Below are 50,469 nucleotides of genomic sequence, written 5' to 3'. Positions count from 1 at the left end.
CTTGATCATCTTCACGACTTGCAGCTTGAAGCTGTCGTCGAATGTTCTGCGTTTGTCGGTCATGAAAAACTCCTCGATAGATGCATTTTCCACCTATCGGGGTGTCCGGGGAAATTAGACCACTACAATCCTGTAAGGCCGCCGCCCGAGCGGCCTCACTCCCCCCTTCGATCTTCCACCCCGCCTGCAAGACTTTGCCTGTTCCGGAGACTCTCAAACAAAGCTGTTTTCAGGCCCGCTCCGAAATGGGCGATAGCTGTGTTTTCGATTGCACCACCGCAGGCGCTCGCACGAAGAGAAATGCAATCGACAAAATCCAAAAAACGGGCTGAAAGCCTTGCTCCATATGGCTTGCACGCTTTCCATTCGCTCCCACCGCATGATGAATGCAACCCCAAAAAACAATCTGTTCACTTTCAGAAAACAAGGGGGCACCCTTATTGCAATTGGGTTTGGTGACCTGAAACGCCGTCAGGACTGGAGCGTTGCCAGTGCATTGGTTTTGCATTTCCTTGCAAAACCTTGCACAGAATGAAAAGAGCGATTGCCTGGGAAGCCCCGCAGCCAGCCTGGGCTAGAACCCTGATTGCACTACCTTGAGACTTGCACAAAAAAATCACACAGAACGCGTCGGCGGGAGGGGGATAAGTGCATTTTCATGCTGTTTTTTTTTCATGACTGGATTTTTTACTGAAGGTTTGAGGTTGCTTCACCATCCGTTCGCACTTGACCCGATCCGCAATTTGCATTGGATTTGACAAGCACGTTTCGAGGTTATGACCGGCAGAAACCGGCCAGGAGCGGTCAGTTGTCAGCACCGTGAACTGCCTCAGATAGCTGGTCATCGAAGTATTCCGTGTCATCACGGGGCTCTGAATCCAATCGCCGTTTGGCCTCGGCCAACATTTGAGGAAATGCGATTCGCTGGTTCAGAAAAGTAGCGACCATGAGATCTGACAGTTCTTTAAGAGGCGTGTCCCAGGCATCTCGACAATGCTGTAGTAACGTTGTCGGAGCCTCTCCTTTCCAAGGGCCAATGATGTTGGCTACTGTTGTCGGTTGGACCATTGGCATCAATTCGTACTGGTTGGAAAACGGGATTCTATCGACAGATCGCACGCAGTGCGAAGGGCCGCTTTGGGTCGATAGCTGCCGCTTGCGTGCGCACAGTCCGCACATCAAGATCCCTAGCAACTCAGAAGCTTCGTACCCAATCAGGGAGGACTGACCGCCAATGGAGATTCAACGGGTTACGCACATGCCGTCACAAATTGCTGCCCTTGAGAAAGAGGCTGTGGCAGAAGGTTTCAGATTTATCACCCGGCTGACTTCGGAATGGTATTCAGGCACTAATTGCTTCGATGCGCCAGGCGAATGCCTAATGGCAGCGTATCTAGACCGGCAACTGGTGGGCGTTGGAGGTCTGTCTGTTGATCCGTTCACGCATACCCGCACAGGAAGGCTGCGGCGTGTTTATGTGACTCCTGTGTCACGGGGGCAACAGATTGGCAGGCGACTGGTTAGCTCCTTGCTTGCCCACGCCGCTTTGCACTTTGAAAGTGTGCGTCTTTACACCGACACTTCTGAGGGAAGCACTTTTTACCTGCGCTGCGGCTTCACACGAACTCAAGACGCTCATGCGACTCACATCGTGCAGCTAAGAAGCCTCTGACTCTGGCAGCTATCGGCCAAAAGCAGACCATGGACACGCTGCTATTACGCCAGTAATGTGTGCCCAAGTCATGTCGTTTTTCCTCCTCGTCCCATGTCGCGTTTCTGGCGCAACACTCAAGTTAAACAGGGAGTTACGCATGCACAAGGAACGTTATCAGACACAATCGGCGGAAAACATTACGCCACTTGTGTCGTCTAATAATCATACGCAAGAGGATGTAGTTTGATAAATTTATTGATCGGGGGGATTCTCGGCCTAATTATTGCTGCGGTTGGTTTTGATATAATTCAAAGCCAAGATAGAAACTTAACGATTCAAACAGTAACTAACATCGTAATTGCCCTCGCTACTATGGTCGCTGTCGCAATTAACTATCTTTCCGTAAAAAATCAAAAAGAAAGTCGGCGCTGGGAGGTTAATAAAGACGCACTAATTAACGTTAGCACCACGTTATCCGACTTGATGTCACAAACCGGAAAGCTATCTGACAATGCATTTAACGGTGCGCAAGGCATTCCTGAAGAACACAAATTCACACCTGACAATTCTATATATTCAAAATTTGACAATTATCTAGCCCATACCGTTAGTGTTTATGGGGTACTGCTGAATAAAGATATAATTTCAGCCATAGAAAAATACAAAAAAACTGATTCGAATATTACAAATGCATACAACAATGATGAATATGATATTTTTCAGGCATATGACGCTTCCTATGCTGCCCAAGAAGAACTCATGAAAATATTAAATAAAAACATCAAAAAATACGCATCCATATAAACGTATGGCAACTGGTTCAAATCATTCGCTTCGCTCGCTGGGACTTGCTAAAGCAAGCCCCATAGCTTAATCGTTATACATTAATGAAGTAATTCGCATGTTCAAATTCAAGCGCAATGCCGTAGCAGGTGATACTTATGCCGTCTTGGGGTGGATTATTGCCTCAATAAGTTTGATTAGTTTCGCTCAACGACTTTTCAACATCGGTTTTGGCGTTATGGCAAGCAGCTTCTTTAGTTATTATCACAAGCTTGCACATGCTGTATTAGGGGCTCCTGCAGAGCTTTTTGGCATCAACTTGCCAAGCTCTCTAATTGACTTTTGGGCTCTATCGTTTGTCTGCGCTGGCGCCTACGTAAGAGCTAAAAATATCGAAGACGCTCGTGCCTTCCGGCATTTTCAACTGAAAAGACCATCAATAAAACTGAGAGTAACTGTCTTTTTAATATCCGGCTTTACTGGTCTTAGTCTTTTTATTCCACTGTCGGCAGCGTCCGTGTACACATATACGGATGGCGATATCACCCGAGACGCATTAAAAAATTTGCTTATAATTCTAACTATTGTCTTAGGGTTTTTTATTTTAAATGCATTCTCTCCATCGGCGTAAAGTGTATAACAATGCGCTCAAATCGTTCGCTTCGCTCCCTGGGACTGTCTAAAACCCGCCCCTTAGCTTAATCGCAGCGTCCGCAATTGGCCGATTTCTGCCTGTCGCCACCGTCAGTTTTGGGTTTTGGGCTTTGGGTCCAGACTGTGTGAAAACCTCCAGCACCTATTGAAACCTCGAAAACGGGTCAAGAAATCGCGCGCCTACATGAAATCCCGGCCTATGAGACTGTCGATAGATTTCAGATTTTGCGTAGAAGCGCAAACGTCAGTTTTGTCTTGAAGGGTTCACACAGCCTAGGGCGTTCTCTGCCCGTCGCCACCGTTTATTGTGCGGCCTGTGAACAGGGGGAACAGAACAGATACGGGATAGAAACGGGAAAAAACAACCTCAACCCTGGAGGCTCGAACATCAAGTAATGCCTACACCCCTCAATTTAAAAGGGCTTAACCGTCACTCCACAAAACCAGAATAAGTGATTGGAAATCACCAGCATGGAAAAGCGTCCGTATTCAGAGTGCGCAGGATACCGCGAAACAGATGCCGGGCCTGAGCGAGATACATGGACGAAGGCCTGCGCACAGGAGATAGCGCCAGCCAGCTGACACCAACATGCTTTTCAGAAACGCCCTACAGAACACCTCAAGTCCTTGTAATACAATTTCAGGTCGACTAAAGGAGTGTCAAAAAATGGCCAACCACGGATATATGTCCATCACCGGTAAAACTCAAGGTTTGCTTTCAGCGGGCTGCTCAAGTCCAGACTCTATTGGCAATAAATATCAGGCAGGACATACAGACGAAGTTATGGTGTTGTCTTATAGCCACAACATGGCCAATATCGGAAACATTAATAAGCCGACACACAGCCCTCTCATCATAACTAAAAACGTCGACAAATCCTCACCACTTCTCGCTCAAGCACTATCAACCAGAAAAAAAATAGACTGCACGATCAACTTTTATCGCGTGTCCTCCTTTGGCATACAGGAAAAGTTTTATTCCATCTCGATTACTGGCGGTGTTATTGCCGATCTGACGCTTGAGATGCCTCACTCTATTTTGCAAAACGATGCAGAGCCGCAGGAACACCTGGCTATTCGCTATAGGGAGATCACCTGGGTACACCACTCAGCTGGAACCAGCGGCCACAGCACCTGGGGAAACGAGGCGTGAAACCAATAAGTGAATGCAAACCCGGTAGTTGCGATTATTGGCTTGTCAGTGAAGCCGCAAGAAGACTTGGAAGCCAAGCCTGCACATTAGGTGCCAGGCACATTAAGGACGGCACGCTACGCTTGCAATTTGGTCGAGAGGTTTCTTACTACGCCAAAAGCATTGTTGATGCAGTTGCGCAGGGTGAAAAAAGTCCCGAGCAGGCTCTAAAGGATCTCAGGAATGAACAGAGCAGCCTTCTAAGCCAGTCATTGGAGGTTGCTCAAAAAGGCGTGGGAGCAATTGCTGGAGCGCTCCAATTTGCAGCAGGCGCGGGGATCTGTTACGGCTCCGCGGGCACACTTTGTCTACTCGCAGGTACCCCTTTGATGCTTCATGGGGCGAATAACGTATATGAGAATGGGCGAAATTTGTGGGAAGATCGCTCAGATACGCAGGGGCCAGTCAGAAAAGGTTACCAAGAGGCTGCAAAACTGGTAGGCACCGGAGAGCCTGAAGGAAATATGGCATATGGAGTCGTTGATTTAGGGCTTTCCGTATATGGAGTTGCCGGTCAAGTGTTAAAGCCTGATGCATGGCGATTGTTTGGATATGTACGAGCTGATTACGTACGCGGGTATGAAAAAGCAAGTAAATCAGCACTGTCTTTTGAGGCCATCTCAAACTCAATAACAATAAACTCAATATACAAGGAGAAAAAAAATAGTGATGAGTAGCCAACCACTTACAACAACACTATACTCACTTGTTTCTTTAGTAGCATTTTGGATTTTTTACTTAACAGCAAAAAAAATTTCAGGACCCAATCTTAAACCCGGAATGTTTTGGTTCTTTTTTGCATTACTCATGCTTTGGGGGGCAATACAACTTAACGTTGCTCGCTATGGCTACATCTTATTCATCCCTTCATCCAAAGACACTATTGAAAACAACTACATGATTCGATGGATTGCCTTTGCAAGCGCCATACTTCAAACGCTTTGCACGCCAAGCAAAGAAAATAAAAAACACTGATTCTCAAGTAGTTACATTAGAGACTAATCAATCTCGTCGATCATAATTCGACAACGCTCAGGCACCACCAGTGACAATCCATACCAAGAGACCAAGACCTGCCAGAAACACAGCCCCCCTCATTGGACCAGCCGCAGCGCTCCCACAGGATCTGGTTTCACTTCAGAGCCACACTTCCAAACGACAAACCCGGCACTTGGCCGGGTTTGTCGCCTCTGCGTCTTGCTTACTTTGCGACAGAACCCGCCGCGTGCAGCGCCTGCTGCGCACCGCGTTTGTTCTTGATCACATAGCAGACCCACATGAACACGACCCACACCGGAATCGCGTACACCGAGATCTGGATACCCGGGATCAGCAGCATCACGCCGAGGATGAACGCGACGAACGCCAGGCAGATGTAGTTGCCGTACGGATACCACAGTGCCTTGAACAGCGGCGTTTGCTTCGTCTTGTTCATGTGCTGACGGAACTTGAAGTGCGAGAAGCTGATCATTGCCCAGTTGATCACCAGCGTTGCCACAACGAGCGACATCAGCAGTTCCAGCGCATGCTGCGGGATCAGGTAGTTGAGCAACACCGCCACCAGCGTCACCGCCGCCGAGGCCAGGATCGAACGCACTGGCACGCCGCGCTTGTCGATCTTCGCCAGGGCTTTGGGCGCATCACCCTGCTCGGCCATGCCCAGGAGCATGCGGCTGTTGCAGTAGGTACCACTGTTGTAAACCGACAGCGCAGCGGTCAGCACGACAAAATTGAGGATGTGGGCGGCGGTGTTGCTGCCGAGCATCGAGAACACTTGTACGAACGGGCTTCCACTGTAGGAATCGCCGTTTGCGTTGAGGGTTTCCAGCAGGCTGTCCCACGGGGTCAGCGACAGCAGGATCACCAGAGCGCCGATGTAGAAAATCAGGATCCGGTAGATCACTTGGTTGATTGCTTTCGGGATCACGGTTTTCGGTTTATCGGCCTCGGCTGCGGTGAAACCGAGCATTTCCAGGCCGCCAAACGAGAACATGATGATCGCCATGGCCATCACCAGACCACTGACACCGTTGGCAAAGAAACCACCGTGGGACCACAGGTTGCTGACCGAGGCTTGCGGGCCGCCATTACCGCTGACCAGCAGGTAGCTGCCCAACGCAATCATGCCGACGATCGCCACGACCTTGATGATCGCGAACCAGAATTCGGCCTCCCCGAATACTTTGACGTTGGCCAGGTTGATGGCGTTGATCAGCACAAAGAATGCAGCAGCAGAAACCCACGTCGGGATGTCGGGCGCCCAGTAGTGGATGTACTTGCCGACCGCCGTCAGCTCCGACATGCCCACCAGAATGTACAGAATCCAGCAGTTCCAGCCCGACAGGAAACCGGCGAAACCGCCCCAGTATTTATGCGCGAAATGGCTGAAGGAACCGGCCACCGGCTCTTCGACAATCATCTCGCCAAGCTGGCGCATGATCATGAAGGCGATGAAGCCGCAGATGGCGTAGCCGAGGATCATCGACGGCCCGGCGGATTTCAGCACCCCGGCCGAGCCGAGGAACAATCCGGTACCGATCGCGCCACCGAGGGCGATCAGTTGAATGTGGCGATTTTTCAGGCCGCGTTTCAGCTCGCCTGATTGTGAGGGTTGTCCACTCATGAAAAAGGTCTCACGCAAGGTTTGATGATGTTCAGTAGACGTTGCTGCAAGGTTGCGATTTCAAGCAGCCCCGATCAAACCCCAGCGCAGGCACCAGGAGTTCAGCTTTTTTACAACGGTCATGCGTCACCTGTTTGTTTTTATCTGTGACGAAATCGAACCCGACACGCTTGTGACGCGGCGGAGTGAACAAGGCAGATAGCCTTGAGATTTGCGCGATTACGCAGAGGGTCACAGTTAAAACGCGGCGCATTGTACACCGCTAACCCCCTGCTGCCAGACTCCGCTGGATCAGCGTGTCGGTTGCCGGGATTGCACGTGTCCGCCTCGAGTCGCAAGGGCGGCTGCAAAAAATGAGTCAGGCCGTTGCAGGCCATCGACGGGGACGAGTGGAAAACCGTCCCACGGTGAGAGGTGGAAATCAGTCACGGCGTTCATTGCGCCTCCTTGTTGTTATGCGCCTGCACGACAGGCATGGAGCGCATCTCACCCTTCAAACGCCGCTGAAACAAGCGGGCCAGAGCCTTGTGCAACACCTGACCGGGCAACGTCCGGCAGCTTTTCCTTACACGAGCGACGTGGGGGGACTTTCACTGGGTTTGGGCGCCCTTTTCGTAAATATTTCCTTACAAGGCGTAACGTAAAATTTCCAATTCAGACAATTCCGTAGGTCGCCTGCAAATTGACGGTGGCTCGCTCACTCTTGAAAAAAGCCATCTAGTTTTTTGTTTTGAAATAAGAAAAACCTCATTCAAAAACAGAATAAAAAGTTTATTTAAAAATTAAATAGATGATTTTTTGCATTACAAAAAACCCTGAACTAGGTTCTTCACGTCTTGTCGGCCAACTTGACCGGCCAGTCACAACCATGTAAGTCATCTAGGAGATCGACCATGCAAGCACTGGAAAAAGACTTGGATACCGAACTGCAACTGGACGAATGGTTTGAAGCCCCCACTCACGAAGCGGCCGTGGAAATGATGCAAGCCGACGCGGTCGTGCCGTTCGGCACGGCGATGTGGCCTCTGTAACACATCATTGGGCAGACACGATCCGGCCGATCGTGCCTGCCGCTTTTTTCACGGTCAGTCAGGGAGGACTCATGGATAAGCCACGCGCGATCTCGCATTTCCTTTACTACCTCGAACATCACCCGGCCCTCGCCGACCTCGACTCGGCGCAGATTCTGCTCGGGCACACTGCCGATTACCAAGCCCTCACCGGCGCCATCGCCGAACAGGCCGGCGAACATTCACGCTTCAGGTTCAGCGCCCGACGTCTGGACCTGGAAAGTAGCGCAGCGCTGAGTTCGGCGATTGCCGACAGCGATCTGTACATTTTCTTCTACGACTCTTCCACCCTGCCCAACCCGCGCCCCGACGGTCCGGAGTTTGTTCGCGCCCTGCAAGCGGTGATGGCGCAGAACTGGAAGAAGTCGCTGCTGTTCAAGGATTACGGCGATTATTTCTACGACACATTCAGTGTCACGCCACGGCGCATTGCCGGGCTCAATAGCCACTTGATCCAACGCATGTCCCAAGCGACGACGCTGAGTTTCAAAGACGATGAAGGCTCATGGTTCGAAGCGCCCATGAGCAGTATCAAGAAGTGGACCGACATCAACGGCGTCGGCAACTTCGATCTGGCGCCTGGCGAGATCGCCACCCACAGCGAAGCCATTAACGGTCATGTGAAGTTCAAGGGCACCTTCCTCAGCACCATTCCGTTTGCGCGCAAGTACGGGGTACTGGAATCACCGCTGGAACTGTGGATCGAGAATTCGACCATCAGCCGCATCGCCACCGATGTGCCGGGGCTGGAGCATGATTTCAACAAGTACCTGGACGCGAACCCGTCGAACCGGCGCATCGAGGAGCTGGGGATTGGCACCAACGAAGGCGTGAAAACACTGTATGCGCGCAATGCCGGGTTTGAAGAACGGCATTGTGGATTGCACCTTGGGCTTGGGGGTGGAGCCAAGGGCAGTCATCACCTGGACCTGATCTTCTCCGGTGGCGTGTTGGCGCTGGATGACAAGCCAGTGTTTGATGGACGGTTTGTGTTTTAGCCTGAAATTGATGGCACTGCTAGCGGTCTCTTCGCGGGGCAGGCACCACAACACTTTCGCCAGACAAAAAAAAACGCCAACCCTGCGGTTGGCGTTTTTCATTCAGGCGCTAAACCCGGTCACTCAGGCTTCTTGCGCCCGAAACCCGGACGCTGGCCAGAGCCGGCCGGTGCGCCGCGACGCTTGCCCGACGGCTTGTCACCGTCGACCAGTTTGATCCCTGGGCGCTTCGGCGCAGGCTTGGCCGGACGCTTGTTGGTGGTGTCCGCCGGACGATCCGCTACCGGTGTACCGCGACCGGCCGGTGCGCCACGCTCACCACGCTCGGTGCGACCGTTGGCCGGACGCGGAGCGCGCTCGCCGTCACGGGCGACTGGCTTGCGCCCCGGACGCTCGCCTTCGATCTGCGGCTCGCGGCCTGGACGCGGGCCGGTCGGCGCGCCAGCGGCTGGACGCAGGGTACGCACGCGCTCGGTCTTGGCCATCGGCCGCGACGATTTGCGCTGCATGCGTTCCAGCTTGTCTTTGCTCTTGGCATTGAGCTGCGGCATCGCTACCGGCGTCAGACCCACTTCAGCACTCAGAATGTCGACTTCGTACTGGCTCATTTCGCGCCAGCGGCCCATCGGCAGGTCGGAGTTGAGGAACACCGGGCCGAAACGCACGCGCTTCAGACGGCTGACCACCAGACCTTGCGATTCCCACAGACGACGAACCTCACGGTTACGACCTTCCATCACCACGCAGTGATACCAGTGGTTGAAGCCTTCGCCGCCTGGTGCCTGCTTGATGTCGGTGAACTTGGCAGGACCGTCTTCCAGCACCACGCCGGCCTTCAGGCGCTCGATCATTTCGTCATCGACTTCACCGCGTACACGCACGGCGTACTCACGGTCCATCTCATAGGATGGGTGCATCAGGCGGTTGGCCAGCTCACCGTCGGTGGTGAACATCAGCAGCCCGGTGGTGTTGATGTCGAGACGACCGATATTGATCCAGCGACCTTCTTTCGGACGCGGCAGCTTGTCGAACACGGTCGGACGGCCTTCCGGGTCGTCACGAGTGCAGATCTCGCCATCGGGTTTGTTGTACATGATCACGCGGCGTACCGATTCGGCAGCCTCTTCACGCTTGATCACCTTGCCATCAATGGTGATGGCGTCGTGCATGTCGACGCGCAGGCCGAGGGTGGCGTCTTTACCATTGACCTTGATCCGGCCCTGGCTGATCCAGGCTTCCACGTCACGGCGCGAGCCGACGCCGATACGGGCGAGGACTTTCTGCAGCTTTTCGCCTGCTGGGCCGATTTCCTGGTCGTCTTTCTGATTGATGTCACTCATCTGGGCACCTCCCGGTGTGGTCTGTTCAGGCGGCGCCTGAAGCATTGAAATCTGGGTACTTTGCCGAAGGGATCGGCGAAGGGTCGCGAATCATACGCGGATGTGGGCCATCGCGCATCAGAGACTAGCTGATCAATGCACAGTTATTTCTTTTTCCGCCGACCGGCTCCGCCAAGCTTGATCAGCCGCAGCGCGGCTTCGGCCAGGACAGCGCGTTTGTCGTCCTTGTCGAGTTTCTTCCAGGCTTTGATTTCGCGCTTGCTGCGACCGCACCCCTGACAAACATCATCGGTGAACTTGCAGAGGCTGATGCACGGGTCTTTGGTTGAGCTCATCAATCTCTCCTGGCTGAACATAGAGCCAATGGGGGAGCGGCCGTGTTCAATCCTCAAATTCGCGGCGTTCGGCTTCGATGGCTTCAGCCAGGGCTCGGGCTTCGGCTTCCTCTTCGCTCAACTCGGGTGGCGGTGCGCACTGCTCAAGGGCTGCAACGGCAGCAAGAAGTTTTTCCCGTGCTTGCGCAACACCCAGCACGTCCTCTTCAGGTTCGGCTTCAGGCTCGGCTTCAAGTTCAACCTCGATAACCGGCTCGGTGATTTGCGTCTCAGGCTCAACCGGCGGCGCTTCGAAATCGGCGCCATCACGCAACAAATCATCGAAATCGGTCTTGATCCCCTCCTCCATACCGTCCAGCTCCAGCAGCAAGGTGTGGAAACTGGTTTCCTCCTTCTCCTCTTCGGGCTCGGCACTGGCGTCGGCCAGCTCCTGCAAACCCTGAGGCACTGGCGCGTCGTCAAAATCGAGTACCGGGTCGGCCTCCATCTCGCGCAGTTCGGCCAGCGGCGGCAAGTCTTCGAGGTTTTTCAGATTGAAGTGATCGAGAAACGCCTTGGTAGTGGCGAACATCGCCGGTTTGCCCGGCACGTCGCGGTAACCGACGATGCGGATCCACTCGCGTTCGATCAGGGTTTTGACGATGTTGCTGTTGACCGCCACACCGCGCACATCCTCGATCTCGCCCCGGGTGATCGGCTGGCGATAGGCAATCAGCGCGATGGTTTCCAGCAAGGCACGGGAATAACGCTGCGGGCGCTCCTCCCACAGACGGCCAACCCATGGCGAAAACTTCTCGCGGATCTGCAAGCGATAGCCCGAGGAGACTTCTTTGAGTTCGAAGGCTCGGCCATCGCAGGACTTGGCGAGCAACGCCAGGGCTTTCTTGAAGACCGGCGGCTCGGGCCGTTCGCCGTCTTCGAACAGTTCGTAGAGACGTTCAAGCGATTGCGGCTTTCCCGAGGCCAGCAGAAAGGCTTCAAGCAGGGGGGCCAGCTCGCGGGGTTCAGTCAGGTTCATGTTCGGACTCGTTATTCGGCTCGGGCTCGCACGTGGATCGCGGCGAACGGCTCATTCTGCACCAGCTCGACCAAGGATTCCTTGACCAGTTCAAGGATCGCCATAAAGGTCACCACCACACCGAGGCGACCCTCTTCGGCGGTGAACAGCTCGACAAACGGCACAAAACCGCCGCCCTTGAGCCGCTCAAGCACATCACTCATGCGTTCGCGGGTCGACAGGGCCTCGCGGCTGACCTGATGGCTTTCAAACATGTCGCCACGGCGCAAGACTTCGGCCATGCACATGAGAATTTCTTCCAGCGCCACATCAGGCAACAGCTTGCGCGCCCGAGCCTGCGGGGCGTCGAGCTTGGGCACCACAACATCACGGCCAACCCGGCTCAAGCCGTCGATGCCTTCGGCGGCAGCCTTGAAGCGCTCGTACTCCTGCAAGCGGCGGATCAGTTCGGCACGCGGATCGTCTTCTTCGTCTTCGACGGTCTCGGCCCGTGGCAGGAGCATGCGCGACTTGATCTCGGCGAGCATCGCGGCCATCACCAGATACTCGGCGGCCAGTTCCAGGCGCACCGACTGCATCAGCTCGACATAGCCCATGTACTGCCGGGTGATTTCCGCCACCGGGATGTCGAGGATGTTGATGTTCTGTTTGCGGATCAGGTACAGCAGCAGGTCGAGTGGGCCTTCAAAGGCTTCAAGGAACACTTCCAGCGCATCTGGCGGGATGTAAAGGTCCAGCGGCATTTCCATGACCGCCTGGCCATAGACCATCGCAAACGGCAGCTCCTGCTGGGCGCCGGCCTGGGGATCGACAACGGTTTGCACTGCGGACATTCAGGCCTCGACCATGAACGGCGCGGGGTCGCCGCAACCGACGCGGATCACTTCCGGATCGTCGCCGGTCAGGTCGATCACGGTGGAGGCCTTGATGCCGCCGAAACCACCGTCGATGATCAGGTCCACTTGATGTTCGAGTAACTGGCGCATTTCGTAAGGATCGCTGAGCGGATCTTCATCGCCCGGCATGATCAGGGTCACGCTCATCAACGGCTCGCCCAGTTCGGCCAGCAGTGCCAACGCAATCGGTTGGCTCGGTACGCGCAGGCCGATGGTGCGTTTCTTCGGATGCAGCAGCAGCCGGGGCACTTCCCGGGTGGCGTTGAGAATAAAGGTGTAGGGGCCCGGCAGGTGCGCCTTGAGAATACGGAAAATGCCAGTGTCGATCTTGGCATAGTTGCCCAATTGCGACAGATCGCTGCAGATCAGTGCGAAGTTGTGCTTTTCGTCAAGCTGGCGCAGGCGTCGAACGCGCTCAATGGCGGTTTTGTCGCCAATTCGGCAACCGATCGCGTAGGAAGAATCCGTGGGATAAATCACCACCCCGCCTTTGCGGATGATCTCGACCGCCTGTTTGATCAGGCGCGCTTGCGGGTTTTCCGGATGTATCTGGAAAAATTGACTCACATTCTCTACCTGTTCAGACGGCGGCAATAACTGTGTCATGTTTGAACCGACACCACAGGGGTGGAAGGTCCTCGGGAACCGGCCGGTACTGGCCGATCTCGGACCAGCCACCAGGGCCATGGAAGTCACTGCCAGCGCTGACCAGCAGACCGAACTCACGGGCAAGGATTGCCAGGCTGCCCACCTGTTCCGCAGGCTGATGGCCATTGACCACCTCGATCGCATGCCCGCCTGCTTGAATATAGTCGGCAATCAGCTTTCGGCGCTTGCTGCGGGTGAAATCGTAGTGCCACGGATGCGCCAGGCTGACCCAGGCATTGGCGGCGCGCAACGTGTCGACAGTGTCTTCCAGCGTCGGCCAGTGCAACTTGACGTCACCCAACTTGCCAGCGCCGAGCCACTTGCGAAATGCTTCGGCGCGATCCTTTACAAACCCTTCACGAACCATCCAGTCAGCAAAATGCGGACGAGCCGGCGCGTTACCGCTATCGCCCAGCTCCTGCTGGATCTGTCGGGCGCCATCGAGGGCGCCAGGCATCCCCTTGAGCGCGAGCTTGCGGCTTATTTCTTCCGACCGCAGCCAGCGGCCATCGTGCAATTTGGCGATGGCCTCGACCAGTGGAGCGGCGTTGACGTCGAAACCGTAGCCCAACACATGGATGGTCGCGCCGCCCCAGGTGCAGGAGAGTTCGACGCCGTTGACCAGTTGCATGCCCAATTCATTGGCGGCCGCGCGCGCTTCGGCGAGGCCTTCAAGGGTGTCGTGGTCGGTCAACGCCAGGACTCGCACGCCGTTTTCGAACGCACGTGCAACCAGAACCGCTGGCGCCAATGCGCCATCGGAGGCCGTGCTATGGCAGTGCAAATCAACATTCACGGGGAGTTGTAACCTCAAATCAGCTGGCGCTATCGCGCGCCCATATGTTTGTTATTATGCCGCCACATCCAGCTTCTGGCTCTCACTGTGAAACAATTCATCGATTTCATCCCGCTTCTGCTGTTCTTCATCGTTTACAAACTCGATCCGCGGGTCGTCGACCTCGCTGGCCATGAAGTGACTGTAGGCGGTATTTACAGCGCCACCGCCATGCTGATCATCAGCTCCCTGGTGGTATACGGTGTGCTTTTCATCAAACAGCGCAAGCTGGAAAAGAGCCAATGGCTGACCCTGATCGCCTGCCTCGTGTTCGGCAGCCTGACCCTGGCCTTCCACAGCGAAACCGTCCTCAAATGGAAAGCCCCGGTGGTCAACTGGCTGTTCGCCGCGGCCTTCATCGGTAGCCATTTCATCGGCGACCGTTTGCTGATCAAACGCATCATGGGTCACGCGCTGACCTTGCCGGAACCGATCTGGACCCGCCTGAACATCGCATGGATCGTCTTTTTACTGTTCTGCGGGGCCGCCAACCTGTTCGTCGCCTTTACCTTCCAGAGCATCTGGGTGGACTTCAAGGTGTTCGGCAGCCTGGGCATGACCTTGGTGTTCCTGCTCGCACAATTTATTTACCTGTCCCGTCATATGCACGACGCCGATACCAAAACACCAAAAACCGAGGACTGACATGCTCTACGCAATCATTGCCACCGACGTCGCCAACTCTCTTGAAGCTCGCCTGGCCGCGCGCCCTGCACACCTGGAGCGCCTGCAAGTGCTCAAGGGCGAAGGCCGTATCGTACTGGCCGGCCCGCACCCGGCCGTCGACAGCAATGATCCGGGCGCAGCGGGTTTCACCGGCAGCCTGATCGTCGCGGAATTCGACTCCCTGAGCGCCGCGCAAGCCTGGGCCGATGCCGATCCGTATATCGCCGCCGGCGTCTACGCCAGTGTGATCGTCAAGCCGTTCAAGCAAGTCCTCCCGTAGTTCTTCCCCCCCACGCGATGAACCTTGTCGGTTCATCGCGTTCTCAATCGCTCATTATTCTCGTTCGTCTGCCGACAACCTGCCCAATATCCATTTGGAAACAGGTGTCGCGATGCGCAAGGGTCCGTTGTGTCTGATGTGGGTCACGTTGTCGATCATGGCGCCCGCCCACGGTGAGGAAACCACCGAAGGCGGCAGCTCCACGCCATTGTCGTTAAGTGCTGGCAGCCAGATCACCGAGTTGCAACAGCGCCTCAAGGCCAGCGAGCAACAGCGAGAAATACTGAGCAAACAACTGCAAAATGCCGACAACGAACGCGAAAGCGCTCAGCTCGCCCGGTTGCGCCAGGAGAATCAGCGTCTCAAGCTGCAACTCAGGGAAGCCCAGGCCAGTCCGCTGCCGCGGATGCTGACCGAGCAGCAGCAGTGGTTCATTACGGGAGGTGGGGTAGCGCTATTGGCACTGCTCTGCGGTATCTTTGCCAGTGGTGCAAGCCGAAAACGTCGGCAATGGCTAAATTGAGTGAGTCATGAGCGAGCTGTTACTTATTGATGATGATCAGGAGCTGTGCGAGCTCCTGAGCAGTTGGCTGAGCCAGGAAGGCTTCCAGGTGCGTGCCTGCCACGATGGCCAGAGCGCCCGCAAGGCCTTGGCCGAAACCGCCCCGGCGGCGGTAGTGCTGGACGTGATGTTGCCCGATGGCAGCGGTCTGGAATTGCTCAAGCAACTGCGCAACGATCACGCTGATCTACCGGTCTTGATGCTCTCGGCAAGGGGCGAGCCGCTGGATCGCATCCTCGGCCTGGAACTGGGCGCCGACGATTACCTGGCCAAACCCTGCGATCCGCGCGAACTGACTGCCCGCTTGCGCGCCGTGTTGCGGCGCAGTCACCCGGCCGCCGTGTCGACTCAGCTTGAGCTGGGCGACCTGAGCTTTAGCCCGGTACGTGGCGTGGTCAGCATAGACGAGAAAGAACTGACCCTCACCGTCTCCGAAAGCCGCTTGCTCGAAGCCTTGCTCAAGCAGCCCGGTGAACCGCTGGACAAACAGGAACTGGCGCAACTGGCCCTCGGCCGCAAGCTGACCCTGTATGACCGCAGCCTCGACATGCACGTCAGCAACCTGCGCAGAAAGATCGGCCCGCACCCCGACGGCCGCCCGCGCATCGTGGCCCTGCGTAGCCGCGGTTATTACTACAGCCTGTAGGATTTGTCAGGTCAGCGCGAGAGCGTCTTTACCCAAGCTTTACGTAGCGCTGACCGCCGCTGACCTTGATCTCCGTAATCTGAACTCATCCGGAACGTACCGGGAACGAGACAAGGAGATACACCATGCGCAAGACTCTTATCGCTCTGATGTTCGCTGCCGCTCTGCCAACTGTCGCCATGGCCATGCCGCAAGACGGTGGCCCGATGGGTGGTCCGCTCGATGGCCCACGCCACGGCGGTCAGATGCACGGCATGCACGGCAAAGGCCCGTACAGCCAACTCGACCTGTCCCGCGAACAGCGCGAACAGATCCGCAAGATCATGGGCGAGCAGATGCACGAGCGTAAGCAAGTGGTCGACAAATACCTGGAAAAACTCTCGCCGGCTGACCAGAAAGCCATGAAAGACGAGATGGCGGCCAACCACAAGAAAGCCGAATCCGACGTCCGCGCCGTGTTGAAACCGGATCAACAGAAGAAATTCGACGAAATCCAGAAAAAACAAGCCGAACGTCGCGCAGAATGGGCTGAATTCAAGGCCTGGAAAGCGCAACAGCCGCAAAAGGCGCAATAATGCAGTAACCCACGATCCGACGGCCAACACCGTCGGGTCTGTTGCCACTCAATTCAAATGTGGGAGCGGGCTTGCTCGCGAAGAGGGATTATCAGTCGACATCCTCAGTGACTGATCCACCGTATTCGCGAGCAAGCCCGCTCCCACATGGGCATTGCGTCTGTTCTGAGGATTTTCTGTGCGTTCATTGTTCTGGCGTATTCTCGCGAGCTTCTGGCTGGCCATCGCTCTGGTTGCCGGGCTGTCCATTCTGCTGGGGCACATGCTCAATCAGGACGCGTGGATCCTCAGTCGTCATCCCGGGCTTAACACCCTCGCCGCTCAATGGACGCAGCGCTACGAAGCCCAAGGCGAAGACGCCGCCCAGAAGATCCTCGAACAACGCAAACGTCAGTACCACATCGACGTTCAGGTGCTGAACGAGACCGGCGACCCGGTAGTGCGCGGCACCTTCCCCCGCCGCGCGGCCGCTTTCGAAGCCCGGCAAAATAGCGATGACCGACGCCTGCCGTGGCGGCGTCTGACCGACGAATTCACCAGTGACAAAACCGGTGACACGTACCTGTTCATCTACCGTATTCCACACCCGGAACTCGATGCCTGGCACCGCGAAAGCCTGCTCTGGCCCCTGAGCGCGCTGGGTATCGCGCTGGTAGTGCTGACCCTGTTCAGCCTGTTGGTGACCTTCTCCATCACCCGTCCGCTCAGCCGTTTGCGCGTCGCGGTACACGATCTGGGGCAGACCACCTATCAACAGAACAGCCTTGCCAAACTGGCCAACCGTCGTGACGAGTTCGGCGTACTCGCCAATGACTTCAACCGCATGGGCGCCCGCCTGCAAAGCTTGATCGGCAGCCAGCGCCAATTGCTGCGCGATGTGTCCCACGAACTGCGCTCACCGCTGGCACGGCTACGCATTGCGCTGGCACTGGCTGAGCGGGCCAATCCTGAAGAACGGGAAAAACTCTGGCCACGCCTGACCCGCGAGTGTGATCGGCTGGAAGCGTTGATCAGTGAAATCCTGGTACTGGCGCGGGTCGATGCCGACAACGCCAGCGCTGAAGACGTCGACCTGAATGCTCTGCTTGGCGCCCTGCACAAAGATGCGCAACTCAGCTCGCCAGAGCAGGCCGTACGCCTTGACGCCGAACCACAACTCCACCTCAAAGGTTGGCCAACCATGATCGAACGCGCCGTCGATAACCTGCTGCGTAACGCGCAACGGTTCAACCCGGAGGGTCAGCCGATCGAGATCCAGGCCTCGCGTCAGGGCGAGCGGATGGTGGTGAGTGTGCGTGATCACGGGCCGGGGGTGCAGGCCGAGCATTTGACTCAATTGGGTGAGCCATTTTATCGAGCGCCGGGGCAGACGGCGGCGGGACATGGATTAGGGTTGGCGATTGCCAAACGTGCAGCGGAGCGCCATGGCGGGAATCTGACCCTGGCCAACCATCCTGAGGGCGGGTTTATTGCCAGTCTGGAATTGCCGTTGGTGCCGGGAGCCGTGGTGCAACCCTGATCAAAACGGTGGAAGCGGGCGTGCTCGCGAAGGCGTCAGGCCATTCAACAACGATGTTGAATGACACACCGCTTTCGCGAGCAAGCCCGCTCACCTATTGGCGTTCGGGGTATCAGGCCTTGCCCGGCCAGGCGCTGACAAACTGCGCCAGATCAACCTTCTCCGCTACACGCGGCTCTTTCTGCGGCGTGCCAAGGTACAGGAACGCGATCACCTCTTCCCCCTCAGCCAGACCCAGGCCTTGGGCGACGTGTTTCGAATACGCCAGATCGCCCGTACGCCACACCGCACCAATCCCCTGCGCGTAAGCCGCCAGCAAAATCCCGTGAGCCGCGCACCCCGCCGCCAGCATCTGCTCGGCCTTGGGATACTTGATGTGCGCCTGCAACTTCGCGATCACCACAACCACCAGCGGCGCACGCAGCGGGCCATTGCGCGCCTTGTCGATCATCGCGTCAGTGACTTCGCCTTCCTGCATTTGCGCAGCCTCGGCCAGCAACTCGCCCATCTGCTCGCGCGCCGGGCCTTCGACCGTCAAAAAGCGATACGGCTGCAAGTGCCCGTGATCCGGTGCACGCAGAGCGGCGCCAAACAGGGCTTCTCGCTGCTGCGCCGTCGGGGCCGGTTCGACCAGTCGTGGAACGGAAACACGGTTGAGCAAAGCGTCGAGAGCCTGCATTGGCCACCTCCTGAAAAAAATGTGCGGCTATTCTAGCTTCATCTGCCATCGGGATGCCGGTTTACATGCCCTGCCCCGCAGGTAGAATGGCGCCCTTCACACTACAGCCCGAGCGGACTTCATGGCGTTGCCGACCTTACGGATCATTGGTTTCATCATCGGCATCTTCCTGATCACGCTGGCCGTTGCCATGGTCGTGCCCATGGCCACCCTGATGATTTTCGAACGCACCAGCGACCTGCCGTCGTTCCTCTGGGCGAGCATGATCACCTTCGTCGCCGGCCTTGCGCTGGTGATTCCCGGCAGGCCGGAACACATTCATCTGCGCCCAAGGGACATGTACCTGCTGACCGTCAGCAGTTGGCTGGTGGTGTGCATCTTCGCTGCGCTGCCGTTTCTGCTGACGCAGCACATCAGCTATACCGACTCGTTTTTCGAAAGCATGTCCGGCATCACCGCCACCGGCGCGACCGTGCTTAGCGGTCTGGACACCATGTCTCCCGGCATCCTGATCTGGCGCTCACTGCTGCACTGGCTCGGCGGTATCGGTTTCATTGGTATGGCGGTAGCGATTCTGCCGCTGCTGCGCATCGGTGGCATGCGGCTGTTCCAGACCGAATCCTCGGACCGCTCGGAAAAGGTCATGCCCCGCTCGCACATGGTGGCGCGGTTGATCGTGGCCGCCTACGTCGGCATCACCGTTCTCGGTAGTCTGGCGTTATGGTGGGCCGGCATGAGCCCGTTCGATGCGATCAACCATGCCATGTCGGCGATCTCGACAGGCGGGTTCTCGACCTCCGATCAATCCCTGGCGAAATGGACGCAACCCGCCGTTCATTGGGTCGTGGTGGTGATCATGATCCTCGGCAGTCTGCCGTTCACGCTGTATGTGGCGACATTGCGCGGCAACCGCCGGGCACTGATCAAGGATCAGCAGGTGCAAGGTTTGCTCGGGATGTTGCTGGTGACCTGGCTGGTGCTCGCGACCTGGTACTGGTGGACCACCAACCTGCACTGGCTGGAAGCATTGCGGCATGTGGCGCTGAACGTGACGTCGGTGGTGACCACCACCGGTTTTGCCCTCGGCGACTACAGCCTGTGGGGCAATTTCTCGCTGATGCTGTTTTTCTATCTGGGTTTTGTCGGCGGTTGTTCCGGGTCGACGGCGGGCGGGATCAAGATTTTCCGTTTCCAGGTCGCCTACATTCTGCTCAAGGCCAACCTTAACCAGTTGATTCACCCGCGTGCGGTGATCAAGCAGAAGTACAACGGTCACCGCCTCGACGAAGAAATCGTGCGTTCGATTCTGACCTTTTCGTTCTTCTTCGCCATCACCATCTGCGTGATCGCCCTGCTGCTGTCGCTGCTGGGTGTCGACTGGATGACAGCGTTGACCGGCGCGGCCAGTACCGTGTCCGGCGTTGGCCCCGGCCTTGGCGAAACCATCGGCCCGGCGGGCAACTTTGCGACGCTGCCGGATGCGGCCAAGTGGATTCTTTCGTTCGGCATGCTGCTCGGCCGACTGGAGATCATCACGGTGTTTGTGCTGTGTATTCCGGCTTTTTGGCGTCACTGACCGCATTCGGCGCTTGCAACAGCCGCGCCCGGTAATCGCCGGGCGTGGTGTCGAACCAGCGGCGGAACGCGCGGAAGAAGTTGCTCGGATCGGCGAACCCCAACAGGTAGGCGATTTCCAGCAGGGTCATGCTCGGCTGCGCCAGATACTGCTCGGCCAGTTCGCGGCGGGTATCGTCGAGCAATTGCTGAAAACTCGTGCCCTCCTCCTGCAACCGACGCTGCAAAGTGCGCTGCGACAAGTGCAAGGTCTGTGCGACGGTATCGCGCTTGGGTTCGCCCTGAGGCAGCAAACGGCACAGCACCTGGCGCGCCTTGTGGGTCACGCGGCTTTCGGAAAAGCGTGCCAGATATTCCCCGGCAAACCGGTCGTGCAACAGCGCCATCGCCTCGTTGGCGGTGGGCAGTGGCGCCTCCATGTCGGCACGCTCGAAGATCAGCGCATCGTACGGCGCGTTGAACATCAGCGGCGCATGGAAGGCTTGTTTGTAGGGTTGCAGATCAGCCGGTTGATCGCCCTGCACCAGTACTTTGACCGGGTGCAGCGTGCGCCCGCTCAGCCAGCCACACAGGGCCAAGGCACAGGCCAGCGAAGCTTCGGCGCTTTGCCGGGTCGGCGGCAGATGATCGCCGTGCACGGTCAGAATCAGCGCATAACCGTCTTCAAGCAAACGAAAACTCAGGTCGGCACTTTCGGCGATGATGCGCTGATAACGCACCAATCGCTGAAAACCTTCGGCCAGGGTATTACTCGACATCAGCGCATAACCGGCGACATGAAACGAGGCCGGCCGCACCACTTTGCCCATGTTCAGGCCAATCGCCGGGTTACCGGACAGCTCGACTGCCCGTTGCCAGAGTCGAGTCATGGAATCTTGCGGGAAGCGCGCATCCGGATCATCCAGGGCGGTGTAATCAAGCCCCAGTTGCTTGAACAGAACCCGGCAATCCAGGCCGTCCATCTCCAATGCTTTGACAATCCCCATCGCCCAGCTTGCAGAAGTCGTTCGTTCGCTCATGGCGTTTTTCTTTTACATGATGGGCCGCCTGTTACGGCCTGATTTGCGAAGGATACTAAAGTGGCGCCGATTGTCACTGGCCCCCCTCCATGATCACTCTAGACTCAAATAGGCTACCCGCAGAACAACTCGTCGCCAGAACAATAACCACAGAGATAGCGGTCGTGGAAAACATCAAACGTTTCAACAACTTCGCCGAGTTCTATCCGTACTACCTCAGCGAACACAACAACAGCACCTGTCGTCGCCTGCATTTCATCGGCACGACACTGGTGATTTTTATTCTCGCGCTGACCATCGCCAAAGGTGCATGGCTACTGTTACTGGCCCTACCGCTGGCTGGATACGGCTTTGCCTGGGCCGGGCATTTCTTCTTTGAGAAGAACCGCCCGGCGACGTTTCAACATCCGTTCTACAGCCTGCTTGGCGATTTCGTCATGTACCGCGACATGATTCTGGGGCGCGTGGCGTTCTGAAAAAAAGAAACATTGAGGATGGCCGATGAACGACAACGCGCGCTTCACCCATATGAAGGACGGCACGCAGGAAGACTGGGCGATCATCGCTGCGGATTTCAGTGCCTACGCCAGACAGTTGCCGTCACGGATCATGACGCACCTGAAATTGCTCGAAGGTGACTTCGGCGGTTTTCCGGTGGATCGCCTGACGCACTCGCTGCAAACCGCGACCCGCGCCTTTCGTGACGGACGTGAGGAGGAATACGTGGTGTGCGCGTTGTTACATGACATCGGTGACACCCTCGGCTCTTACAACCATCCGGACATTGCGGCAGCGATTCTCAAGCCGTTCGTCAGTGCCGAGAACCTGTGGATGGTCGAAAAGCACGGGGTGTTCCAGGGCTACTACTTCTTTCATCACCTGGGCATGGATCGACACCTGCGCGAGCAGTTCAAGGAGCATCCGCAGTTTCAGGCAACCGCCGAATTCTGCGCCAAGTACGATGCGCCTGCATTCGACCCTGCGTATGACACCCTGCCGCTCAGCTTCTTCGAACCGATGATGGCGCGGTTGTTCGCCGAGCCGAAGCACTCGATTTACAAGGCCGCGATGCAAGAACAGGCATCAGTCTGAGAACACCACAAACCGGTGTGGGAGCACACTCGCTCCCACATGGTTCTCTGTCGTTCAGGCGACCTCAGCGACGTTGGCAGCCTTGAGCTGCGCCTCTCGCGCCTGCGCATCCGCCAATCGATACAACTCGATCGTGCCATCCCAGTGCTCGATCAGCGCCGTGCATGACTCCACCCAATCGCCGCAATTGAGGTAGTCCACGTCCCCCACCTTGCGGATCTCGGCATGGTGAATGTGCCCACAGACCACACCATGCAACTCGCGCTTCACACATTCATGGGCGATTGCTTCTTCAAAGTCACTGATGAAACTCACCGCCGTCTTCACCTTGTGCTTCAGATACGCCGACAACGACCAGTAACCATAGCCATACCGGGCGCGCCAGTGATTGAGCCAGCGATTGAGCATGAGGGTGAATTCGTAGGCAGAGTCGCCAAGAAAGGCCAGCCAGCGGTGGTAACGGGTAATCACATCGAACTGGTCGCCGTGAATCACCAGCAAATGCCGACCATCGGCCGTGACATGCACCGCCTCATCGACCAACTGGATGTTGCCCAGAATCAGCTTGGAATAGCGGCGCAAGAACTCATCGTGGTTACCGGTGACGTAGATCACTTCCGTGCCGCGTTTGCTCATGGTCAGCAAGCGGCGAATCACGTTGGTGTGCGCCTGTGGCCAGTACATGCCGCCGCGCAGTTTCCAGCCATCGATGATGTCGCCGACCAGATAGATCTTGTCAGCATGGTAGCCCTTGAGAAATTGCGACAGGTGTTCGGCCTGGCAATCGCGCGTGCCTAGATGCACGTCGGAAATCCACAGGGTTCGTACCCGTTGTTTACGGCTGGGTTTGGCGAGCTCGGCGCTGGTCATGGGCAACCCTCTGGGATGTTTTGGCCAGAGTGCGCTCGCCCGGTTAATCGACCATGACAGGTGTGAGTCAGTCCTGTGACAGCGCACCCTGAGTGCGACGGTGTAGACTGACGCCCTGCCCGGAGACCTGCCATGCGTCCGATCCTCACCCTGCGTCAGTACACCCGCGACCTGATCGTCCACAGCCACGACCACGCTCAATTGGTCTTCGGGTTGTCCGGCGCGCTGGATTTCGAGGTCGAGGGCTGCGGCAGCCAAGTGCGTCAGCAAAGTTTTGTGGTGGTCCCCTCTGGGGCCCATCACGCCTGCGACAGTCCGGGCGGCAGTCGTTGTCTGGTGATGGACATTCCTGACGGGCAATGGCTGACCGATTCGCTGGGCGAACATGCCGAAACCAGTCGCCGTTTGCTCGACCAGACTGCGCGGTTATCGCTCAACTCGGGGCAAAGCCAACTGGTCAGTTGGCTGGCCAACAGTCCGGTCAGCGATCCACTGATCGCTCAGCAAGGCGCGGTGTTGCTGCTGGCCAGCCTGAATCACGCGCAACCCGCCGAACTCACAGCCCGCCGCCTGCCTTATGCAGCCCTGGACAGGCACATCGAGCAATACGCCGCCTACCCACTTCAAGTCGCCGATCTGGCGCGAGTCGCCGGGTTGTCCAGCGCACGTCTGCATGCACGCTTCATGGCCGAATGCGGGCAGACACCGATGGATTACATCCGCAGTCGTCGACTGCACCTGGCAGTGCAGATGCTGCGTGACACGGGACTGCCCATCGGCGAAATCGCCAGTCGCGTCGGCTACAGCTCGCAGAGTGCTTTCTCGGCCGCCGTCCTGCGAGAGTTCGGCTCATCTCCTGGCCAACTGCGGCGCGAGTCCTACAACAAAAGACGCTAGTTTGCCGACAGACTTGTTGGCCGAGACAGGGTTCAATAGGTCAATGAATTTGTGTTTGGATCAAGGATTGCAATGACTCCGCGTACCGCCCTGGGCGCTCTGCATGTTGGTGCTTTGATGTTCGGCCTGACCGGCGTGTTCGGCAAGCTCGCCGCCGCATCGCCCGCCGTTATCGTCTTCGGACGTGCTGCATTCGCCGTGCTCGCCTTGGCGTTTTTCGCCCGCTTCGCCAGCCAGAGCGGCTGGCAGAAACTTCAAGCCGTCGACTGGCGCCGTCTCGCGCTTGGCGGCGTGTTGCTGGCCGGGCACTGGGTGAGTTTTTTCATCGCGGTAAAAGTCGCCGGCGTTGCGATCGCCACGTTGGGCTTCGCGAGTTTTCCGGCATTCACGGTGATTCTTGAGGGACTGATCTTCCGCGAACGCATCCGCGCCAACGAAATAGTGTTGGTGGTGCTGGTCAGCATTGGTTTGGTGCTCGTGACCCCAGCGTTCGATCTGGCGAGCGGCGCGACCACCGGTTTGCTTTGGGCGGTGCTATCGGGGCTGTTGTTTTCCCTGCTGTCGCTGACCAACCGGGCCAGCTCCGGGCGTATCCCGGCGGTGCAAGCGGCGCTGTGTCAGAACGTGGTGGTGGCACTGTGTTTGCTGCCGGTCGCGGCACCGCAACTGAGCGAAGTCAGCGCGCTGGACTGGCTATGGATCGCACTGCTTGGGGTGTTCTGCACCGGTGTCGCCCACAGCCTGTTCGTCGCCAGTCTGGCCGTGATCAAGGCGCGCACGGCGGCTGTGGTCTTTGCGATGGAACCGGTTTACGGCATCACCATGGCCTGGCTGCTGTTCAATGAAACCCCGACGCTACGCATGCTCATCGGCGGCGCGCTGATCATCGTGGCTATCGTGGTGTCTGCTCGCATGTCCGGCCATGCCGACAAAAAAACCGTGGCTGCCGAAGCGGCCTCTCACTGAGTACGGTCGTTGTGGCCGAGGTCGCGGTCAGGATCAATCTGATCGCGAACGCGTTGCTTGAGCACCTTGGCTTCGGGGAAACCGCCGTCCGCCTTGCGCTCCCAGATCTGAACGCCGTCGCAAGTGATGTGAAACACCCCGCTGGTGCCCGGCACCAGTGACACTTTGCCCAGATCATCACCGAAGGTGCTGAGCAGCTCTTGCGCCAGCCACGCGGCGCGCAGAAGCCACTGGCATTGGGTGCAATAGGTGATGACAACTTCTGCTTTTACGACAGTCATGTTCGTTGAAACTCCTGAAACGAGGGCGCCGCTATAATAGCCGGCTTTATTGCTTGCCCAGAGACTCACAATGCGCCGTCTGCTGTTCTGCCTGCTGCTTGGTTTCCTGCCCCTGTTCGTCCTCGCCAGCGTCCATGCCAGTGAGTCACCACGACCAAAAGTCGGCCTGGTGCTGTCTGGCGGCGCCGCTCGCGGTCTCGCGCACATCGGCGTGCTCAAGGCACTTGAAGAGCAAGGCATCAAGATCGATGCGATTGCCGGCACCAGCATGGGCGCAGTGGTCGGCGGGCTGTACGCCTCTGGCTACAAGATCGACGAGTTGGAAAAACTCGCGCTGCAGATCGACTGGCAGCAGGCACTCTCCGATGCGCCCCCCCGGGAAGATGTACCGTTTCGGCGAAAACAGGATGACCGCGATTTTCTGGTGAAACAGAAACTCAGCTTCCGCGACGACGGCAGCCTCGGTCTGCCCCTGGGCGTGATTCAGGGCCAGAATCTGTCGCTGCTGCTGGAAAGCCTGTTGGCCCACACCAGCGATACCCGCGACTTCGACAAACTGCCGATCCCGTTCCGCGCCGTGGCCACCGACATCGCCAATGGCGAAAAAGTAGTGTTCCGCAAAGGCCACCTGCCTCAGGTGATCCGCGCCAGCATGTCGATCCCGGCCGTGTTCGCACCGGTCGAACTGGATGGTCGTCTGTTGGTGGACGGCGGCATGACTGACAATATCCCGCTCGATGTGGCACGGGAAATGGGGGTCGACGTGGCCATCGTGGTCGACATCGGTACGCCGCTGCGCAGCCGCAAGCAACTGAACACCGTGGTCGACGTACTCAACCAGTCGATCACCCTGATGACCCGACGCAACTCGGAAGAGCAACTGGCAGTGCTTAAACCTTCAGATGTGCTGATTCAGCCTTCGCTGGCTGCGTTTGGCGTCACTGATTTCGGCAAAGCCCAAGAGATGATCGACGCAGGCTACCGCGCGACCAGAATTCTCGACGCGCGCCTTGCCGTGCTCAAACCCGACGAACCGCAGGACGCCGAACTCAACGCCGCACGCTCGCCGGGTCAACGCACGCCGATCATCACCGCGATCAAAGTCGAGAACAACTCGAAAGTCGACGACGATGTGATCCGCTACTACATCCGCCAACATATCGGCGAGCCTCTGGATCTGGGGCGATTGCATTCGGACATGGGCACCCTGTACGGCCTCGACTACTTCGAGCAAGTGCAATACCGCGTGATACACAAGGGCCAGGATCACACCTTGGTGATCAGCGCCCGTGGCAAACGCAGCGGCACCGATTACCTCAGGGTCGGCCTGAACCTGTCGGACGACATGCGCGGCGACAGCGCCTTCAACCTCGGTGCCAGTTATCGCATCAACGGTATCAACCGCCTCGGCGCCGAATGGCTGACCCGCGCGCAGTTCGGCGATAAACAGGAACTGTACAGCGAGTTCTATCAGCCACTGGACGTCGGCTCGCGCTACTTCATCGCCCCCTCGGTGGTGTTCGAAGCACAGAACGTCGATGCGGTGCTCGACAATGATCCGATCGCCCAGTACCGCGTCGAGCGCTACGGTATGGCCCTGAACGTCGGTCGACAGATTGGCAACAACGGTGAAGTGCGTTTCGGCGTCGGCGAGGCCTGGGGCAAGGCCGACGTGCGCATTGGCGATCAGGACCTGCCGAGTGAAAGTTTCAACGAGGGCTTCTATTCGCTCAAGTATTCCTATGACTCGCTGGACAACGTTTACTACCCCCATGAGGGCAAGGACGTCAGCCTGACGCTGCTGCAATTCGAACCAAGCCTGGGCTCGGATACACGTTACCGGCAGTGGGAATTCAAACTCGACAAAGCCATGAGTCGTGGGCCCGATACGCTGATTCTCGGAGGTCGCTACGGCCGCACCCTCGACGACACCAGCGTCGTGACGTCGAGCTTCCTGCTCGGCGGGGCGCGGCAACTGTCGGGGTTCCGCGAAGACTCGATTTCCGGGCAAAACGTCAGTCTGATGCGCGCGGTGTACTACCGCCGGTTGACACCGCGCTCGTATCTGCCGCTGGACTTCCCGCTGTATGCCGGGGCTTCGCTGGAACGCGGACGGGCATGGAACAACGACAACGAATTCGACAGCGGCTACATCAATGCGGCAAGTGTGTTCATCGGTTTCGATACGCCGCTGGGACCGTTGAATTTCAGCTATGGATTGAATGATGCGAATGAGCAGGCGGTGTATTTGAATCTGGGGCAGACGTTCTGATTCTCAACGATTGATGGCGCCTGAAGGACCGAATTGGCGAACAAGCCGCTCCCACACAGGTTTTGTGAACACGAGCCCAATGTGGGAAGCGGGCTTGCTCGCGAAGGCGTCAAAACAATTACCCCCGTCAACACACTTGGCCTCAGATCAACGAATCCCCGCCAACAACGTCCGGGCCGTTTGTTTCAACGGTTCATCCCCGTCCTTGAGCAAATCGCTGAGCAACGCGATCGCACTGTCAATGTCACCGTCATCGATGCAGGTCTGCGCCTGTTCGAGTTTCCCGGCACTGGCGGCCTCGACGGGCTGCGACATGTGCAAATCCAACGGCTCCAGTGACGGTTCCAGATCGCCAAACTCATCGAGAAAGTCATCGTCCAGCGGCTGCGCACCCGGCTCGGGGATCCACTCAAGCTCCGCTTCCTCGGCGGTTTCAGTCTCTGGCAACTCGAAATCCTGCGGCAACACTTGCAGGCTGGAGCCCAAAGCCGATTCATTAACTGATGGCTGCGGTGGCACCGAACGGGTGTCCTCAAGATCCCAACTGGAATCCATCGACAACTGATCCAGATTCAACTGGAAATCATCCTCCAGCACCGCAGATTCGGGCGCGGCGCTGGCAACCAACGGATCGGCTGCCGAGGCCGGCGCAGGGCTCTCCAGCGCCGGGTAGCGGGCACGGACATCCTGCAACTGTCGAGTATCCACGCCTAGCTCGCGCAAATTGCTTTCGTGCTGCCCGTACGCGGTACTGTCGCCCTGCTGCCCCAGCACCTCCAGCAACTGCAAACCGAGATCGATGCGATCCGGCTCCTTGTTCAAAGCGTCGCGCAGCAGTCCAACGGCTTCGCCGAGTCGGCCATAGGCCAGGTAAATGCCCACCGCCTCCAGCACATTATCCGCAGCTGGCTCATTACGATGCTCGGCACCGACATGAGCCCTGAAAGGTTCGGTGTTTGCGGGTGCGTCCTGAACAGGCTCATGGCTCAAAGGCGCCAGAGGCACCAGCGGCAGCGCCACATCGCCCTGTTGCTGTTGCTGTCTTCGACGCAGGATGAACAACACAGCCAACGCCCCCAGCAATAGCAGCAGCCCACCCAGCAATGGCCAGTTCAAACCGTCATCTGTGGATTCGACCGGTGCTGCAACCGGAGCCGGGGACACGACAGGTGCAGGCGCAGCCTTTTGCAACTCGGCCATGCGGGTTTGCAGATCACTGATCTGCTTCTTGCCTTCGGCAATTTGCACATCTTGTGTTTGCAGTCTGGCGTTCAATTCGTCGAGGGTCTTTTGCGACTGCTGGTTCTGCAGCACGCTCGCCGCCAGTTGCTCGGCCAGTGCATCGTTGACCGGCGCCGTTGCCGTTGCTGGCACAGGCGCACTTTCGCGCTTGCCCTGGGCTGCCTGCGTCGGTGCGGTGACCGGTTCGACAGTGGGAAATGCAGAGGATTGCGCGCGCGGATCAGGCTCATCAGTGGCCGGGACGATACCGGGCGAGCCCGGCGGATCGATCAGCACCGTGTACTCGCGCAGCAAGCGGCCATTGGGCTGATTGAGCTGTACCAGAAAATCCAGAAACGGCTCATTGACCGGTTTGCTGGAGGTCACACGGATCATCTGGCGGTTGCCATGCAGGATCGGCGTGAACTTGAGGTTGTTGAGAAAGAACACCCGCTCAACCCCGGCGCGACCGAATTCGTCTGCCGAGGCCAGACTCACTGAAAGATCGCTCTGGGTCAGACCGCCAACATCAACCAAGGCGATATCCGCCTTGAGCGGCTGATTGAGGGCTGAATGAACGGTGATATCACCCAGCCCCAAGGCCTGCGACCAGGTCGAATAGCCGAACACGCCTGCGACCAAAAGCCCTTTGGCGCAAACGCGCAGTACCATGTGCCAACTTGCGAGCATGAGCATCCCTTAAATAAGCAAAACCGACTTCTATGCGTTCGCACATCCGGTACGAACACGATATTGCCCAGTAGTTCTTATAGTCTGCTCAGCGCGTTCTCTCAAAAAAACGGCACAAGGTTATGCCTCAAGATTTTTCCAGGTTGGCCAGAATGTGCCCGTGCACGCGCATGCACACCTTCAAATCCGCCTCGTCGACGCCTTCGAACAATTCGTGACGCAGTTGGGTGGCTATGGTTTCGATTTGTTCGATCAACGGCAGGGCTGGTGCGCAGAGGACAATTTTTTTCGCTCGGCGGTCTTCCATCACGGACTGGCGTTGCACCAGCCCCTGGCTTTCCAGACTATCGAGCAAGCGTGCGAGGGTCGGCCCTTCGACGCCCACGCTTTGCGCCAGCTCACGTTGGGTCGGGGCATCTTCGAAGCGCGCCAGATGCAGCAGCACCAGCCAGCGCGCCTGAGACAGACCGAGGCCCGCCAGCCGGCGGTCCAGTTCGGCACGCCAGCCACGAGACATCTGGGCCAGTTGCATGCCAAAGCGGTGTTGATCGGTTAACGGCATAAAACACTCATGATTAGACTGAAGTAATAGAGAAAAACTAATTATTAGTCAGCTAAGCATGAGCTGCAGCTATAGGCAAGTGGCGCTCTGAACTGAATCGTTACAACTGTATGGCGCTTGGCGTAATCGCCGTCTTACATTTCAAACTCAGATTGCAGCGCAGCCCGCACGCAGTAAAGGACGCCTTCCGGTACGCGACCGGCAAACAACTCGGCGATCTCGGCGACCGACGGCAACTCGCCCTCGCCGTCAAGGAACGCATCCTGCACTTCGCCCATCAGATCTTCGGGCAAGTCCAGCGCCTGCTCCAGCGACAACTGTTGCTTGCCAATGGCCTCGGCCAGCATGGCGTACACGTTCTTTTCCGAGCACTGCAACTGACCGGCAATCTGCATCGGCGTCATGCCGGCGCGGGCCAGAGTGATCAGTTCGTGGCGCACGTCGGCCACCGCTTTCGGCGCCTCGACCTCGCCGCCGAGCACCTCGAGGAAGGCCTCGCCATAACGTTCCAGCTTGCGTGCACCGACGCCACTGACCCGGGCCATTTCCGCCAGCGAAGTGGGTTGGCTGCGCAGCATTTCCAACAGTGTCGAGTCGGGGAAAATGACGTAAGGCGGCACACCATGCTCTTCGGCCAGTTTGCGCCGCAGGGCGCGCAGGGCTTCCCACTGTTCGCGCTCTTCGCCGCGCACCAGTTGGCTGGCAGGGCTCTTGCTGACGGTTTTGGCGGTGACTTGCGGTTTCAGGTCGCGGCGCAGCTCCAGGGTGACTTCGCCCTTGAGCAGCGGTCGGCAACTGTCGTTCAGACGCAGACCGCCATAGCCTTCGTGGTCGACATCGGCCAGACCACGCGCCACCAATTGCCGGAACAACGAGCGCCACTCACTTTCGCTCAGCGCCTTGCCGACGCCGTACACCGACAGATGCTGATGGCCGAAGCTACGGATTTTTTCGTTGTCCTTGCCCAGCAACACATCGACCAGATGCCCCACGCCATAACGCTGACCTGTGCGAAAAATTGCCGACAACGCCTGACGTGCAGGTTCAGTGGCATCCCAGGTCTGCACACCGTCGACACAGTTGTCGCAGTGACCGCAAGGCTGCGGCATGTCTTCATCGAAATACGCCAGCAGTGTCTGACGCCGGCAGCGGGTTTCTTCGCAAAGCGAGAGCATTGCGTCGAGTTTGTGCTGCTCAAGACGCTTGTGGCGCTCATCGCCTTCGGAGTTCTGCAGCATCTGCTTGAGCATCACCACGTCTTGCAGACCGTAGGCCATCCACGCATCCGCCGGCAGACCATCACGGCCGCCGCGACCGGTTTCCTGGTAGTACGCCTCAAGGGACTTCGGTAGATCGAGGTGGGCGACGAAGCGCACGTTGGGCTTGTCGATACCCATGCCGAACGCCACCGTGGCGACCATGATCAACCCCTCCTCATTGAGGAAGCGCTTCTGGTTGAAGGCACGCAGATCATTGGGTAGACCGGCGTGATACGGCAGCGCCGGGAAGCCCTGCTCGCTCAAAAACGCCGCGACCTCCTCGACCTTCTTGCGCGACAGGCAATAGACGATGCCGGCATCGCTGCGCCGTTCGGCCAGGAACGCCAGCAACTGCTTGCGCGGCTGCTCTTTGGGCACAATGCGGTAAAAGATGTTCGGGCGGTCGAAGCTCGACAGGAAGCGCTCGGCGTTCTGCAGATGCAGACGCGTGACGATCTCTTCGCGGGTACGCTTGTCGGCAGTGGCCGTCAGGGCGATGCGCGGTACGTCGGGGAACATCTCGGCCAATTGACCCAGCTGCAGGTATTCCGGGCGGAAGTCGTGGCCCCATTGCGATACGCAGTGCGCTTCGTCGATGGCGAACAGGGCAATATTCAAGCCTTGCAAGAACGACAACATGCGCGGCTGCACCAGACGCTCGGGCGCCAGGTACAACATCTTCACTTCGCCGCGCTTGATCCGCGCCGCCAGATCGCGCTGTTGCTCGGCGCTCAAGGTGGAGTTCAACGCAGCGGCGGCCACACCCAGTTCGTCAAGGGTGGCGACCTGATCGTCCATCAAGGCGATCAGCGGCGAGACCACCACCGCCAGGCCATCGCGCAACAGCGCGGGCACCTGGAAGCACAAGGACTTGCCGCCACCGGTAGGCATCAGCACCAGCGCATCACCGCCGCTGGCCACGCGCTCAATGATTGCACCCTGACGGCCACGGAAACTGTCGTAGCCGAAGATGTCCTTGAGGACGCGTTGAGCCTGTTCGAGCATAAAAACTCCAAAAATCTACCGAAACATCCCTGCGCAGGCTGGTTCAAGACAGCCAGGGCTGCTTAAACAAAACGTAAGGGCTCGTTGCATGACGGCCGCAATACGGACAGGGATCGCAAAACGCGGCAGTATACCCGAGCACTCCCTCGCACAGGGCGCCGCTGATAAGACTCCACCAATTAGGGCAAATCTGCCTTGTGGCTGGCTTGAGCGCGCAAGAAGGCCTAGAATTCCCGCATTGTTTATTCCCCCAAGGTAGCCCCGTAATGTCCTTCGCTGAGCAACTGACCCGCCTGCAAGTATTCCTCGACGCCGACGAACTGCATGACGAGGCGCTGGATTACGTGGCCGCCCACGGTTACCTGACCGCCCTGTCGATTTGTTCGGAAGCAGTGCCGGAGCGTGAATGGATCGACGCCCTGTTCGCCGAAGAGCCGCATTACAGCAGCGAAGCTCAGCGCGAAGAGATCGAAGCCACGCTGATCGGCCTCAAGGCCCACATCGCCCGTCAACTGGCGTCCGACGAAGAGTTCGAGCTGCCATGTGAACTGGATCTGGGCGAAGAGCCGGACGACTCCGAACTGCGCGGCTGGTGCATTGGCTTCATGGAAGGCGTGTTCCTGCGTGAAGCGGCCTGGTTCGAAACCGCCGAAGAAGAAGTCAGCGAAATGCTCCTGCCGATCATGGTCGGTTCGGGCCTGTTCGACGAACAGCCAGAGTTCGAAGACATCGCCAAGGACGCCAACCTGATGGACGACATGATCGTGCAGATCCCGGAAGCCCTGACCGCGCTGTACCTGCTGTGCCAGGCGCCCGACGAAAAACCGGCGATCCTCAAGCCACGTCACCACTAAGATCCGGCCTATGGACAACCCCATAGGCAACCGCCCCCTGATGTTGCGCTACTTCCTGCTGGCCATCGGCTGGCTCAGCGTGGCATTGGGGGTGATCGGGATTTTCCTGCCCGTCCTGCCCACCACCCCTTTCCTTCTGCTCGCCGCGGCCTGCTTCGCGCGCAGCTCTCCGCGTTTTTATCGCTGGCTGGTCGAGCATCCGCGGCTCGGGCCGTGGATCCGCGATTACCTCGATGGCAACGGCATTCCGCTCAAAGGCAAGGTCTACGCGATCGGGCTGATGTGGGCGAGCATTCTGTTTTCCTGCTACCTGGTGCCGTTGCCGTGGGCGCGTGGGTTCATGTTGACGAGCGCGGTGTTGGTGACGGTTTATATTTTGCGGCAGAAAACACTGCGCAAACCTTGATGCACTACTGGATAGAGGACAGGTATGCACCTGTTTCCAATCACAGTAGAATTTGCGCCAAATCTGATCCTTGGACACACCACCACTGCCGCAGCCTGGCATCGGTCTACATGGAGGAAAGTCTGTGAAACTGATCAGGCTGGAGCTGGAAAACTACCGTTGTTTCCCATTGCTGACACTTGAACTCGATACTCAGCTGACTTTGTTGGTCGCGCGCAACGGTCAAGGCAAGACAAGTCTGTTGGATGCTATCAAGGTGGCGTTGTGGCCTTACGTTCGCGGGTTTGACCTCGGCAGCACTACCAATGACATCACCGGAATTCATCCGGAAGACGTTTTTTTGCGCCCCCTAAAAGCGCATCAAATGGAACCATCTCTTCCTGCTCGACTGTCTGCTCAAGCAACTCTGCATGGACAAAACTGGGAGTGGACTCGGCGCCGTGAAAGCATTCGTAAAGGCACACAGACCCGCGGTGATGACGCTGCCAACAAGCTTGAGGCAGCAGCCGAAGCCCTAGAGGTACAGATTTTCAACCGCGCAGTTTCGGACCAGCCTCCATTCGATTTACCCGTTCTGGCCTACTACGGCACCGGTCGGCTCTGGAGTCAGAAAAAGCTGACCGCTGCATTCGAGAAGGCGGAAAACGCCGAATTTTCCAGGACGTACGCCTACCGCGATTGTCTGGATCCGGCATCCAGTTATAAGCACTTCGCTAAGTGGTACACGCGAATTTTCCGCAGTTACCGCGATGAGCAAATTCGCAACATTGAACGCGGACATCTGAGTATTGATGTCAAGGATGAGTTCGCGCATCCGATACTGGCTGTCCAGAATGCAGTAAATGCTGTCCTCGCGACTCAAACTGGCTGGAGAAATCTGGCTTACAGTAGTGAGTTTTCCGATCTCGTACTTGAACATCCAATTCATGGGACGCTGAAAGTCAGCCAACTCAGCGATGGTATCCGCAACATCGTTGCCTTGGCGGCAGATATCGCCTATCGCTGTATAAAGCTAAATCCTCACTTGGGTATTACCGCGCCTCGCCAATGCACGGGTGTGATATTGATCGATGAGGTCGACATGCACCTTCATCCTGCGTGGCAACAAACGGTCATACCTGATCTGCTCGGTGCCTTTCCAAATATTCAGTTCATCGTCACGACACATAGCCCGCAAGTAATCACCTCGGTGAGGGCAAAGTGTATCCGTGTCCTGCACACCGTAACTGAAGACAAATTGCTGCAAGTAAAAATCAGCAATGTCGATCAACAGACTCAAGGGGTCGCCAGTTCACAAGTCTTGGCATACGTGATGGGCATTGACCCCACACCTGACAATGAGCCTTCTCGCAAATTAAGCGAGTACATGGCGCTGATTCAGCAAGATCTGCATAAATCACAACAAGGTTTGGTGCTACGCGAATACCTGAACTTGCATTTTGGTACCCAGCATCCGGACATGCTTGATTGTGATCGGTTGATTCGCCTCGAAACATTCAAACGCAAACAACTGACACAAAAAAAATAAGGAAGTCGGGCGGATGCGAAAACTGATTCGAGGTACGGTTCCAAACTGTCTTGCTCGTTATAGGCATGGAATAAATAAATGGGCTGATGTGACACATGCAGACAAAGAGCAGATCCGCCAGTGTCTTCAAGCTATGCAAGATACTCGTTGCGCCTACTGTGAAGCGGATATCAGCACGATAGGACATTCGCATATCGAGCACTTTCGACAAAGGCACGGATATGCCCAAGGTACATTCGAATGGACCAATCTCTTCAATTCATGTTGTCGGGAAGAGGCCTGCGGAAAATTCAAAGACAATTGCCCACCCTACGATCACAAAAACTTGCTTAAACCTGACGAGGATGATCCGGACGGTTTTTTGCTTTTTATCAGTGACGGCACAATCAGCCCACTCGTTAATCTGGATGACCGGGCACTGACGCGCGCCGTCGAGACGCTGCGCATATTCAATCTGGACGCGCAAAACGGGGCCTTGCGCGCCATGAGACGAGAGGCAATTCGCCCTCACCAGAAAACGGTTGAGGATCTGATGGCGATAGCCGAAGAACTGTCGCCAAACGATCTTCAGGAGTTTCTGCAAGACGAGATTCAGAGCATCGCCCATTTGCCATTCTCTACAGCCATACGACACACCCTGTCGAAATCTCGGACTGTTTGAGAGACACCTCCAGACACGCCTTCCAGGCTACGAATCCTTGCGCCTTTGCCTACAGCTACGCCAGAATCCGCCGGCTTGTGCGCCTTGGGGGCGGGTTCTATTGTGGCGCGGTCGCTGACGAATCGGTGATCGGATTTGACCGTCCGCCCAACATCAAGGCGCAGCAGCGTCCTGCACGTGTTCAGGCATTGCCTGAAATCATGTCGCGGTGGCTGTGCGTGGGACACCTTCGGGTGTGCCGGAATCCTTGATGTCCGGTCGGTCAACCCGCGTACAGCTGCCACCCTGTTTGTTTGACCGCGAACGTTGGCAGCTCCATTCATCAAGGAGCTTGACCATGATCAAACCCACACCCAACCCACCCGAAACCGACGCCACCTCTCCCTACGAATCCCTCGACTCGAAAAAGCTCAACAAAGCCGCCGACCGCGCCCTCGATCATTACCTCTGCCCGCCTGGATCCACGCCGCCGCCCCGTAAAAACCGCGGGATGTATGCCGCGACTGCCGACACCAAAAACGAGGAATTGCTGCTCGATGCCTGCGAAACACTCGCTTCGGCCAAGACCATCGCACATGACTTCGCCCGCCTGTTGCCCGCGCCGCAACGCAGAACAGTGCTGGGCATTGCGCAATTGATCATGCTCGGGGAGCTGGCGGTGAATCGGGTGCTGGATAATCTGGAGCTGCCGCAGTAGCAGGCATCAGTGACAAGCCTTTATTGATGTGTTGTGGTGGCTGACGCCTTCGGGAGCAAGCCCCCTCCTACAGGTTTCGAGTCGTTCGCAAAACTGGTGCACCACACAAATCACTGTGCGAGCGGGCTTGCCCGCGAAGGCCGACTCACAGGCGATACATCGCTGCTGCCAGAAAAAACCCGCCGCCCCGTTCAACCGGGGCGGCGGGTTTTGTCGTTTCAGGGCTTTTATCAAATGCCGATCACACCGTATCCACCTTCAACGAATGATCATTCAGCATCCCGCTGATGATCGTCGCGGTGTCGTGCCCGCTGGCAATCATCCCACCCGCGCCCGGTGTCACGCCGTAGTGGCTGGCGAGGTTGACGCCGGCCAGATCAATCGTCTGGTTCGGCGTGGCGCCGGCCAGGGCGCTGACGTCGATGGTGGTGAGTACCGAGGCGCCGCTGCCGGTGACGGTGAAGTGCAGGTAATCGTCCAGCGACGCGGTGGTGCCGTTTTCGCCTTGCAGCAGTTGCGACAGGTCGAGCTTGTCGGTGCCGGGGGTGAAGTCGGTGATCAGGTCGTGGCCGCTGTTGCCCTTGAGCCACTGGAAGGTGTCGGCCCCTGCGCCACCGGTCATGGTGTTGTTGCCCATGCCGCCGATCAGCAGGTCATCGCCGCCACCACCGTTGAGGATGTCGTTACCCAGGCCGCCGTTGATCACGTTGTTATTGTTGTCGCCGGTCAGGGTGTCGTTGAAGTTCGAACCGACGAGGTTTTCGATGCCGGTCAGCGTGTCCGTGCCGGCACCGAGGGTGTTTTGCGCACCGAGCAGTCCGAGGTTGACCGTGACCCCGGCGGTGGCATGGGCGTAGCTGGCGGTGTCGATGCCAGTTCCGCCGTCGAGCAGGTCGTTGCCCGGGCCGCTGTAGAGCAAGTCATTGCCCGCGCCGCCATGCAGTTCGTTGTTGCCGGAACCGGCGGTGAGCACGTCGTTGCCGTCGCCCGCGTTGAGGATGTTGTTGCCGGTGCCGGCCACCAGAATGTCATCGCCCGATGTACCGGTGAGGGTGTGGCCATCCTGATAGCTGATGGTCACGGCGGCGGTGTCGCTGCCGCCGTGGTTGTCGTTGGCGGTGTAGGTGCCGTGGTAGTCCGGGGTGAGGTCGTGGGCCCCGGCGTAGTTGACCGTCATGGTCAGTTGGTAGTTTTCCGCGGCGTTGGTGTTGCCACCGCTGGTGTTGGTGATGTTGGTGATGTGGATCTGGTAGGTGCCATCGGCGCTGGCGGTGATGGTGCCGCCGTCGGCGATGGTCACGAACGCGCCGCCATTGAGCGAGTACTCCATGGTGATGTGCCCGGCCGCCAGGTTGTGATCCAGATTAAGGGTCTCGCCCTGTTTCAGTTTGACGGTGATCAGGTCTTCATCGTTGGCATTGGCGTTGGTCACCGCGCCGAGGTAGCCGCTGACCACCAGTACAGCGGTCATCGCGGCGGTGTTGGCCGCGAACGAGTTGCGCACGTCGGCCAGGTTCTGGTTGGCGGCGCTGTTGCTGGTGCCATTGAAGGTGATCGCCCCCGTGCCGGTGAAGTCCGCGCCCTTGGCGACCCAACCGGTGTTGAAGGTGGTCGGTGTGGCATTGAGGGTGTCGCCGTTCGGATCGGTGTCGTTGGCCAGTAGCAGTTCGCCCGGCACCACGATGTTGCTCGACAGCACGTTGGTGATGACGTGATCGTCCGCCGCCACCGGAGGCGCGTTGGGGATCACTTTCACGGTCAACGTTGAGCTGGCGAGGTCGCCGTCGTTATCGCTGAGGGTGAAGCCGATGTTCTCGGTGATCACAGTGGTGGTGGTTTTCTGCGAGGTGTAGGTGTAGTCGCCGGTGTCGAGGTTGATCACCAGCGTGCCGCTGTTGTTGGTGGCGATGCTCAGCGTGTTGTTCACGGTGTTGAAGGTGCCGTGGTTGACGCCACCGGTGGCAGTCAGTGACCCCTGGCCGCTGAGGGCTTTGGGATCGTAGGTGTACGTGGTGCCGTCGACCACGATGGATTTGATGAAACCGCCATCGGCGCCGAAGCTGCCGCCCTCACCCAGTAACGAACCGGTAACCGGCGCGCCTTCGACGGTGCCGGACAGCACCGAGTTGAGTTGATTGAGATCAGTGACCACTACCGCATTGGTGTTGGTGTGGCTGATGCCGTCATAGGCCAGCGGATCGAGGTTGGCGTTGCTCACGCCACTGCCCAGGCCGATCGCGTAGTTCTTGATGTTGTTGGCATCAAGGAAAGCCTTGAGTGTGGTCTCGTCAGCCGTGCCGATGTCCTGACCGTTGGTGGGTTTGCCGTCGGAGAAGAAGTAGCCGACGTTCTGCGCCCCGGTGAGTTTGCCTGCGGTGTTGAACGCCGTTTGCATGGTCGCCACGGCGGCGTCGTAGTTGGTGCCGCCACCGGCGCTGAGGCCCGCCAGGAGCGTCTTGGCCGTCGCTACATCAACCCACACCGTGGTGCGGTCAGTGGCGCTGCTGCTGAAGGTCACGAGTTGGACTTTCACATCACCGAGGTCATCGTATTTGTCGAGCAAGGCGCTGATCGCTTGCTTGGCCAGGTCCAGCCGCGACAGGCCCGGCACACCGGAGGCGTCGGCCATGCTGCCGGAGATGTCGAGCACGATGAGGATGTTGGAATCGATCTCCACCGCCGCCACCGAACGATCCGACGCCACCGCTTTTGGCACGTCATCGACGATGTTGACCACGATGGTGCTGGTGGTGCTGTTGCCCAGCGCGTCAGTGGCTTTGTAGGTGAAACTTTCGCTCAGGGTGTTGGCCCCGTCGTTGGCGTTCGGCGAGGTTTTCGGTGCCGACGTCAGCGTGTAGGTGTAGGTGCCGTTGGCATTGAGCTGGATCTGCCCGTAGGTGCCGGTGGCGCTGCCAACCAAGGTGTAAGTGAGCGCGCCGCTGCCGCCAGTCACCGCGCCGACCAGCGTGCCGGTTGCGGTTTCGCCGGTGTTGGTCGGATCGCTGCCGGTGACCGTACCCGGGGCCAGGTCCTGGCCGTCCTGGGTCAGGTCGAGGGCTTTCTCAAAGACCGTCACGTCCTGATCGACCGAGGCCACGAGTTTGCTGTCGGCAACGTTGATGGTGAGGGTTGTGGTGCTTTCGTCGCCGTCGGTGTCGCGGATGGTGTAGGTAAAGGTGTCGGTGGCGCCGGGTGGGCTGACCGAGTTCGGATTGCTGTGGTAAACGGCGTTGCCCGCCGCATCCAGGGTCAGGTAACCGTAGGCGCCGTTGATGTTGCTGTTGAGCCCGCCAACGGCCGAAGTGCCGGTGTTGCTGCCGGCGCGCACGCCAACCACGGTGGCCGCACCATCGGCCCCGCTGATGTCATTGCCCAGCACGCTGACGTTGACCGTGCCGCCCTCCGCCACCGACCCCGTGTCGGGTGTGGCAGTTGGCAGGTCATCGATGATGTTGACGTTGATCTGGCCCGTGGCGGTGCTGCCATCGGTGTCGGTGGCCACCACGTTGAAGTTTTCGGTGAGGCTGTTGGCACCGTTGCCGCTCGGATGGGTTTCGTTATCCACCAAGGTGTAGCTGTAGCTGACCACACCGGTCGCCGGTTTGTAACCGGTGATGGTGAACGTGCTGCCCAGGGGCGAGACGGCCGATTGCGGGAAGCCTGCAGCCACACCGTTGGTGACCACGGCTATGCCGCCGACCGTGAGGGTTTGCAGACCATCAAGCGCGGTGACGATGAAGGTGCCGCTTTGGGTCAGCGCCGCAGTGTTGGGGTTGGTGCCGTCGCTGAGGTTTTTCTCGTAGACGGTGAGTTCGCCGCCATAGACATCGAGCCCGTTGAGCACCACCGGATCATCATTGTTGTGGATGTTCAGCATCAGGTTGGCGGTGCTGGTGTCGCCGTCGGCATCGGTCAGCGTGTAGGTGAACGTTTCGGTGCCGTTGCCTCCGCCGTGCAGGTTTTTGAAATCGGCATCATTGGTGTCCAGGGTATAGGTGTAAGTGCCGTTGGCGTTGAGCACCAAGGTGCCGTAAGTGCCGACGATGGTGGCGGGCGTGATCGGCCCGGCATTCGGCCCGGTCGCCACCACGTCCGCCCCTTGCACATCGTTGGTCAATACGTTGCCGGTCAGCGTCAATTGGGTTTCCGATGCGGTGTTCGCGTTGCTGTCGTTCATCGCTTTGGGCACGTCATCGACGATGCTGACGACGATGGTGCTGGTGACGATGTTGCCCAGCGAATCGGTGGCCTGATAGGTAAAGCTTTCGGTCAGGGTGTTGGCACCGTCGTCGGCATGCGGCGTGGTGGTTGCCGGCGATGTCAGGGTGTAGGTGTAGGTGCCGTTGGGGTTGAGCACGATCTGTCCGTAGCTGCCGATGGCGCTGCCAACCAGCGCATAGCTGATCGCACCGACGGCGCCCGTGACCGAGCCGACCAACGTGCCAGACGCGGTTTCACCGGTGCTGGTCGGATCGCTGCCAGTCACCGTACCGGCGGCCAGGTCGGCGCCATCCTTGGTCAGGTCCAGGGCTTTCTCGTACACGGTGACGTCGGTATCGCTGGCCGCACACAGTTTGCTGTTGGAGACATCGATGGTGATGGTCGTGGTGCTTTCATCACCGTCGGAATCACGCACGGTGTAGGTGAACACATCGAACGCGCCAGGCCCATTCACGGCATTGGGCGCGCTGTGGTAAACCGCGTTGCCGTTGGCATCCAGCGTCAGGTAACCGTAAGTGCCGTTGATCTGGGTGTTCAAACCACCGAGGGCCGAGGTCGAGGTATCTGAACCGGCGCGCACGCCAACCACGGCGCCCGTAACGGCCGGGCCATCGGCGCCACCAATGTCGTTGTCCAGCACATTGCCGCTGACGGTGCCGCCCTCTGCCACCGACGCCGAATCGGGGTGAGCGCTGGGCAAGTCATCGATGATGTTGACGTTGATCTGGCCGCTGGCAGTGCTGCCGTCGGTGTCGGTCGCCACCACATTGAAGTTCTCGGTGATGCTGTTGGCGCCGTTGCCATTGGGATGGGTTTCGTTATCCACCAAGGTGTAGCTGTAGCTGACCACGCCGGTCGTCGCGTTGTAGCCGGTGATGGTCAGCGTGCTGCCGAGCGGCGTGACCACCGATTGCGGGAAACCTGCGGCGACGCCACCAGTCACCACGGCGATGCCACCGACGGTGAGGGTTTGCAAACCGTCGAGTGCGGTGACGGTGAAGGTGCCGCTCTGGGTCAGCGCTGGCGCGTCAGGGCTGGTGCCGTCGCTGAGGTTTTTCTCGTAAACGGTGAGTTCACCGCCATAGACGTCGAGGCCGTTGAGAATCACCGGGTCGTCGTTGTTGTGGATCTGCAAAACCAGATTCGCGGTGCTGGTGTCACCGTCCGAATCGGTGATGGTGTAGGCGAAGGTTTCGGTGCCGTTGCCGCCGCCGTGCAGCGCTTTGAAATCCGCATCGCTGGTGTTCAGCGTGTAGGTGTAAGTGCCGTTGGCGTTCAATACCAACGTGCCGTAGGTGCCGGTGAATGTACCGGCCGTCACCGGCCCGGTGGGTACACGGTCGGCGCCTTGCACGTCGTTGGTCAGGACGTTGCCGGTCAGGGTCAGTTGGGTTTCCGAAGCCGTGGTTGCGTTGCTGTCATCCACCGCTTTTGGCAGGTCGTCGATGATGTTGATGTCGAGGGTCGCGTTGGCGGTGGTGCCGTTGTCATCGACCACGGTCACGGCGAACTGCTCAGGCAGGTTGTTCGCGCCATTGGCGGTGGGATGCGCTTCGTTATCGACCAGGGTGTAGCTGTAGCTGACCACGCCGGTTGCCGCATTGAAACCGGTAATCGTCAGCGTGCTGCCCAAAGGCGTAGTGACCGATTGCGGGAAACCGGCGGCCACGCCATTGGTGACAACGGCGATGCCGCCGACGGTCAGCGTGGTGACGCCGTCCAAAGCCGTGATGTTGAAGGTGCCGCTTTGGGTCAGTGCCGTGGAATCCGGTGCACTGCCGTCACTGAGGTTTTTCTCGTAAACCGTCAACTCCCCGCCCTCAACGTTCAAGCCGTTGATGATCACCGGGTCGTCGTTGTTGTGGATCTGCAAAACCAGATTCGCGGTGCTGGTGTCACCGTCCGAATCGGTGATGGTGTAGGCGAAGGTTTCGGTGCCGTTGCCGCCGCCGTGCAGCGCTTTGAAATCCGCATCGCTGGTGTTCAGCGTGTAGGTGTAAGTGCCGTTGGCGTTGAGGACCAACGTGCCGTAGGTGCCGGTGAATGTACCGGCCGTCACCGGCCCGGTGGGTACACGGTCGGCGCCTTGCACGTCGTTGGTCAGGACGTTGCCGGTCAGCGTGAGCAAGGTTTCCGAGGCGGTCGACGCGTTGCTGTCATCGAACGCTTTGGGCACGTCGTCGATGATGTTGATGTCCAGCGTACCGGTCGCGGTATCGCCATTGCTGTCGCCGGCGATCACGGTGAACTGTTCGCTGAGACTATTGGCGCCGCCACCCGTCGCATGGGTGTCGTTGCCATTGAGGGTGTAGCTGTAACTGACCACGCCGGTCGCCGCGTTGTAACCGGTGATGGTCAGGGTGTTGCCCAGTTGCGTGGTGATCGATTGCGGGAAACCGACGGCCACCCCACCGCTGATCACGTTGATGCCGCCGATGCTCAGACTGTTCAAACCGTCCGGTGCCGTTACCGTGAAGCTTGCGTTTTGGGTCAGCGCGCCAGCATTGGCCGCCGAGCCGTCTGGCAGATTCGCTTCGTTGAGTGTCAGTTCGCCCCCGGGCACGGCAAGGCCGGTGAGGGTCACGAGGTTGTTGACGGGCGGCACGACAGGCGCGGGGGTGCCATCGCCGTTATCGATCACAGCGTTGTGGCGCTCTTCGGGAAATTCGGGAATGCCATTGAACCCGGCAGTGGGGAAACCGATGATCGGATCAACCCGCCCGCCGACTTCCGTCAGCAAGACAAAACTGTGCCCGCCGCCCACTGCACCACCGGTATCGCCCGGGGCGTTGGGGCCAGCGGCGGTGGCTTCAGCGGTTTTGGTCGGGTCGTCACCGGCGGCGATGGCTTTCTGAATCTGCTCGACGTCAGTCAGTTGCGCTTCGCTCGGGGTCACAGCCTCCGGCGCGTTCACATGGGCGGCCTGATCGGCGAGCAATTGGCCGGTCATGGTCAGGCTGCTGTCGCGGCCCAGGGTCAAATCCTGGCCATTTTGCAGATGAACGGCGACGGCGCCTTCGGCCCCGGTGATCAGTTGATCGCCAGCAAACAAACGGTCGCCCTCGACCAAGGCGCGACGAGTGCCGTCAGTACCTTGCGCGAAAACCTGACCAATGACTTTAGTGACGATACCAATGAGCGTTGCCATGTGAATTCCTCCGCTGCCGACCACCGTCGGCACTGGTTCGCGAAGCAGCCCATGGCTCAATCGGGTTGTCGGGGCGACGCTCGCACCCTCGACAGTTCGTTTGGCCGGTGACGCCTCAAGGGGAAACTTCAGTGCTATCAAGCACTTGCAAACCCCGATTGAAGCAGCACACCGACTAACGCTACGTAACGGTGGTGAATCACCCAGGTGACAAAAATCTGTCACCCCTCAACCGCTACGCGTCCCTCCCCTTCAGCAGTACTTCGCCGTATGTCGCAAAGTGAATGGAACTTTCCTCAAGCCTTTTCGCGCTCCCTAAAGCACATAAAACAAAGGCTTTCGACCTGAACAATGTGCCGGTTTTTACAAAGCGCATAAGTTTTTTTCGGCATAAGCCTTATGAAAATTTTTTCTTAGCTACGCTTCAGGATGTTCTTAGCTCTGTTGTTACAAGAGTGAAACGCCTACAGCTAAAAATACCGCCAAATTTTTGGCGACAGTAACACACCATCAGGAATCAGGGAGATGCACCCATGCGCGTTCTAACCCCCCTCTGCAGCGCGGTTTTGCTGGCCATGGCTTGCACTTCTCAAGCTCAGGCCATGAACCTCACCGAGGCGATTCAAAGCACCATCGCCACGCACCCGGAACTGGCTTCACGCGTGGACGCACGCCTGGCTGCAGATGAACAAATCAAAGTCGCCAAGGGCGGTTTCTACCCGTCCGTCGATTTGAACGCATCCTACGGGCGCGGCTACAGCGACAACACCACGACCCGGTCGCTGGGTAACCACCACACCTCGATCCTCAACTACACACAGTCCGAATTGCGGCTGCGGCAGATGCTCTTCGACGGTTTCAACACCGCCAACGAGGTTGAACGCACCAAAGGCGTGTCCAACTCGCGCGCTTACTACGCGCAAGGCACCGCTCAGGATCTGGCCCTGCGCACCATCGAGGTTTACCTCGAAGTGCTCAAGCGCCGCGAACTGGTGACCCTGGCCCGCAACAACCTGCAGGCGCACTTGCGTGTAAACGACCAGATTGGCCTGCGTACCGAGCGCGGTGTCGGTAGCACCGCCGACTCCGACCAGTCGGGTGCCCGTAAGGCACTGGCGCAAAACAACCTCGATACCGCTGAAGTCGATCTGGCCGATGCCGAATCGAATTTCTACAGCGTGGTCGGGCGCATGCCCGACGAGCTGGAAGCGCCGGCATCGACCCGTGGCGAGTTGCCCGCCACCCTGCCGGAAGCCCAGCAGAGCATGGTCGAGAACAACCCGTATCTGAAATCCGCACAGGCCGATGTGCAGTCGGCAGAGAGCCAGTACGAAGTGGCCAAATCGCCGTTCTACCCTCGCTTCGACGCGGAAGCGGCAGTGGGCGCGAACAACAACGTGCAGGGTGACCAGGGCCACGACAACGAATGGCGCGTGGGCGTGGTGATGAACTACAACCTGTTCCGCGGCGGCAGCGACAAGGCACGACTGGCCTCCGATGCACACCAGATCAATCAGGCCATGGACATCCGCAACAACGCCCTGCGCCAGCTCAACGAGAACATTCACCTGGCCTGGAACGCCATGGTCAACGCCAAGAAACAAACCCCGACCGCCCGCGAATACGCCGAAACCACCAAACGCGTGCGCGCCGCGTATCAGGACCAGTTCGGCCTCGGCCAACGCACCCTGCTCGACTTGCTCGACAGTGAAAACGAGCTCTACAACGCCAACCGCCGCTACACCGAAATCCGTTACACCGAGGAATACTCGATGTACCGCGTGCTGGCGAACATGGGGCAGTTGCTGAGCAAGCAACGGGTGGTGCTGCCTGCCGACGCGATCGCTGCGACCGAGGTGAAAAACGAAGCGCGCTTGCCTGAACTGAAGTAAGTCCAATGAAGCGGTAACAGGGGAACGATCAATATGACCAGCATGGAACCCGGCCATTGCGGAGTCGATCCGCGGCTGAGCTTCGATGATCCGTTACTCGACGGTCTGTTGATCCTCTGCAAACTCCATGGCGCGACGGTCAGTCGCGCCAGCCTGAGTGCCGGTCTGCCGCTGAACAAACAACGCCTGAGCCTTGATCTGCTGCCCCGCGCCGCCGCCCGTGCCGGGTTACAGGCACGGTTGTTGCGGCGAGACCTGAACGACATTTCGCCGCTGAACCTGCCGCTTCTGTTGCTGCTCAACGACGGTCGCACCGCCGTGTTGCGGCGTTTCGGCGACGACGGCAAAGCGCTGATCCTGCCCAGTGAAGCCGATGGCGGCGAGCAATGGGTCAGTCGCGAAGAGCTCAGCGAGCACTACAGCGGCCAGGCCTTGTTCGCTCGACCTCGGCATGAACTCGAAGACCTGCGCTCACCGCTGGTGCCACGGGTACATGCATGGTTTCGCGACACCCTGAAGCTGTCGAAATGGCTGTACAGCGATGCAATTCTCGCCAGTTTCCTGATCAACCTTTTAGGCCTGATGGTGCCGCTGTTCGTCATGCAGACCTACGACCGCGTGGTGCCCAATCAAGCCACCTCGACCCTGTGGGTGTTGTCGATCGGTCTGCTGATCGGCACCGGTTTCGAACTGGTATTACGGGTGGTGCGCGCGCACCTGCTCGACACCGCCGGCAAGAAAACCGACGTGATCCTTTCCGCGACGTTATTCGAGCGCATCACCGGCATGTCGATGAAGGCACGACCGGCGACCATCGGCGGTTTCGCCCAGAGCATTCATGACTTCCAGGGCCTGCGCGAATTTCTTACGGCGGTAACCCTGACCAGTCTGATCGACCTGCCCTTCGTGGTGTTGATGCTGGTGGTCATCGGCCTGCTGGGCGGCTGGCTGGTGATGATCCCGCTGCTGGCCTTCCCGATCACCATCGTCTTCGCGATGATCATTCAGGTGCGTCTGCGCGACACGGTGCAAAAAAGCCTGAGCCTGGGCGCTGAGCGTCAGGCGCTGCTGATCGAAACCCTCGGTGGCCTGGAAACCCTCAAGGCCTGCAGCGCCGAAAGCGAGCGCCAGCACAAATGGGAAAGCACCCACGGCGCCCTCACCCGCCTCGACAGCCACGCGCGCAACCTCTCGGCGCTGGCGACCAACGGCACGCTGTTCATTCAACAGTTTTCGGGGATGGCGACGATTGTCGCCGGGGTCTACAGCATCATCGCCGGCAACCTCAGTGTCGGGGCGCTGGTGGCAACCTACATGCTCGGCAGCCGCGTGCTCGCCCCCCTGGGGCAGATTGCCGGGCTGATCACTCGCTACCAGCAAGCGCAACTGACCATGAAAAGCACCGACGCGCTGATGTCGTTGCCACAGGAACGCGACGGCAAACAGCGACCGCTGGAGCGTACGCAACTGCAAGGCGCACTGGACGTCAGCGGTGTGACGTTTCACTACAACGGCCAGAATGCGCCGGCCCTGAGCAACGTCACTTTCAGCCTGAAGCCCGGAGAACGGGTCGGTATCATTGGCCGTAGCGGCTCAGGCAAAAGTACCCTGGCGCGGCTGGTGATGGGGTTCTACGAACCGGAGGAAGGCCAGTTGCTGCTCGACGGCCTTGACCTGCGGCAACTGGATGTCGCCGACCTGCGCCAGCAGATCGGTTACGTCGCCCATGACCTGCCGCTGCTGGCGGGCAGCCTGCGCGACAACCTGACCCTCGGCGCGCGCTACGTCAGCGATTCACGGATGCTTGAAGTGGCCGAACTGACCGGTGTCACCGAACTCGCCCGGCAGCATCCACAAGGCTTCGACCGCCCCGTCGGCGAGCGCGGGCAATTGCTGTCCGGCGGTCAACGCCAGGCCGTATTACTCGCTCGGGCATTGCTGCTCGACCCGCCCATCATGTTGCTCGACGAACCGACCAGCGCCATGGACAACAGCAGTGAGGACCTTCTGCGTCAGAAACTGCACAGCTGGGTACAAGGCAAAACCCTGCTGCTGGTCACCCACCGCACCTCGATGCTGAGCCTGGTGGACCGGTTGCTGGTACTGGACAACGGCCGGATCGTCGCCGACGGTCCGAAAGAAGCGGTCATCGATGCGCTGCGCAAGGGCCGTGTCGGCTCGGCGGCGGTCTAGGAGTTGCCCCATGTCTGCTTCTTCAGATAGCAAATCACGCGGCTACTTCGACAGTTTCAGCAAAAGTGCCGAAGCCGATTTCATGCCGGAAACCGCCGGCGCCTCGTTGCAGGATTCGCCGCGCTGGTCGCGGATTACCGTGTGGCTGGCGGCGGGGTTGCTGATCAGCGCGCTGGTCTGGGCCAAGTTCGCGGTGCTGGAAGAAGTGACCATGGGCGAAGGCAAGGCGATTCCGTCGAGCAAGGTTCAGGTGATTCAGAACCTTGAGGGCGGCATCGTCACCGAGATTTTCGTCCGTGAAGGCCAGATGGTGAACAAGGGCGACACCCTGTTGCGTCTGGATGACACGCGCTTTTTATCGAACAAGGGCGAGAGCGAAGTCGACCGATATGCATTGACCGCACAGGTCGAACGGCTGGCGGCAGAATCGGAAGGTCGGCCGTTCAAACTCTCCGAAGAGGTCATCGCCAAGGCCCCGCAAGTGGCTGAAGACGAGCGCTCACTGTACGAACAACGCCAGCGGCGACTGGCCAGCGAACAGCGCACCTTGACCGAACAGTTACGGCAAAAGACTCAGGAACTGGCGGAGTTCCGCTCCAAGCAAGGCCAATTCAGTTCAAGCCTGTCATTACTGCAACAAGAGATGAACATGTCCGAGCCACTGGTCAAGGCCGGCGCGGTATCGCCGGTGGAGATCCTGCGGCTCAAGCGCAGCGCGGTGGAAATCCGTGGCTCGCTGAATGCGACGACACTGGCGATTCCCCGTGCGGAATCGGCGATTGCCGAGATCCGCAGCAAGATCGACGAATCGGAGCAGACCTTCCGCTCGGAAGCCGCCAAAGAGCTGAATGAAAAACGCACCGACCTGTCGAAAATCACTGCAACCAGCATCGCCATCGACGACCGCGTCAGCCGCACCACCGTGACCTCACCGGTACACGGGGTGATCAAGCAATTGAAGGTCAACACCATCGGCGGCGTGGTCCAGCCGGGCAGCGACATGTTGGAAATCGTGCCGCTGGAAGACAACCTGCTGATCGAGGCCAAGGTGCGTCCGCAAGACGTCGCGTTCCTCCATCCGGGTCAGAAAGCCATGGTCAAGTTCAGCGCTTATGACTACACGATCTACGGTGGGCTCAGCGCCAAGCTTGAGCTGATCGGCGCCGATACCATCACTGATGACAAGGGCAACAGCTTCTACCTGATTCAGGTGCGTACCGATAAAAACCATTTGGGCGGGGATGTGAAACCCCTGCTGATCATCCCGGGAATGGTGGCGACGGTGGACATCATTACCGGGGAGAAAAGTGTGCTGGATTACCTGCTCAAACCAGTGCTCAAGGCCCGGACCGAGGCGATGCGCGAACGCTAGTGATTCCTGATTTTGTGATGATTGATCTGGCGCTTTCGCGAGCAAGCCCGCTCCCACATTTTGGAATGCGTTCCCCCTGTGGGAGCGGGCTTGCTCGCGAAAAGGCCGGCATTATCAACACCTATCTTTCGCCATGGTTCTTCTGAAAGGTCTCCTCCCCCATCGCCGCTATCTGCCCCTCGATCAACGCTTCAAACGGCTTGAGCAATGGCTCAAACGAGGCCGGTGCTTCCAGCGTGTGCAATGCCTGCACAATCGCCTCAACCGTCGACAACGCTCCCGGCCCTGGGGCCTTGCGCAACCGATAGCGCGACACCCCGCCCTCTGCCAGCGTCACCCGTGGCAACGCCGCCAGCAGCGGATTGAGATGGAGCATTTTGCGCGCCTTGCGCCAGGTGCCATCGGGCACGACCAGCAACAGCGGTTGATCAGACTCACCATAGGCCTGCATCACCTGCGCATCGTCCGCCGGAAACAACAACCGCGCCTGATAGCCCGGTTGATTCAACAGCGTCGGTAAATCCTCGAACACCTCACCCACGATCAGCTCGGCGTTGGTCAAACCCAGCGCCGCCAAGCGCGCAGTATTGAGCGCATGATTGACCTCGCTGGGATGCTGCAACACCAACACTCGGGTGCGGCTATCGAGACGCGGAATCAGCGCGCACAGGCAATGGGTTTGTGGGCGCAGGCAGCGCGGGCATTGGGGTCTGGACATACTTCTTTTCCTTCGAGCTACGCCTGATTGAGCTGGGCTTTGAGCAAATCGCGGAACGTCTGAATCAACGGCTCGCGGCTTCGGCCACGGCGCATGA

At 58.4% G+C, this 50,469-nt stretch carries 46 protein-coding genes (1 of these 46 running past the window's edge); 28 read left to right on the top strand and 18 right to left on the bottom strand.

Translation table 11 applies throughout. The features are described from left to right. Positions 1-656: 656 nt before the first annotated feature. A complete protein-coding gene (locus AACY50_RS02850) occupies positions 657-845 on the bottom strand; it encodes a hypothetical protein (protein WP_339538122.1) in 189 nt (62 codons plus the stop codon). Positions 846-1,234: 389 nt separating this feature from the next. On the opposite strand from AACY50_RS02850, the gene AACY50_RS02845 reads away from it, so the two are divergent. The 6 genes from AACY50_RS02845 to AACY50_RS02820 all read left to right on the top strand — a co-directional run bounded on the left by AACY50_RS02845 (position 1,235) and on the right by AACY50_RS02820 (position 5,258). Then, positions 1,235-1,672, top strand: coding sequence for a GNAT family N-acetyltransferase (locus AACY50_RS02845; RefSeq protein ID WP_339538121.1), 438 nt, complete (start codon positions 1,235-1,237; stop codon positions 1,670-1,672). A 225-nt stretch (positions 1,673-1,897) separates the two neighbouring features. Next, complete coding sequence (locus AACY50_RS02840; protein WP_339538120.1) at positions 1,898-2,458, top strand: hypothetical protein; 561 nt, start codon at positions 1,898-1,900, stop codon at positions 2,456-2,458. A 97-nt stretch (positions 2,459-2,555) separates the two neighbouring features. Beyond that, on the top strand, positions 2,556-3,068 hold the full coding sequence (locus tag AACY50_RS02835; RefSeq protein ID WP_339538119.1) for a hypothetical protein: 513 nt from the start codon (positions 2,556-2,558) through the stop codon (positions 3,066-3,068). 690 nt (positions 3,069-3,758) lie between these two features. Beyond that, entirely contained in the window at positions 3,759-4,244 is a 486-nt protein-coding gene (locus AACY50_RS02830) for an Hcp family type VI secretion system effector (RefSeq protein ID WP_339538117.1), read from the top strand. After that, the gene (locus AACY50_RS02825) at positions 4,241-4,960 is read left to right on the top strand and encodes a DUF4225 domain-containing protein (protein ID WP_339464120.1); all 720 of its coding nucleotides are present in this window, start codon (positions 4,241-4,243) and stop codon (positions 4,958-4,960) included. Before AACY50_RS02830 ends, AACY50_RS02825 begins: the two co-directional genes overlap by 4 nt. Continuing rightward, on the top strand, positions 4,953-5,258 hold the full coding sequence (locus AACY50_RS02820) for a hypothetical protein (protein ID WP_339464119.1): 306 nt from the start codon (positions 4,953-4,955) through the stop codon (positions 5,256-5,258). Before AACY50_RS02825 ends, AACY50_RS02820 begins: the two co-directional genes overlap by 8 nt. Positions 5,259-5,484: 226 nt before the next feature. On the opposite strand, the gene AACY50_RS02815 is transcribed toward AACY50_RS02820, so the two are convergent. Continuing rightward, positions 5,485-6,906 carry an amino acid permease gene (locus AACY50_RS02815; RefSeq protein WP_339464118.1) on the bottom strand — a complete coding sequence of 474 codons (1,422 nt, stop codon included), beginning with the start codon at positions 6,904-6,906 and terminating at the stop codon, positions 5,485-5,487. Positions 6,907-7,799: 893 nt separating this feature from the next. On the opposite strand from AACY50_RS02815, the gene AACY50_RS02810 reads away from it, so the two are divergent. Together AACY50_RS02810 and AACY50_RS02805 are read left to right on the top strand one after the other, a co-directional pair. Next, the gene (locus tag AACY50_RS02810; protein ID WP_003222780.1) at positions 7,800-7,937 is read left to right on the top strand and encodes a hypothetical protein; all 138 of its coding nucleotides are present in this window, start codon (positions 7,800-7,802) and stop codon (positions 7,935-7,937) included. 71 nt (positions 7,938-8,008) lie between these two features. Continuing rightward, positions 8,009-8,974 (top strand): leucyl aminopeptidase, encoded by a 966-nt coding sequence (locus tag AACY50_RS02805; protein ID WP_339432645.1) that lies wholly within the window; start codon positions 8,009-8,011, stop codon positions 8,972-8,974. 119 nt (positions 8,975-9,093) lie between these two features. Here the strand turns inward: AACY50_RS02805 and rluB are convergent, their stop codons facing one another. The 6 genes from rluB to AACY50_RS02775 all read right to left on the bottom strand — a co-directional run bounded on the left by rluB (position 9,094) and on the right by AACY50_RS02775 (position 14,007). Further along, positions 9,094-10,314: a 23S rRNA pseudouridine(2605) synthase RluB gene (rluB, locus tag AACY50_RS02800; RefSeq protein WP_186550794.1), complete on the bottom strand. Its 1,221-nt coding sequence runs from the start codon at positions 10,312-10,314 to the stop codon at positions 9,094-9,096. A 143-nt stretch (positions 10,315-10,457) separates the two neighbouring features. Further along, positions 10,458-10,649: a DUF1289 domain-containing protein gene (locus tag AACY50_RS02795; protein WP_339432646.1), complete on the bottom strand. Its 192-nt coding sequence runs from the start codon at positions 10,647-10,649 to the stop codon at positions 10,458-10,460. A 46-nt stretch (positions 10,650-10,695) separates the two neighbouring features. Further along, the gene (gene scpB, locus AACY50_RS02790) at positions 10,696-11,667 is read right to left on the bottom strand and encodes an SMC-Scp complex subunit ScpB (protein ID WP_339495072.1); all 972 of its coding nucleotides are present in this window, start codon (positions 11,665-11,667) and stop codon (positions 10,696-10,698) included. Between the two features lie 11 nt (positions 11,668-11,678). Next, on the bottom strand, positions 11,679-12,377 hold the full coding sequence (locus AACY50_RS02785) for a segregation and condensation protein A (RefSeq protein ID WP_221732046.1): 699 nt from the start codon (positions 12,375-12,377) through the stop codon (positions 11,679-11,681). A gap of 123 nt (positions 12,378-12,500) precedes the next feature. Continuing rightward, entirely contained in the window at positions 12,501-13,130 is a 630-nt protein-coding gene (locus AACY50_RS02780) for an L-threonylcarbamoyladenylate synthase (protein WP_221732024.1), read from the bottom strand. Positions 13,131-13,143: 13 nt separating this feature from the next. Further along, the gene (locus AACY50_RS02775; protein WP_339495071.1) at positions 13,144-14,007 is read right to left on the bottom strand and encodes a PHP domain-containing protein; all 864 of its coding nucleotides are present in this window, start codon (positions 14,005-14,007) and stop codon (positions 13,144-13,146) included. An 87-nt stretch (positions 14,008-14,094) separates the two neighbouring features. Here AACY50_RS02775 and AACY50_RS02770 point away from each other — a divergent pair, with 87 nt between their 5' ends. The 6 genes from AACY50_RS02770 to AACY50_RS02745 all read left to right on the top strand — a co-directional run bounded on the left by AACY50_RS02770 (position 14,095) and on the right by AACY50_RS02745 (position 18,294). After that, positions 14,095-14,691, top strand: coding sequence for a septation protein A (locus AACY50_RS02770; RefSeq protein WP_339432649.1), 597 nt, complete (start codon positions 14,095-14,097; stop codon positions 14,689-14,691). A 1-nt stretch (position 14,692) separates the two neighbouring features. Next, the gene (locus tag AACY50_RS02765) at positions 14,693-14,992 is read left to right on the top strand and encodes a YciI family protein (protein WP_025110562.1); all 300 of its coding nucleotides are present in this window, start codon (positions 14,693-14,695) and stop codon (positions 14,990-14,992) included. Positions 14,993-15,104: 112 nt separating this feature from the next. After that, entirely contained in the window at positions 15,105-15,515 is a 411-nt protein-coding gene (locus AACY50_RS02760; RefSeq protein WP_221732027.1) for a translation initiation factor 2, read from the top strand. Between the two features lie 7 nt (positions 15,516-15,522). Further along, positions 15,523-16,200 (top strand): response regulator transcription factor, encoded by a 678-nt coding sequence (locus AACY50_RS02755; protein WP_339432650.1) that lies wholly within the window; start codon positions 15,523-15,525, stop codon positions 16,198-16,200. Between the two features lie 125 nt (positions 16,201-16,325). Next, positions 16,326-16,775, top strand: coding sequence for a Spy/CpxP family protein refolding chaperone (locus AACY50_RS02750; RefSeq protein ID WP_095187815.1), 450 nt, complete (start codon positions 16,326-16,328; stop codon positions 16,773-16,775). Between the two features lie 178 nt (positions 16,776-16,953). Next, positions 16,954-18,294: a sensor histidine kinase gene (locus tag AACY50_RS02745; RefSeq protein ID WP_339507588.1), complete on the top strand. Its 1,341-nt coding sequence runs from the start codon at positions 16,954-16,956 to the stop codon at positions 18,292-18,294. A gap of 112 nt (positions 18,295-18,406) precedes the next feature. On the opposite strand, the gene AACY50_RS02740 is transcribed toward AACY50_RS02745, so the two are convergent. Next, positions 18,407-18,973, bottom strand: a complete 567-nt coding sequence (locus AACY50_RS02740) for a nitroreductase family protein (protein WP_339432652.1) — start codon at positions 18,971-18,973, stop codon at positions 18,407-18,409. A 121-nt stretch (positions 18,974-19,094) separates the two neighbouring features. Between AACY50_RS02740 and AACY50_RS02735 the strand changes: the two genes are divergently transcribed. Further along, complete coding sequence (locus tag AACY50_RS02735) at positions 19,095-20,549, top strand: TrkH family potassium uptake protein (protein ID WP_339464114.1); 1,455 nt, start codon at positions 19,095-19,097, stop codon at positions 20,547-20,549. Here AACY50_RS02735 and AACY50_RS02730 read toward each other — a convergent pair. Continuing rightward, entirely contained in the window at positions 20,506-21,567 is a 1,062-nt protein-coding gene (locus tag AACY50_RS02730; protein ID WP_339432654.1) for an AraC family transcriptional regulator, read from the bottom strand. The two genes, AACY50_RS02735 and AACY50_RS02730, sit on opposite strands and share 44 nt — an antisense overlap. 164 nt (positions 21,568-21,731) lie before the next feature. Here AACY50_RS02730 and AACY50_RS02725 point away from each other — a divergent pair, with 164 nt between their 5' ends. Together AACY50_RS02725 and AACY50_RS02720 are read left to right on the top strand one after the other, a co-directional pair. Then, positions 21,732-22,043 carry a DUF962 domain-containing protein gene (locus AACY50_RS02725; RefSeq protein WP_339432655.1) on the top strand — a complete coding sequence of 104 codons (312 nt, stop codon included), beginning with the start codon at positions 21,732-21,734 and terminating at the stop codon, positions 22,041-22,043. Positions 22,044-22,068: 25 nt separating this feature from the next. Next, entirely contained in the window at positions 22,069-22,659 is a 591-nt protein-coding gene (locus AACY50_RS02720) for an HD domain-containing protein (protein ID WP_339464113.1), read from the top strand. Positions 22,660-22,713: 54 nt separating this feature from the next. Here AACY50_RS02720 and AACY50_RS02715 read toward each other — a convergent pair whose 3' ends face one another. Then, positions 22,714-23,529, bottom strand: coding sequence for a UDP-2,3-diacylglucosamine diphosphatase (locus AACY50_RS02715; protein WP_339538116.1), 816 nt, complete (start codon positions 23,527-23,529; stop codon positions 22,714-22,716). Between the two features lie 132 nt (positions 23,530-23,661). On the opposite strand from AACY50_RS02715, the gene AACY50_RS02710 reads away from it, so the two are divergent. Both AACY50_RS02710 and AACY50_RS02705 read left to right on the top strand, forming a co-directional pair. Further along, on the top strand, positions 23,662-24,426 hold the full coding sequence (locus AACY50_RS02710) for an AraC family transcriptional regulator (protein WP_339464112.1): 765 nt from the start codon (positions 23,662-23,664) through the stop codon (positions 24,424-24,426). 72 nt (positions 24,427-24,498) lie between these two features. Then, positions 24,499-25,392 (top strand): DMT family transporter, encoded by an 894-nt coding sequence (locus AACY50_RS02705; protein WP_339432659.1) that lies wholly within the window; start codon positions 24,499-24,501, stop codon positions 25,390-25,392. On the opposite strand, the gene AACY50_RS02700 is transcribed toward AACY50_RS02705, so the two are convergent. After that, positions 25,386-25,673, bottom strand: coding sequence for a SelT/SelW/SelH family protein (locus AACY50_RS02700; protein ID WP_339495067.1), 288 nt, complete (start codon positions 25,671-25,673; stop codon positions 25,386-25,388). The genes AACY50_RS02705 and AACY50_RS02700 overlap by 7 nt on opposite strands. A 70-nt stretch (positions 25,674-25,743) precedes the next feature. Between AACY50_RS02700 and AACY50_RS02695 the strand changes: the two genes are divergently transcribed. After that, positions 25,744-27,945 (top strand): patatin-like phospholipase family protein, encoded by a 2,202-nt coding sequence (locus tag AACY50_RS02695; protein WP_339538115.1) that lies wholly within the window; start codon positions 25,744-25,746, stop codon positions 27,943-27,945. A 147-nt stretch (positions 27,946-28,092) separates the two neighbouring features. Here the strand turns inward: AACY50_RS02695 and AACY50_RS02690 are convergent, their stop codons facing one another. The 3 genes from AACY50_RS02690 to recQ form a co-directional block, all read right to left on the bottom strand. Continuing rightward, the gene (locus tag AACY50_RS02690) at positions 28,093-29,856 is read right to left on the bottom strand and encodes a FimV/HubP family polar landmark protein (RefSeq protein WP_339538114.1); all 1,764 of its coding nucleotides are present in this window, start codon (positions 29,854-29,856) and stop codon (positions 28,093-28,095) included. Between the two features lie 127 nt (positions 29,857-29,983). Further along, entirely contained in the window at positions 29,984-30,418 is a 435-nt protein-coding gene (locus AACY50_RS02685) for a MarR family transcriptional regulator (RefSeq protein ID WP_007962151.1), read from the bottom strand. Positions 30,419-30,552: 134 nt separating this feature from the next. Beyond that, complete coding sequence (gene recQ / locus AACY50_RS02680) at positions 30,553-32,682, bottom strand: DNA helicase RecQ (protein WP_339432663.1); 2,130 nt, start codon at positions 32,680-32,682, stop codon at positions 30,553-30,555. Between the two features lie 266 nt (positions 32,683-32,948). Here recQ and AACY50_RS02675 point away from each other — a divergent pair, with 266 nt between their 5' ends. From AACY50_RS02675 to AACY50_RS02655, 5 genes are all read left to right on the top strand, one after another. Then, positions 32,949-33,536 (top strand): YecA family protein, encoded by a 588-nt coding sequence (locus AACY50_RS02675; RefSeq protein ID WP_339538113.1) that lies wholly within the window; start codon positions 32,949-32,951, stop codon positions 33,534-33,536. A 10-nt stretch (positions 33,537-33,546) separates the two neighbouring features. Continuing rightward, the gene (locus tag AACY50_RS02670) at positions 33,547-33,942 is read left to right on the top strand and encodes a YbaN family protein (protein WP_339432665.1); all 396 of its coding nucleotides are present in this window, start codon (positions 33,547-33,549) and stop codon (positions 33,940-33,942) included. A gap of 124 nt (positions 33,943-34,066) precedes the next feature. After that, positions 34,067-35,470: an AAA family ATPase gene (locus tag AACY50_RS02665; RefSeq protein WP_339432666.1), complete on the top strand. Its 1,404-nt coding sequence runs from the start codon at positions 34,067-34,069 to the stop codon at positions 35,468-35,470. Between the two features lie 13 nt (positions 35,471-35,483). Further along, on the top strand, positions 35,484-36,131 hold the full coding sequence (gene ptuB, locus AACY50_RS02660) for a retron Ec78 anti-phage system effector HNH endonuclease PtuB (RefSeq protein ID WP_339432667.1): 648 nt from the start codon (positions 35,484-35,486) through the stop codon (positions 36,129-36,131). A gap of 337 nt (positions 36,132-36,468) precedes the next feature. Then, complete coding sequence (locus AACY50_RS02655; RefSeq protein ID WP_339432668.1) at positions 36,469-36,828, top strand: DUF6124 family protein; 360 nt, start codon at positions 36,469-36,471, stop codon at positions 36,826-36,828. Between the two features lie 241 nt (positions 36,829-37,069). Here the strand turns inward: AACY50_RS02655 and AACY50_RS02650 are convergent, their stop codons facing one another. Beyond that, on the bottom strand, positions 37,070-44,197 hold the full coding sequence (locus tag AACY50_RS02650) for a retention module-containing protein (protein WP_339538111.1): 7,128 nt from the start codon (positions 44,195-44,197) through the stop codon (positions 37,070-37,072). 533 nt (positions 44,198-44,730) lie between these two features. Here AACY50_RS02650 and AACY50_RS02645 point away from each other — a divergent pair. From AACY50_RS02645 to AACY50_RS02635, 3 genes are read left to right on the top strand one after another with little or no spacing between them, the layout of a single operon-like run. Then, complete coding sequence (locus AACY50_RS02645; protein WP_339430771.1) at positions 44,731-46,089, top strand: TolC family outer membrane protein; 1,359 nt, start codon at positions 44,731-44,733, stop codon at positions 46,087-46,089. Between the two features lie 33 nt (positions 46,090-46,122). Next, complete coding sequence (locus AACY50_RS02640) at positions 46,123-48,282, top strand: type I secretion system permease/ATPase (protein WP_339538110.1); 2,160 nt, start codon at positions 46,123-46,125, stop codon at positions 48,280-48,282. Between the two features lie 10 nt (positions 48,283-48,292). Further along, positions 48,293-49,654, top strand: coding sequence for an HlyD family type I secretion periplasmic adaptor subunit (locus AACY50_RS02635; protein WP_339496093.1), 1,362 nt, complete (start codon positions 48,293-48,295; stop codon positions 49,652-49,654). 121 nt (positions 49,655-49,775) lie between these two features. Here AACY50_RS02635 and AACY50_RS02630 read toward each other — a convergent pair whose 3' ends face one another. Then, on the bottom strand, positions 49,776-50,372 hold the full coding sequence (locus AACY50_RS02630) for a tRNA-uridine aminocarboxypropyltransferase (protein ID WP_339430774.1): 597 nt from the start codon (positions 50,370-50,372) through the stop codon (positions 49,776-49,778). A gap of 17 nt (positions 50,373-50,389) precedes the next feature. Next, positions 50,390-50,469, bottom strand: the end of a protein-coding gene (locus AACY50_RS02625) for a LysR family transcriptional regulator (RefSeq protein ID WP_090282283.1). Its footprint extends 814 nt past the window's final position; 80 of the gene's 894 nt are visible here — the last part of the coding sequence; the start codon falls outside the window, past its right edge; it ends in the stop codon at positions 50,390-50,392.

Origin of the sequence: Pseudomonas sp. RA_15y_Pfl2_54 (assembly GCF_963971015.1) — a bacterium.
Taxonomy (GTDB): Bacteria; Pseudomonadota; Gammaproteobacteria; order Pseudomonadales; family Pseudomonadaceae; genus Aquipseudomonas; species Aquipseudomonas baetica_A.
The sequence above is the reverse complement of the archived record's forward strand: the minus strand, read 5'-3'. Positions and strand labels throughout refer to the sequence as shown.

Bases quoted from the DNA above. Each gene is read 5' to 3' on its own strand.
- AACY50_RS02630 (WP_339430774.1), bottom strand. From the start codon at position 50,372: ATGTCCAGACCCCAATGCCCGCGCTGCCTGCGCCCACAAACCCATTGC.
- AACY50_RS02675 (WP_339538113.1), top strand. From the start codon at position 32,949: ATGTCCTTCGCTGAGCAACTGACCCGCCTGCAAGTATTCCTCGACGCC.
- AACY50_RS02815 (WP_339464118.1), bottom strand. From the start codon at position 6,906: ATGAGTGGACAACCCTCACAATCAGGCGAGCTGAAACGCGGCCTGAAA.
- AACY50_RS02720 (WP_339464113.1), top strand. From the start codon at position 22,069: ATGAACGACAACGCGCGCTTCACCCATATGAAGGACGGCACGCAGGAA.
- ptuB (WP_339432667.1), top strand. From the start codon at position 35,484: ATGCGAAAACTGATTCGAGGTACGGTTCCAAACTGTCTTGCTCGTTAT.
- AACY50_RS02695 (WP_339538115.1), top strand. From the start codon at position 25,744: ATGCGCCGTCTGCTGTTCTGCCTGCTGCTTGGTTTCCTGCCCCTGTTC.
- AACY50_RS02635 (WP_339496093.1), top strand. From the start codon at position 48,293: ATGTCTGCTTCTTCAGATAGCAAATCACGCGGCTACTTCGACAGTTTC.
- AACY50_RS02760 (WP_221732027.1), top strand. From the start codon at position 15,105: ATGCGCAAGGGTCCGTTGTGTCTGATGTGGGTCACGTTGTCGATCATG.
- AACY50_RS02755 (WP_339432650.1), top strand. From the start codon at position 15,523: ATGAGCGAGCTGTTACTTATTGATGATGATCAGGAGCTGTGCGAGCTC.
- AACY50_RS02765 (WP_025110562.1), top strand. From the start codon at position 14,693: ATGCTCTACGCAATCATTGCCACCGACGTCGCCAACTCTCTTGAAGCT.
- rluB (WP_186550794.1), bottom strand. From the start codon at position 10,314: ATGAGTGACATCAATCAGAAAGACGACCAGGAAATCGGCCCAGCAGGC.
- AACY50_RS02795 (WP_339432646.1), bottom strand. From the start codon at position 10,649: ATGAGCTCAACCAAAGACCCGTGCATCAGCCTCTGCAAGTTCACCGAT.
- AACY50_RS02810 (WP_003222780.1), top strand. From the start codon at position 7,800: ATGCAAGCACTGGAAAAAGACTTGGATACCGAACTGCAACTGGACGAA.
- AACY50_RS02655 (WP_339432668.1), top strand. From the start codon at position 36,469: ATGATCAAACCCACACCCAACCCACCCGAAACCGACGCCACCTCTCCC.
- AACY50_RS02705 (WP_339432659.1), top strand. From the start codon at position 24,499: ATGACTCCGCGTACCGCCCTGGGCGCTCTGCATGTTGGTGCTTTGATG.
- AACY50_RS02710 (WP_339464112.1), top strand. From the start codon at position 23,662: ATGCGTCCGATCCTCACCCTGCGTCAGTACACCCGCGACCTGATCGTC.
- scpB (WP_339495072.1), bottom strand. From the start codon at position 11,667: ATGAACCTGACTGAACCCCGCGAGCTGGCCCCCCTGCTTGAAGCCTTT.
- AACY50_RS02835 (WP_339538119.1), top strand. From the start codon at position 2,556: ATGTTCAAATTCAAGCGCAATGCCGTAGCAGGTGATACTTATGCCGTC.
- AACY50_RS02650 (WP_339538111.1), bottom strand. From the start codon at position 44,197: ATGGCAACGCTCATTGGTATCGTCACTAAAGTCATTGGTCAGGTTTTC.
- AACY50_RS02845 (WP_339538121.1), top strand. From the start codon at position 1,235: ATGGAGATTCAACGGGTTACGCACATGCCGTCACAAATTGCTGCCCTT.
- AACY50_RS02735 (WP_339464114.1), top strand. From the start codon at position 19,095: ATGGCGTTGCCGACCTTACGGATCATTGGTTTCATCATCGGCATCTTC.
- AACY50_RS02690 (WP_339538114.1), bottom strand. From the start codon at position 29,856: ATGCTCGCAAGTTGGCACATGGTACTGCGCGTTTGCGCCAAAGGGCTT.
- AACY50_RS02740 (WP_339432652.1), bottom strand. From the start codon at position 18,973: ATGCAGGCTCTCGACGCTTTGCTCAACCGTGTTTCCGTTCCACGACTG.
- AACY50_RS02820 (WP_339464119.1), top strand. From the start codon at position 4,953: ATGAGTAGCCAACCACTTACAACAACACTATACTCACTTGTTTCTTTA.
- recQ (WP_339432663.1), bottom strand. From the start codon at position 32,682: ATGCTCGAACAGGCTCAACGCGTCCTCAAGGACATCTTCGGCTACGAC.
- AACY50_RS02750 (WP_095187815.1), top strand. From the start codon at position 16,326: ATGCGCAAGACTCTTATCGCTCTGATGTTCGCTGCCGCTCTGCCAACT.
- AACY50_RS02640 (WP_339538110.1), top strand. From the start codon at position 46,123: ATGACCAGCATGGAACCCGGCCATTGCGGAGTCGATCCGCGGCTGAGC.
- AACY50_RS02715 (WP_339538116.1), bottom strand. From the start codon at position 23,529: ATGACCAGCGCCGAGCTCGCCAAACCCAGCCGTAAACAACGGGTACGA.
- AACY50_RS02670 (WP_339432665.1), top strand. From the start codon at position 33,547: ATGGACAACCCCATAGGCAACCGCCCCCTGATGTTGCGCTACTTCCTG.
- AACY50_RS02830 (WP_339538117.1), top strand. From the start codon at position 3,759: ATGGCCAACCACGGATATATGTCCATCACCGGTAAAACTCAAGGTTTG.
- AACY50_RS02685 (WP_007962151.1), bottom strand. From the start codon at position 30,418: ATGCCGTTAACCGATCAACACCGCTTTGGCATGCAACTGGCCCAGATG.
- AACY50_RS02805 (WP_339432645.1), top strand. From the start codon at position 8,009: ATGGATAAGCCACGCGCGATCTCGCATTTCCTTTACTACCTCGAACAT.
- AACY50_RS02645 (WP_339430771.1), top strand. From the start codon at position 44,731: ATGCGCGTTCTAACCCCCCTCTGCAGCGCGGTTTTGCTGGCCATGGCT.
- AACY50_RS02700 (WP_339495067.1), bottom strand. From the start codon at position 25,673: ATGACTGTCGTAAAAGCAGAAGTTGTCATCACCTATTGCACCCAATGC.
- AACY50_RS02850 (WP_339538122.1), bottom strand. From the start codon at position 845: ATGACCAGCTATCTGAGGCAGTTCACGGTGCTGACAACTGACCGCTCC.
- AACY50_RS02730 (WP_339432654.1), bottom strand. From the start codon at position 21,567: ATGAGCGAACGAACGACTTCTGCAAGCTGGGCGATGGGGATTGTCAAA.